This window comes from Prochlorococcus marinus, from assembly GCF_001180245.1.
In the GTDB taxonomy this organism is placed as follows: domain Bacteria; phylum Cyanobacteriota; class Cyanobacteriia; order PCC-6307; family Cyanobiaceae; genus Prochlorococcus_A; species Prochlorococcus_A marinus_F.
In genome coordinates this window covers 53,333-111,003 of sequence record NZ_CVSV01000037.1, presented here as the reverse complement: position 1 = coordinate 111,003, position 57,671 = coordinate 53,333, and the positions used below count along the sequence as shown (strand labels likewise).

The following is a 57,671-nucleotide window of genomic DNA, read 5'->3' as shown; positions in this document are numbered from 1 at the left end:
TTGGATAATCTTTTCTCTTTTCCATTGATTGAGTCAATGTATATCCCTCTGCCAATTATTAAATGTGGAAGATTTTTATAATTATTTTTTTTATATTTATTAAAAATATTCATTACGTTAAAAAAAGTTTTTTCGGAGCAAGCCCAATCATCTGAGCCCCAAAAAAAAATCCAATCAGATTCTCTTGCATAAGTTGTTCCCTGATTCATTGCACCATATATACCCTTATATTTATCTTCTTGTTTAATGTAATTAATTCTTAAATCTTTTCTGCAACAATCAATAATCCACTCTTCATGTATTTTTGAGGAATTTCCATCAACTAATAATAATTCCCAATCCTTATAACTTTGAATTTTTAGAGATTTTATTAATCTTGGAAGAACTTTATAAGAATTTAACGTTGGGACTATAATTAATAAAGTAGGTTTTGTAGCCAATGTAGAATTAATTTCTCATAATATCTTAGCTTGGAGTGATTGAAATATTTCCGAAATTGAAACACATTTAAGTTAAATCATTCTAAAAGATAAAATTATCTTATAAATCTTTTTAAAAATAAAGGTAAATGTCAAATTTAAATAATTCATTAATTTTAGGTACTGCAAGGTTACATCATATTTGGAACAATGAAAGGTTTGAGGCAGTAATAAAAGAAAGCATAGATTTAGGAATAAAAAAATTTGATGTAGCTCCCCTCTATGGAGGAAGAACAACTCAAAGAAGATTGAGTAGGGTAATTGAGCTTGAAAATGTAAAAATCAATACAAAGGCAGGTATAAATACAATAGATTTGTTTTTTTAAGGATTCTTTATTTGAATATTGGCTGAGATATTTATTTTTTAAATTGGCAGGAAAAAAATTTGAAACACAAAGAAATTTAAAGAAATTTTCTAAGTGTTTAGAAAATAGTTATTCGGTATTTAAATCTATAGCTTTAATAGATACCTTTTTTATTCATGAGCCTCCAATATTGGAAAATAAATTTGACGAGCTTTTAATAATTAATATGCTTGATATAATTGATAAATATAAAAAGAAAAATTTTTTTAGGAAAGCAGGTCTTGCTGGCGAGAATGTTTTTCTATATCAAAAATTTATTTGTTCAAAAAAGATAGACTATATTCAAACAAGTGCCATTAATTTAATGAAAAGTAAAGATAAAGATATAATTATTTGTTTAGAGAATTTAAAGGGTTTAAATTTATATGGTATTCAATATGTAAATAATTTTGATTTAAAGAAAAAGCTTTATAGATTATTCAATAAACTTGAATTAATACCAAACTTATCATTGCTTATTTCTTCTACTAGTCCCAAGCCTCTTAGGCAAAGGGTAAAAGAGGCAACTGAGATAATCCAAATATGAAAAATGAAATTTACGATATCTGTATCATTGGGGCAGGTTTGGCAGGCTTATATACTCTAAATAAATTGTCTGGTTCTGGACTTAAAGTAATTTGTATTGAAATAGGTGGTAATGTTCATAAAAATGATTCTCAATTTAAGTTAGAGTTTGAACAAATTGGAATAGATGAATATAAGGGTTCCAAAGAAGGAAGATCTTTTGGAATGGGAGGAACATCTTATCTTTGGGGAGGCTCTTTATTGCCATTTACAAGATACGACTTCGATAAAAAGGATGAATTTAAAAATGGCTATGATCTGATTCGTAATGTTTTCGATGGTTTTGATCATATTTCTCTTTTGAAGAATTTACTTGGTAAAGAACCAAAAAAAGAAATTATTTCAACTTGGTTTAAAAATGTTTTTAATAAAGATGGTTATTATGAAGTATCTAATGTTTTTATTCCATTTGAAAGAAAGGATTTTTCTTCCAAAAAAATACAAAAGGATTTTAAAATTTTAACCTCACATAAGTTAGATCACTTCAAGATTAGCCATATAAATAATATGGAAGAGTTTTCTATCAAAGAGGCTGTTTGTTTAGATTTAGTAAATAATGAATATATATCTATTGAAGCCGCAAAGTTTTTTCTTTGTGCAGGAGCTTTGGAATCAAGCTTCATAATATCTAAATTAATGCATGAAAATAAAAATAATTTAAAAAAAACCTGAAGATAATTTTACTAAGCTCTTATTTAACGATCACTTATCTACCCCAGTTTATAAGATTTTACCTACTGGGAGAATTAAGCTTGGCGATAAAGCTAATAAATCAATTGAAGAGGGACTTATTTATGGAAATAGGTATATCTTTAAGGAATCTCCAACTCGATCTTTCTTCCATTTTACAGCTGATACTCAAACCAGTAAGAGTTTTAAAAGTCTTAGAGAATTAGGTTATTCAATACAGCAAAGAAGACTGCCTAATATGAAAAATATTGATCCTATAAATTCAATATCCGGTTTGCTTGATTATTCTAAACAAAGGTTTATAGATAAAAAACTTTTTATCCCTGAAGATTCTGATTTATTCTTATCATATGATTTTGAAAGTCCTTTTTCAAAAGATAGATTTTTAGAATTTGATCATTTGTTAGGAAAGAGATTTATCAAATGGGGATTAAACAAAGATGAGGTAAAAGAAATTCAATCTTCTGCAGTTTTTTTTGGAGAAAAGCTTCTACTAGCCTTAGGACTTAAACCAATAGTAGACTTTGAGCTTTTATCTAGGGATTATTGGAATCCATTTGATGTATACCATCCTTCTGGAAGCTTATATTGTTTAAAAAATTGTTTAATTGATTATCCAGACTTAAAGTTAGCTTCATCAAATAATTTATATGTATTTTCAACTGCATCTTTGCCCTCAGCTGGAACGGCTAATCCTACGTATTCACTTTTGATGTTGATCGATAATTTTATAGATTCAATGTATAAAAATAGACTTTAAAAATAAATCATTTCGTTTTTTTATAAAATTTTTTATCTTAGAAAAAATAATTACAAATTAAAAAAATTTATAATTGTGAATTGTTTAATATAAACTATACTTTATTGAAATATTATTATTTGAAAGGACATTATTAATAAATATGTTTTCTAGTTATTTTGCTATTTTTTTAAGAAATTTGTTTAGGAAATTTGGATTTTTGTACATAATAAGAAAAACAAATTTATTTAACTTTTATTCAGGAAAATATGAGGAGAAATTTGATCTTGCTATGCAGAAATCTCTCTCAGAGGGATTGACAGTTTTTGATATTGGTGCAAATGTTGGTTTTTATACAGAAAAGTTTGCTGAAAAAGTTGGATCTGAAGGTCACATCTATGCGTTTGAACCTACTTCTAAATCAGCAAATATAATAAAATTATTGAAAAAAAAATTTCCATGGATTACAGTTGTAGAAACAGCAGTTGGTGATTTTTCAGGAAAAGTTCTTTTTGATGAGAGTGCAAGTAATTCAAGTTCGCCAACTAATAAAATAATTATCAAGAATCAAAGTGATTCAAAAAATTGTAAAGAAAAGAAAATTGATACAATTGATTCTCTTGTAGAAAAATATAAAGTTCCAAATTTTATAAAAATTGATGTTGAAGGTTTTGAGCTTAACGTACTTAGAGGAGCTAAGAGAACTTTAAAGAATAATAATTTAAAGCATGTATTTGTTGAAATACATTTTGCACTTTTGAATCAAAGAGGCATGCCATTCGCTGCAAAGGAAATAAAAAAAATTTTAGAAAATAGTGGATTGAAGGTTGAATATAGCGACTTTAGTCATTTACATGCTTATAGGTCGTAGCTATATAAATATTAATTTTTTATATTTTTAAAAGTTTTACTTATATGTGTTAGTAGCTTTATCCGATTTTTGAAGGTTATATTAAGATATGATTTAACTTGATTCATGAACAATATAGAGAAGATTGCAATAGTTATTCTCACAAAAAACGAGGAACTTCATATTGCTAGATGTTTAGATTATTGTCTGAAATTAACTAATAATATTTATGTAGTAGATTCTTTATCTGAAGATAATACTGTTTGTATTGCTGAATCCAAAGGCGCAAATGTTATCAAAAGAGAATGGGATGGTTATGCTAATCAATATAATTTTATAAATAAATATTTGCAAAATAAATTTGAATGGATATTTAGGGTAGATGCTGATGAAATTGTCAGCAATGAACTAGTGCAAGAGATTAAAAGTATGATAAAAAAGTTAGACAATACTTTTTCTGGTATTTCAATTCCTAGAAGAATAACTTTCTTAAGACAAAAAATTAGGTACGGAGGCGTTTTCCCTTGCCATTTGGTTAGAATCGCGCGTCCAAAGTATTCAAAATGTGAGGGACTAATCGATGAACATATAGTCGTTTCTGGTAAAATTCATTATCTTAAAGAAGAATTGTTAGATGATAGCCTAATAAGTCTTTCCTCATGGATTTCAAAGCATAATAAATACTCTTCTTTGGAGGCTTTGCAGTTATTTAATTCTAGAAAAAACAAAAGTTATTTTGATGAAAAATTCAAGATGTCTTTTAAGAGTAGATGTAGAAGAATAGTAAAGGATAAATTTTTTAATAATTCTCCAATTTTTCTTAGAAGTTTAATATATTTTCTTATAAGATATATTTTATTTTTTGGTTTTCTTGATGGGATAAGAGGTCTAGGATTTCATTTTTTACAAGCTTTTTGGTATAGATTTATAGTAGATATGAAAGTATATGAAATACTAAAAAAAAATGATTAAATTAACTATATTTTTAATAACTAATCCTATTAAATAATTAGTATCTAGAAAATATAATTAGACAGAAAAATATATCCAACCGAAAGTAGCATTTCCTTGTAAATCTAACTTAACTTTTAATTTATTAAATTCTTCTTTAGAACAAAAATTAGGATAAGTAAGTATTATTTGGATGTCAAATGAGCTAGCTTCAATTAAATCGGTAGTTAATTTAATATCTTGTTTATCTTTTATTTCAGAAAATATATTCTTGAATTCATTTATAAAATCTGGATAATCATCAGTTATGGGGATAAGAGCGATTGATTTATTGTTTAAATTATTTCCAAATTGTCCTAGAAAAATTAATCTTATCAAATTATTCCACTCTTCTTTTTTTGAATTATCAAAAATACAAATTAATTTCTTGTTTAATGCTATTTTAAAAGTTTCTATGTCATAAATTATTTTATTTTTGTTTTCTAAGATTATCGATAATAGAGTTCCTAACAATAAACCAAAAATTAATCCTAATAGTATTATTTTGCTTTTCTTTGGAGAAACTATTTCATCAATAAGAGTTGGTTTTGTAATTAATTCCCAAGGGTTTTGACTGCGAGCTTTTTCAAGTAAAGCAATTAATCTTTGACTCTCAAGCTGATTAATAGCTTGCTCTTCTCTAAACGCTTTTCTCACTAACTCGTCAAATTTAGATAATACTTCTTGAGGCCTATTTGATTCTTCTAATATATTTTGATTTGCTTCTAATCTATTTTGGAGATGCGTAATTAATCTGTTTTTTAGTGATGATTTAATTAGGTTTTTTTTGGTAATAGCTCTTAAAACAACATCATCATTTTCTCTAAAGTTAATGCGCAAATTAACTAATCTTATATTAATTGCCTTCAATTCATCCAATAACTCTTCAGCTACTTCTTCAAATTCCGCTACATTTGCAACATTTATTTCTTGATTTTTTACTTGTGACAAGGTGAACTCAATGGCCTTTATATTGTTTAAAGCTTCTATTTGTTGCTTTTCTAGATTACTTTTATAGTACTGACCCGAGATCATATTATCCTCTTTTTTTTCAGAAGTTATTTCTTCAAGTCTAATGCCATATTTTTTTGAAAAAAGAGCAAGTTCTTGATTAGCGCTAAATGTTCTATCTTTAGCAAGTTTTATTTGCTGGTTTAGATAAGTTATTGATTTATCAATATTATTTCTTTGTTCTTTCGTTGAATAATTTTGAAAATTTGAAGATAACAAATTTATTACGGGAAGAATAAGATTTTTATCGGTATCTTTGTATGAAATATTAACTACAGATGTTTTCTTTTGGAGATTAATATCAAGACTGTTAATCCATGAAGTATATTTCATACTTCTATTTTTTGGATTAAGTTTAATTTTTTCATCTTTTACAAAATTAAAAACCGGCATAAGCAGTGAGGGGCTCTTAAGGATCTGTAATTGAGTTTTTAAATCAGTTCTGTTATTGAAAGTATTTTTTATTATTTCAGCTTGTCCCTGCAAAAACTTATTTTTTAAATTATTGGTTGAAAGGTTGTTTTTTTTCTGCAATTACTATTTGAAATTGACCTTCCCAAACTGGCTTTTTCCAAATTAGGTAAAAAATGCTAAGTGCAAATGTAGATATGGTTACAAGAAATATTGTTTTTTTGTTTCGAAGCAATAAATTTATGAGTTTTGAAAAATCAATTTCCTCAAAGTCAGATGGATTTAAAGAATTATTATCTGCATCTATCATTTATTTAAAAATTTTGAGATTCATACTTATAATTTACATCAAATGGGTACATTAATCTTCAGATAAAAAATTATTTAGAAAAAATAACTCTTAAATTTAAGTTTAATAAATTTATAGGCTACGTTTTTTTATGAATTTAGCTGGACTTCCTGCATAAACAGACCATTTTTTAATATTTTTTATTACGGTACTTCTTGCATAAACTACAGAACCTTTACCGACATTAACACCGGGCCCAATAAAAACATCTGCACATATCCAAACATTCATTCCAACTTTAATAGGAGCAGAGATCGTTTTCATTAGATGATTATTTTTTAATGAATTATCGTTAATATCATGAGTAGCTGTACATAAATATGAATATTGACTAATTGTTGAAAATTTACCAATTTTGATCTGACTAACGTTATAGCAAATGACTTTATTGCCCAAACATGCATAATCATCCATAGTTAAATTCCAAGGTGCCCAAATTTCTACTGAAGGATAAATAAAACATTTTCGGCCAATTTTAGCTTTAAATAAACGTAACAAAAAAATCCTCCAAGAATGAAAAGGAGTAGGTGATGTCCTAAAAAGTGTAGACCAAATAATATTCCAAAAAAGTCTTCTTAATTTATCTTTTATCGTTATTTTTTCGTATTGAAAATCCATAATTATTGTTGAGAATTTTAAATTAATTTTTTAAATTTTATAGATTCCGTTAATCGCAATATAAAGACTCAAAAGGTTCTTTTTTTAACATTTTATCATGGATAATTTTATGTTCATAAGTAAACCTATCTTTTATTTTTAAAGCAGGGATTCCTCCTATTACCTCATAAGGATTTACGTCTTTAACGACCACAGAACCTGCTGCTATTACTGCGCCTCTGGAAATTCTTATGCCACTCTTAATAGTTACTCTTGTTCCTATCCAGACATCATCCTCTATTATTGTGTCTTTTGGTATTGGTCTGCCTGAAAAGATGATTGGAATACCTGGTTTTTGATAATTATGATCATTTCCTGCCACAATAAAATGTGCCCCTATCATCACATATTTTCCCATTACAACATTTTGAAGAATTTCTGCATTTGGACCAATATAGCCATATGGGCCCATTTCTAAGTTTCTAGAAATTTTTTTAGATAATGAAATTAAACTTGTTGGATGTACCTTATTAAGTCTCATTATTGATAAATTAAACTTACAACGAATTTTACGTCTTAAGGTTTTTAACTTTTTAAATATCATTTTATTTGGTTTATTAAGTTTTTAAGAATATTAGATTGTGCTTCAGGGGAATATTTTTTCTCAAAAATTTTCCGATTATATTTAAATTTTTTTGGCTGTTTTATGGATCGAAGCATTGCTTTAGAACATGATTCAATATCGTTCCTTTTAAATAAATAGCATTTTTTTGTCTTAAGTAAAGCCTCAAATTCAGGCATCTGATAATTGTAGTCCGAATGGGTAATTACAGATTTGTCATAAACTAATGCATGAAGAGCTAATAGACCTATCTTCCCAGGCGAAATAATTGAAATTGAATTGTAAATATAATTAGCTAAAACTTCTTCATTATAAATTGCGTTCTTAAAAACAACATCTATATTTAATTTTTTAACAAGAGAATTTAGATAATCAAATTCATTTCCATTACCAATAATAATTAATTTTGCTTTGATTTTATTATTATTTTTTAATAGAAGATTTAATGCCCTAATGGCTTGATCTATTTTAGTTTCCTTTACTAGTCTTGATATGATTAAGAAATAAGGTGTTTTTACCTTTTTTCTTTTAATTTTTTCAAGTTTTAAATATATAGATTTCTGATTTTGGTAATCCAAAGAATTATAAAACACAATCAATTTCTTGGGATCAAAATTATAACTTTTACCAATTTCTTTTGATCTTTCATCATACAGTAAAAGATAATCTGCCAACCTGTAAAAATTATTTCTTAAAAATAACTTGAATCGGTTTTCTTTTTTAATCCAACCATGAGTCCAAAAAATTATTTTCTTTCTTCTAACTCTTAAAATTATTGAATATAGTATTGTGGACAAAATATAAGGATTACCAAGAAATATATATATATATGAGTCTGAAAAAAGGGAATATTTTAGAAATCCTGGTTGGAAAATAAATCTTTTAAAAACAACCGATTTTATGTCAATTGAATTATTTAAGTAATCTGATGATTTAATAGTAGAGTCTATACCATTCTTATCATAAAAAAAAGTTATATTATCTCCAAATTGCTTGAGTAAAGTTTTAAATACTGGAAATCTATAATGTGGAGAATGAGTATAGATAATAGATAATTTAGTATTTTTTTGTGTGTAATTTTTATTTATAGTATGTTTCATGGTGTATTTCGTTGGATTTTCTGAGAGACTAAAATTCCTTTCTTGCCTATTAGATTCTCAAGGATAAAACTAGTAAATATAATGAATATTAGGTCAGAAATAATTATATTTAATTGTGATTCAAGTCTAAGCATGGAAAGAGAAATATAAAATAAGTTATAAATTGAAATCAGAGGGGATGTATTTAATAAGACTCTTATTATTAAACATATACTTATTAATAATAAAAAAATAACTGGAAAACTTATAATTATTCCAAAGCACCAAATAATATGGCCAAAGTATGTGAGAGCTATGTGAACATCAGTATTAAAGTAAGTTAAATCTACATTGTTCTGCTCTAATGCGTGATTAGGATTAGCTCCCCAAAAAGGTAACCAGCTGAATATAGAACCGTAAATACTCCAAAATGGATCCTTTGGTCTTGAAGATAGAACTTTGTCTTCATTCTTAAGTGTGATTGCAAATGCTCTTAGAATGTTTAACCTCTCTAAGGAATTTTCAAGAATACTTTTTGATTCGAGTGAATCACTATATTCATAGACGAAGTCTAGAGTTTCTGAAGAAAAATCAGTAGGTGAAATTATATCTCTTCTTACTAAGCCTAGAATTGGCGAAACTGATGTAAATAATAATATTGTAATGAATGAACCAATTAATAAGTTTTTAATATTAATAATTTTTATTCCTTTAAGGTAAAGAAAACTTAAAACAAAAGGAGCAAATAATGTAATGACAATAATTTCTTTTGAGTAGAAAAATAAACCTAGAGACAAACTTATTATGATCAATAATAAATTAAGAGATATTGGTAATAAATAATTTTTCTTAGGAATACATATTGCAAATATTACAGTAGTAGCTGCTACTAATGATCTGTATCCAAGGATAAGAAAAGTGCTTTTAGAGAGAACAATGAAAAGAAATAAATAAGTAGAATAAAGTAATAGTGCAAATCCTAGTTTAAGCTCTTTAAAATTAATATCTTTTACTTTAGTTTTTTCAAAAATACAGTAAAACATCACTGCTCCAAAAAGTAATAATAATGATGAGATAACTAAATAACTTGAAAGTTCAAATTCAAATGGGCCTAAATATAGTGAAAGAAGAGGTGTTAATGAGGCATAAATAAAGGTCCATATTGTAAAAATATTAAATATTAAAGACTTACTTTTGTTTTCATTTTTTTGTTGTTGTTTTTTTGAAAATGCATTTATCAGCTTAAAACAAAAATAACCTACTGAAAAATAAATTATGACTAATAATAATTTCATAACTTTTATTTTTTATGTGCTCTTTGGATCGAATCTTAATTTATTCAAAATATCTTTTGTATAAATTTTTTTTATGACTAAATCATTCAAAGTTGAATTTATATCAGTTAAAGATTCTGTCTGCGAAAATGGGATTATACTGGGATTACTATGTTGATTAAGTATTTTTTTGAATGGTTTTTGATATTTAACTGAAAGCCAATGAAACCAAATATCATCATTAGAAGGGGAATCTTTTAGAGCCTTTTCATAATATTTTAAAAGAAGGTTTGAAAATTCTTTTTTTATGACTGAGCCACCAACATTTGTTGGAAAAACTCTATAACCTTCAACTGAAATAGTTAAGATATTCCATGTTGAGTAAGCTTTTAATTTGTTTTTGTGAAGAACTAATTTATAACCTCTAGCACAAATGGAATGATCATAATATTGAGACTCAATAAATAAATTTTTTACTAAATCAGGATCATATATTACATCATCATCGATCATAAAAAAGCTGCTTTCATAGTCCCACTTTTGTTGAAGATAATAAATATATTTCGAATGTGGACCTGATGCATTTCCTCTAATAACTTTACATCCCTTTTTTTTTAATTTTTTTATTATGAGTAATTTAAACCAGTTAATATTTTCTTCATTATCAACAGTTAAATATATATTTTTAATGAAATTTTTACCTTCTCTGGCAAAAGAATCTAAGGCGATACCTAAAAATTTGAATCTATTTCCGTGGGTTGTTATACACAAGTCAAAACCATTTTTACTGCCACCATATTTGCTATTAGATAAAAACGAAAATATAGAGATGAAAAAAAGTTTAATTATTTTTATTTTATTTAAAGATTTTTTATTTATTATTGATCTCATCATTCTCTGTTAGGAATTTATTCAGAAGGCATTATTTTTTTTACCATACTATATTTTTGGGGCCAAATTTTCTCTGGGTTATTGATATTCAGCAAATGGAGCTTATTTTTTCTAAAACTGTAAACTTTTTCTTCAATATCATCTAAGATTCTTTGCCTAATTGATGACTCGCAAGATTCAATAAATAATTGCTTATGGGCGGATATACTAGCTTTTTCAATTAAACTATCTAAAGGCATACACCAGGAAAAGTGGCACCCACCTAATTCATTAATTACTCTTCCTGAATACCTCCAATGTTTAGGATAATTAAAAAATATATATCTGGCTGCTCTTATGATAGAGGGCCCTCTGAAACTAAAATTTGCAGCTAGAAAATTATCTTTATATATGAATTGATGCAGATATGGTGTTTCTGCGTAAAAAGGATTGGGGGAATTTCTTAGTCTTTTCAAAGCTCTTTTGACATAATCTTCATATAAAATTTCATCAGCATCGGTAGAAATCACTATGTCTCTTGGAGATAAATCTATAAAATCTTTAAATGAACCTCTTGTTATCATTTCATTTTTGTGATTATGATGACTGTCCTTCGAATTATGTATTACATTCTTGAGGAATGGTAATGGAATATATTCCAATTTTTGATTTAAATCATCACAAATTTCAAGTAATTTATCTATTCCGACCATATTTCTCGATTTACCTGTGTGTGTAAACTCAGGCTCGATTATTATGAATTTATCAATCAAATCTTTCAACTCAAGATATTGTGATGCTAAAAAAATTATTTCATTTGGATTAGTAAGGATAGATTTTAAGAAAATCTTCATTTTAAAAAAATATTAGTATAGTTAGGCTTTTCTCCATTAATCAAATTAGTCCAAAAAGGTGAATTTTTTTCTAAAGTAGCATATTTTTTGGGATAAACTATATCTTTTGGACCAAACATAGAAGCACATAATGAAAATGTTGATGGACTTGCAATTATCTTATTTGTTCTACTAAGAATTGCAAAATCGCTATATTCGGAATTTGAGAACAGAAAAACTGATTTTCCTATGAATATATTAGAGCTCATTAATTCTTTAATATTATTGTGTGTCGGATCGTCAGTCACAACATAAATTTTTGAATAATTATTAAATTGTTCAAGTGAATCTAAAAAGAAACTTGGCGGAATTATAGAGTGTTTTTTCCACTTTACAAAATCTGTACCCCTAAAATGGATTCCAAGAATATCTTCTTTAGTTGTATGGGTTTTTACGGTATTAAAATATAAATCCAGATCAATTTTTTCCTTACGAAATAAAGTCTCTGACAACAACAAACTTTTTCGATTCTTTTTACCTTTGGAACCTAGGATATTTGGTTTACAGAATCTAGATATTTTAATATTGTTAGTATTAATTTTAATTTTGATATTGTCTTTATAAATAGTTATTAAATCAATTAATCTTAATAAATTATTTCCTAATCCTGCCCTCATATAATTAAATTTTATAAACTGAATTTGCTTTTCTCTTTGCATTAAGAATTAAACTACACCAAAAGATTTGTTCTTAATTTCAAAAATCATATCGCAATTGTTAAGTGTAGAAGTTCTATGAGCGATAATAATAATTGTAGCTTTTTTGAAATTTGAATATATTGATTTCATTAAAATTTCTTCTGTAGATGAATCTAAAGCACTAGTAGGCTCATCAAGAACTATTATTTCTGCCTTTTTAAAAATTGCTCTAGCTAAAGCTATTCTTTGAATCTGACCTCCACTTAATTGCAAACCTCTTTCTCCTACTCTTGTTTCGTATTTGTTAGGAAGACTATTAATATAATTATGAATATAGGCTTTTTTAGCTGCTGAAATTACTAAATTTTCATCTATTTTTTTATCAAAATCATCATCAAAAGTTGAAGTAATATTTGAGAGAATTGAAGAATCACTTAGATAAATATTTTGTGATACGTATGCAACTTTTTTATACCAAGAAAATATATTGGTGGAGTTATTAATATTTACTCCATCAACTAGAATTTCCCCATTGGTAGGAGTTAACAAACCAACTAATAAATCTACAAAAGTAGTTTTACCTGAACCTGTTTCGCCTATTAATCCTATTTTAGAAAACTTCTTAATTTTTAAATTAATGTTTTTAAGAATATAGGAATTTTTATTGTCATATCTATAACTTACATTCTTGAATTCGATTTCATTATTAAAATGCAATGGTATAAGATAATTTTCCTTATCTTTATTTTCTTTTTCAACTTTAAGATAAATTCTATTGATTAAATTTTTAATACTTCTTGATTTTGTTTTGAAGCTAGACCATGCTCCATATGATTGCTGTAAAGCTGGGAGTAATTTTTGCATGGCTAACGCAAAAGTTCCAACTAAAGCATAGACTGAAGTATCTATCCTTTCGGAAATACTAAAAAAGTAGATACTAATAATAACAACGATCAAAATAAAACTTTCTGTAATGTATCTTGGAAAGACTGAAAGGAAATTACCTACGGCAGTTTTTTTTCTAATTAAATAATCTTTTTTTGAATAGGCATCAGAGTATTTTTTTATTAGATCATTAACAATAATATTTTTAATAGAGCCTAGTGATTCTTGCATTAACTTGACTTGTAATTCGCTAGATTTTGTAACTATATTTCCGATTTCTAATAATCTTTGTTTCATAAACATTGAGATAATTAAGAAAAGAATTGATAATGATAAAAAAGAAATCAAAGTAACTTTCGGAGAAATAATTAAAAGACTAATGAATATACAAAAACATAAAGCAAAGTTATAAATGAATTGAAAAAAATAAGTCACACCTTGATAGACTTCAGTTACCTGATGCGTTGAGAGGGATATTGTTGAACTACTATTTTGTTTTATATGGTAACTATATTTCTGAGATAATGTATTTTTAAATCCTACTGAACTCAGGTATGTCGAAATCTTGGCTACTTGATTGTGTAAAACATAAATTGTAAATAATCTAAACAACGCAGAAACTATAATTACTACTAAAAGAATTAAGGAAATTACATTTAATGTATCTTTATACTGAAAAGAACTATCAAAAAGATTTTCATTTATTAATTCAAGGAATGGGATTTTAATTGTATTTACATCATTATTTGTTATTAAAAGTAAGAAAGGGAAAAGTATAGTTAAAGTAAAAAGTTCAAAAACACCAGATATCATAAGCATGACAAAAAATAAATATGTGCTTCTTTTCAGATTTGAAGGGATTACTTTCCAGACGTTATTAATTAGATATGCACTACTATTCATACTAAAAAAAGATTATTTAAAATTGAGTGATTTGAGTAAATCAATTATTAGAAGGAGTCAATAAGTTCTTTTGCGGCGTAAATGCCAATAAATGGCTCAGTTATGGTGGTAATAGCACTAGTAGATCTACCAAAAAGACTTTCTTTTACTGTAATAATATCACCGTCGACTAAAAATGGATTCTTCTTCGAGCCTGGCAAGGCTGATGCTGAATAATTTATATTTCTTCTTATTAAAGTGCCATCTTTTTCGTATCTGATCAAAAAGACTTTACCTGAAAGTGGTTTTCTAGGCCCTGATATATTCATAATATCTGACATTGATCCTTCTATAGGAATCCTTACTGTCCCAGGGGTTTGTATTTTACCTGTAACACTAACACTTATGAATTTGGGAGTTAAACCTGAGAGTATTGATCTTGGGATTATGCTTAAGTCTCTCTCTTTTAATCTAGGTATAAAAATTTTATCACCATCAAAAAGCCTTAAATCCATTTCTGAATCTATACCGTTTAATACAGGATTCAAATTAACAATTGCTTTTTTCTTCCCACCACCTTTACCTAATGGAATATCTCTTAATACTTCAACTCTACCTAAATCGCTGTATGAAGTTAAACCACCAGCTTTATTAATGGCATTTGTAATTGTCGTTACATAGTCCGTATTTCTTCTAACTTCTGAGATGTTAGAACTATCTTGATCTATTCCGTTTGGATTATTTAAACTGAGCTGCTCACCTTGTGAATAAGATTCTGAAGAGCTATTCAAATTGCTGAATGAATTATTTTTTTTGAATTCTACCAAATTTGATGCGCTAAAAGCATTGAATTTTATTAACCCTGGATTCCTAACCTCTCCATTTATAGCGACTCTTATAGGCTTGAATACTTTAATTGTGATATTTATTTCTGGATTAATTAGAAATTCATCATATCTCTTGATTAGTAATTCTCTCAGTTCATTAACGGTTAGACCCCTAACATAAGTTTCTTTTATTCGTTGAAAATATATTTCACCTTGTTCGTCGATTCTGAATGATTTCGAAAGTTCTGGTGAATTAGGAAAATCTATATTTAAAATATCACCAGTATCAAGAATATAATCTTTTAATTCTTGTCTTGATTCTAGATAAGAGGTTTTTAATTGAATTTTGTTGTCTTCAAATATAGGTTTTGCATTGACCTCGACACAATTAAATAAAAAAATAAAAGAAATAATTCGAAAATAAAAAATAAATTTTGATTTAATATCTCCCTTTTTATTCATTAGCTCCATTTAGATTTAGTAATATTTTACCAAACTATTTAAATATTTTTGATCAAAAATCTAAACTATTAAACAAAAAATCCATTTCTAAATTCTATATTTAAAATGGCTACTTTATTAAAAATTAAAATTGCTTATTTTGAGATATGTATCTTTTAACACTCTTTTAGTATTAATTTAAGTTCTATTAATGTCAAAAATTTATAATTCCAAATTTCTAAAAATTATTTACTCTCTTATGAAAATAAATTAAATATTTTTAATTGATTAATTTCCTAAAGTATATTAATTTTTATTCATCAGTAATTTTTTAGATAAAAAAATACAATAAAATTTTTTATTAAGAAATGTTTTAATTTAATTAATTTTTTAATGAAATTGAAAAACTATAGAAGAATTTTAATTTTTATAATAGATATTTTTCTTGTAACTTTTTCTCTTTTCGGAACATATACAATATTAAATGGCGATGATTCTTCGGGATTGATATTTGAAAGATTTCCAATAATATTTATTTTAAACGTAATTATTACATCCGTAGTTTATAACTGTACAGGCCAATATAAAGGATTAACTAGATACGTAGGAAGTAATTCTTTTTATCAAATAATGGTAAGAAATTTATTCATTTCAATACTTTTATTTGTTTTTTCAGGAAATGATATTTTCTCATACAAATTTCTATTTTTATATTGGATATTGAGTTCAGGGTTGGTAGTGATGAGTAAAGTTATAATGAGAGATATTTTAATAAAATTACGAGTAAGAAATTTTACAGGAAAAAAAGTTGTAATTTATGGATCAGGTTCTGCTGGTATTCAGTTATCACTAAGTCTCTCAATAAATAAAATGTATGATGTCATAGCTTTTATAGATGATGATCCATATTTACAAGGAAGAACTTTACATAATATACCAATAAGGACAAGGAAATTTTTAGAAAAAAATTCAAATGATGTTGATCAAATTTTGTTGGCAATTCCCTCTTTGAAAGGTATTAAAAGAAAAAATCTTTTAAAAGAGATAAGAAAATACAATATACCAACACTACAGATCCCCTCAATTGAAGAACTGGCATCTGGAGAAAAAATAGATTATTTAAGTCCAATTGATGTAGAAGATTTAATTTATAGAGAAAAGGTTGAGTCCGATTTTGAACTGTTAAACAAAAGTATAAATTCTTCGGTGGTTTGTGTAACTGGAGGGGCAGGTTCAATAGGTAGTGAGCTATGTAGAAAAATTCTTGGATTAAAACCAAAAGCGCTTGTAATTTTTGATAATAATGAACATAGACTATTTGAATTATCTAATGAAGTTAATAAAATTAACAAGAGTAAAGATATTAAAATTATTAGTCAATTAGGTAGTGCTACAAATGAAGAATTAGTAAAAAAGATATTTATTGAAAATAATGTTGATATAGTATTTCATGCGGCTGCATACAAACATGTGCCTATTGTAGAAATGAACCCTCTAGTAGGGATTTTTAATAATGTTTTTTCAACAAAGGTTATATGCAAAGTATCTAAATATGCAAAGGTAAAGAAAGCAATTTTAATCTCTACTGATAAAGCTGTAAGACCCACAAATGTTATGGGAGCTTCAAAAAGATTATCAGAAATTATATTTCAATGTTTTGCGGAAGGAGAAAAAGTTTTTTCTAAATCTATTAAAACAAAATTTTCTATAGTTAGATTTGGTAATGTCCTTGGCTCGTCGGGTTCCGTAGTACCAATATTTAAGAAGCAAATAAAAGAAGGGGGTCCAATTACTATTACTCATCCCGATATAATTAGATATGTCATGACGATATCTGAAGCAGCTGATTTAGTAATACAATCAGCTGCATTATCTAAAGGCGGTGAGATTTTTCTTTTAGATATGGGCGAGCCAATAAAAATTATAGATCTAGCAAAAAATATGATTCACTTAAGAGGCTTAACAGTCAAGGATAAAGATAATCCAAATGGGGATATAGAAATTTCAATTTCTGGCTTAAGACCAGGTGAGAAATTATATGAAGAGCTTTTGATAGATGCTGAGTCTGAAAGCACCTTGCATCCTCTGATTTATAAAGCAAATGAAAGAAGTTTTCCTCCTGAAATTTTATGGAAAAAACTTATAGATATGGAAAAATCTATTGCACGAATAGATAAAGAAAGATCCTTAAATTTATTGAAAGAGCTAGTGCCAGAGTGGATACCAGATTCGATAAATAAATAAAAACAAGTTTCCCAGAAATAATGTTTATACCAATTAAAACTTATTGAATATTAGTTTTAATTGAAGATTTCTTTTAGAATTAAATTAGTTTACTCTCTATTCTGAATATATTTAATTTTTCAATGAAAAAAATATTAGTTACTGGAGGTTTGGGATTTATAGGAAGCCACATTTGTGTATCATTAATCGAAAAAAATTATAGTATTTGTATTATCGACTCCTTAATAAATAGTTCAGAAGATAATCTATTATCTATAAAAAAAATTTGCAATTTATCTAATAATTTTTTGGAAGATAGAATTACTTTCTTTAAAGGAGATATAAAAAACAAGAGATTCTTAAAGCATATTTTTAAAAAGGCTATAGATGATAAAAAACCTATAGAAGCAGTAATTCATCTTGCTGGGCTCAAATCTGTGAATGAATCTACAGAAGAACCATTAACTTATTGGGAAACAAATGTTGTTGGCACCTTAAATTTATTGGAAGCTATGCAAATTTATAATTGCAAGAATATTGTTTTTAGTAGTAGCGCGACAATTTATAGACCAACTATAAATGAATTACTTACTGAGAATTCAGACTTAGGTCCTATAAGTCCTTATGGAACAACAAAATTAACAATTGAAAAAATGCTTGAAGACTTAGCAAAATCTAAAAAAAATGATTTGAACATTATAAATTTGCGTTATTTTAATCCTGTAGGGGCGCATATTTCAGGTCTTTTAGGGGAAAATCCTAAGGGAAAACCAAATAATTTATTCCCAATTTTACTAAAAGTAGCCTCTGGTGAATATAAAAAGCTTTCTATATTTGGAGCTGATTGGCCAACCCATGATGGGACATGTATAAGAGACTATATCCATGTAATGGATCTGGCGGAAGCCCATATATCAGCTTTAAATTTTATTTTAAATTCGTCTTCAGTTTTTATTAATTTAAATATTGGAACTGGTATTGGTAAAAGTGTTTTGGAAGTAGTAGAAACGTTTATGAAAGTAAATAAATGTGAATTTGAGTACTCATTTGTATCTAGAAGACAAGGAGATTCACCTTACTTAGTTGCAGATAATCGTTTGGCTCTTTCAACATTAAATTGGAAACCACAAAAAAGTCTTAATGATATGTGTATTGATGCATGGAAGTGGAAAATTACAAGCAAAAATAAGTTTAAATAGTTCTCAATTTTTATCAATTAACTAATTATTCAATTTTGACTTATTTCATTATTTTTATGTTTAATTAGCTAAAAGCTAAACCTTATTAAGATATAGAATTTAATGTTAATTAATTTTTTATAAGTTTTTTGTACAAAAGAATTGTTTGTTTAATACCATCATCTAATTCAATTTTTGGACTCCAACCTAATTGACTAATTTTTGAGATATCTAGTTGTTTTTTTGGGGTCCCATCAGGCTTTGTTTTATCCCATATTATTTCACCTTTAAATTCACAGAATTCTGCTATTTTAATTGCTAATTGTCTAATAGATATATCTTTCCCAGTGCCTATATTTAAATGATTTAATGCAACTCCATATTCATCTTTTGGTGAGTTTACACTTGATGGGTGCCAATTTTCTAAACAAAATACCGCAGCGTCTCCTAGATCATCTACATGTAAGAATTCTCTAAGAGGTGTTCCTGATCCCCAGCATTCGACAAAAGAGCTAGATTCTAAACTTGCTTTAGAAAATTTGGAAATTAACGCAGCCATTACATGACTATTTTCAGGATGATAATTATCCCCAGGTCCATAAAGATTTGTAGGCATTAGAGAAATAGCATCAAATCCGTATTGATTTCTTAAAGCATTACATAGTTTGAGTCCGGCTATTTTGGCAATTGCATACCATTCATTAGTTTTTTCTAGTTGACCATCTAAAAGGTACTCCTCTTTTAAAGGTTGTTTCGCAAATTTAGGATAAATACAACTACTTCCTAAGAAGAGAAATCTTTTAACATTAGTTTTCCAGGAATTTTCAATTACATTATTCTGTATTTTTAAATTTTCAAGAATAAAATCAGCTGGCATAGAATTATTTGCTTGAATTCCACCAACTTTAGCGGCCGCTAAAATTACTATGGTAGGTTTATTTTTAATAAACCAATTTTGGACTTCTTTGTAATCTAAAAGATTTAATTCTTTTCGGGATGGTGTTAGAAGAGATCCCTTATTTTCTTTCAATCCATAACCTAATTTTATTAGACTTCTTTTTATTGATTTGCCTACCATGCCATTAGCACCTGCAATAAAAATTCTTTCGCTTTTTTCAATTTTTTTATTCATATTTTCCTTAAAGCAATTTTTTATTATTAATGAGATTTCAAACTAAATGATAATTAATTATATTTAAAATTCTGGAGTTTAAATAAAATAAATCAATTTTTATAATAATCTTTATACCATTTTATAAATTCTTTAATACCTTTATTTAACGAAGTATAATCAATTGGGCCAATCCATTCCCTTAGAGAAGTACAATCTGAGGCTGTATTTTTGACATCCCCAGATTGCATTTCCTCATATTCTTTTAGAGCTTCAATCCCTAATTCATCTTCTAAGCAATAAATAAAATCTAGAAGATTTATAGAGTTTTCATTACCTAAATTAAAAATTCTATGAGGATTCCAACTGCTAGAGGGATTTGGTAAATTTCTGTCAAATTTATCATCTGGAGTTGCTGGTTTTTTTAATAATTTGCAAATAATTTCAATAATGTCATCAATATAGGTAAAACTTCTTGACATATTTCCATTATTAAAAATTCTAATTGACTCCTTTGAGAGAATAGCTTTTGTAAATATCATTGGAGCCATATCAGGTCTGCCCCAAGGACCATATACTGTAAAAAATCTCAATCCAGTACATGCGATACCATATAAATGACTGTAAGTATGAGCCAAAAGTTCATTTGAAATTTTAGTTGCCGCGTAAAGACTTATTGGATGATTAACCGAATCTGCTTCTGAAAAAGGAACTTTAGTATTACCTCCATATACTGAGCTGCTGCTGGCATATAAAAGATTTTCTACTTTTGAAATTTTGCAGACCTCGAGTAAATTCGAAAAACCAATTATGTTTGAATGTATATAAGCACTTGGGTTTTCTAGCGAATATCTAACACCAGCCTGTGCAGCAAGATTTACTACGGTTTTGGGAACATATTTTTCGAATATCTTTAAAAGTGAATCTTTATTGGCTATGTCAGTTTTAATAAATTTCCAGGTATTTTTTTTTAGAGAAATCTTGTTTAAAATTTCTAATCTTTTTTCTTTTAGACTACTATCATAATAGTCATTTATATTATCAAGTCCTACAACGTTAATCCCACTTGAAATTAATCTCCTGCATAAATGAAAACCAATAAAACCTGCAGCTCCAGTAACTACAATAAAATTAGACATATTTCTACATTACTTTTTTCTATAATTTAAATTTATTTAGTTATTAATGAAAGTTAGTTTGATATATCTTAAGATAAATCTAAAAAGAAAATGCTTTCTAAAAATAAAATAAAAATAGTACCAATAATACTTGCTGGCGGCTCTGGCTCAAGACTTTGGCCATTGTCAAGAAAAAGTTTTCCTAAACAATTTTTGAATTTATTAAATGATGACAGTTATACTATGTTACAAAAAACTTATAAAAGAATAGATAATTTAGAAGATATTTGTCGACCAATTGTAATTTGCAACGAAGAACATAGGTTCATTGTTGGGCATCAAATGAAAGAAATAAACATTGAGCCATTAGAGATATTATTAGAACCTGAAGGAAGAAATACCACGCCGGCTATTACTATTGCGGCTTTAAAAGTTCTAGATATTTTTAAAGATACAAATATTGATCCTATACTTTTAATACTATCTTCTGATCATCAAATTAAAGATATAAAAAATTTTCAATTAGCAATTAAAAATAGTATTGAGAAAGCATCCAATGATAATCTCATAATTTTTGGAGTTAAACCAACATATCCTGCTACTGGGTATGGTTATATAAAATCTGAGAATGAACTAAATCCCAATAAATGTTTTGTTAGTAAAGTTGATAAGTTTATAGAAAAACCAAATGAGAAGAATGCTCAACATTTTATTGAGGATAAAAAATATTATTGGAATAGTGGAATGTTTGTTTTTAAAGCGACTTCTATTCTTGAGGAGATCAAAATTTTTGCCCCACAAATTCTAAAGAATTGTCAAATTTGTTTGGAAAAGAGTAAAAGGGATTTTGATTTCTTAAGACTTGAGGAAGAAGCTTTTAAAAATTGTGAAAATATTTCTATTGATGTTTCCGTATTTGAAAAAACGAGCAAAGCTTTCGTAATTCCTCTTGATTGTGGTTGGGATGATGTAGGCAGCTGGGGATCTCTTTGGAAAATGTCTAAGAAAGATCAAAATGGAAATTATTTAAAAGGAAGAGTATTAGCAAAAGAAACTAAAGAATCCTTAATAAGGAGTGAGGAAAAATTGGTAGTGAGTATTGGTTTAGAAAATATAGTAATTGTTGAAACTAAAGATGCAGTTTTAGTTGCAAATAAGGAATCTTCTCAAAGTGTAAAACATATAGTTTCCTTAATGAATGAGAAGGGTTTTAATGAAGCACAAAACCATAAAATTGTTTATAGGCCTTGGGGATCATTTTTATCTATTGAAGAGGGTGAGACTTGGCAAATCAAGAAAATCGAGGTTAATCCTGGAGCCTCTCTATCACTTCAAATGCATTTTCATAGATCTGAACATTGGGTTGTAGTAAACGGTACTGCCAAAATATTGATAGATAATAATGAAAAAATAATTGGTCCAAATCAAAGTGCATATATCCCCCTGGGAGTTAAACATAGACTTTCAAATCCAACTAAATTTAAATTAACTTTAATAGAAATTCAAAGTGGTAGTTATCTGGGCGAAGATGATATAAAAAGATTCGAAGATAAGTATGGTAGATAAGTTAGAGTAATATTAAATTATATCCCCCCATCTCCTATAAGCCATAAATTAATTCCTGATTTTTTAACTAACTCAACATTAACAACAGATCTTGTATCAAATAACCATGCAGGCTTAACCATTTTTTTTGCGACATAATTCCAATCAATATTTTTATATTCTTCCCACTCTGTAAGAACTAAAATCGCATGAGATCCATCAAAAATATTAAGATCTTTGCTAAATCTCCAACTTCCTGAATTACTATTTAAAAAAGTTTTTGAAGCTTCATTATTTAAAGGCTTTGGTTTAATTTTAAGGTCAGCTTCAATTTGTATTGGGTTAACTTTAGGGTCATGGATTATCAGTTCAGCACCTTCCTCAATTAAATCTTTACAAATTTTTATAGCTGAAGATTCTCTTGTATCATTTGTGTTTGCTTTAAAAGCAAATCCTAATATTATTATTTTTTTCTGAGAAATAGTCCCAAAAAGTTTTTTAACAACAATTTTAGCAATCCTTTTTTGGTTCCATATATTGATATGGACGACTTCTTCCCAAAATTTTGCTACTTCCTCTAGACCAAAATATTCTGCAAGATAAACGAGATTTAATATATCTTTTTTAAAACAACTTCCTCCAAAACCTGGTCCAGAATCAAGAAACTTAGATCCTATCCTAGTATCTAGACCAATAGCTCTAGAAACTTCCCTAATATCTGCTCCTGTAACTTCGCAAATTGCGCTAATTGAGTTTATTGAGCTAATTCGTTGAGCTAGAAAAGCATTAGAAGTTAGTTTTGCAAGTTCACTACTCCATATATTTGTAAAAAGAATCTTATTATCTGGAACCCAATTCTTATATATTTTACTCAATAAAAGCATGGCTTCTTTATCTTCTCCACCTATTAAAACTCTATCTGGATTTTCTAAATCTTGTATGGCAGTGCCCTCTGCAAGAAACTCAGGATTGGACAATACGCTAAAAGTTTTTTTATCTTTATTTAAACCAGAAAGAGTTGAATTAAGGATGCTTTCTATTACTTCAGCCGTTCTTACAGGTAATGTACTCTTTTCAACCACTATTGTATGTCCTTCAGCAAATTTGGCTACTTGTCTTGCACTTGCTTCAACCCATTTTAAGTCACTAGATTTACCTGCACCAAGGCCGTTTGTTTTTGTAGGAGTATTTACGGAAATAAATATTAGGTCTGCGGATCTAATGGCATCTTCTATTTCTGTGGAGAAAAAAAGATTTTTATTTCTGGTTTTCTTTATTATTTCTTCTAAACCAGGCTCATAAATAGGTAATTTGGAAAAGTCTTTATTATTCCATTCCGCAATTCTTTGTTTGTTGATATCAACAACATTAAAAATTAAATTTCTACATTTTTCAGCCATTAATGCCATTGTTGGCCCACCAACGAAACCAGCGCCGATGCAACAAATGTTTTTAATAGAAAAAGACATTTTGCAATTTTATAACAGAATTCCTTAATTTTTTTAAATTTTAGAATTTTTGTTATTTATACAACTCTTGAATAATACAAGATTTATTATTTTATTTTAATTATTATCTAAAGTTTATATGGCAGTATAAATTTATTTCTTGATTTTTTTAATATGCCCCTTTCCCATAGGGAAATAGAATTACAATAAAAGTCTTAATAAAAATCTTTATGTCTAAGAAAAAGTTGAAATTTTCTGAATAAAAAATATCTAGTTCCACCCTTCTCTTATAGGTAAGATTATTTCTTCCACTAACTTGCCATAGACCTGAAATTCCTGGCCTAACAGAGAAAGCAATATCGAAATAATTACCGTATTTTCTTATTTCACTTTTTACTATTGGTCTTGGGCCTATAAAACTCATATCTCCCTTTAATACATTAAATATTTGAGGTAATTCATCTAAACTTGAAAATCTGAGAAATCTACCAATCTTTGTAATTCTAGGATCATTAAATATTTTTCTCTTCTCAGCAAATTCATTTTTCAATTCTGGATTTTTAATTAAAATATTTTTTAAAATGTATTTTGATTGAGGAAACATTGTACGGAATTTGTAACAAGAAAAAGTATTATTATTCTTTCCAATTCTTTTTTGTGTATAAAAAATAGAACCCTTTGAGCTAGTTTTTATGAGTATTCCAATTATTAAAAATAATGGGCTTAAAAAAATTATTAATAAAAAGGAAAATAAAAAATCTAAAAATCTTTTTAAAGTTTTATAGTTCAAAAATTTTCAAAAAACTTTATTTATAATAAATGTTGAATTGTTTAAATATTGATTTTATATTATTTAGTTAATAAAAAAAGAGTTTTTTTATCTGAAATCTTCCAGAGATTTATTTATGAAATTAGAGAATTTAGTTTTAAAATTATCAATGCTAAAATTTTGAGACCATAAATTTATATCCTCGCTAGAAAACTCTAACCAAAGTTTTTTTTCTTCAAAGAAGTTAATGCAATCAATTAAGACCTTATCGCTTTGCTCATTAAATAATATCCCAGTTGGATTTTTATTATCCGAATTTATACATCTAACAGTATCCAGTATACCAGCTTTTTTGAATGCAATTATTGGTGATCCCGCAGCCATGGCTTCAACAGGCGCTATTCCAAAATCTTCTGTACCTGTATAGACAAAAGCCCTACAAGTTTCCATAAGGTTTCTTACCGCAATATCGTCTTGGTAATTAAGGAAAATAATATTTTTTTTTGCGATTTTCATGAGTTTCTTTTTCTCAGGACCATTACCAACAATAATTAGTGGAAAATTAAGTTTGTTAAAAGCTTTTACTAATAAATCAATTCTTTTATTAGGGACTAATCTAGATACACTCAAATAAAAATCACCTCTTGATTTTTTTGGAGAGAATTTCTTTGTGTCAACAGGAGGATGAATAACTGTTGAATTCCTTCCCCAATATTTTTTAATTCTTTTTGAGGTAAAATTAGAGTTAGATACTAATTTATCAATCCTTACGCTACTCAAATAATCCCACTTTCTCAAATCTTGAAGGATTATTCTTAATAAAATATTTTTACCTAATTTCCTATATGAAGAATCATTTAGATATACGTTCATTTGGTCCCAAGCATAGCGCATTGGTGAATGAATATAACTTATATGTAGTTGATCAGGAGAGGTTATAACGCCTTTTGCGACAGCGTGACTTGAACTTATAATTAAATCATATTTTCTAAGATCAAGTTGTTCAATTGCTAAAGGGAAAAGAGGTAAATACTTATGAAAATGTTTTCTGCTAAATGGTAATTTTTGTATGAAAGAAGTATTTATAATTTTTCCTTTATTGAATTTATGATTTTTATTTAAGTGATTTACCAAACAGTAAATCTCATAATATGAATTATTTTCAATTATGATTTCTTCTATTTCTTTAAAAACTTTTTCCGCTCCCCCAGTAAATTCTGCAGAAAACCAATCATGTATTATTGCTACATTTTTTTTATAAGTAGAGGACATTAATTTGAAAAGGTTAAATAATTTCTACTAATAATAGTCTAAATTAAAATTCACAATATTTATATTTTTATTAATCTACCAAGTTTAAAATTCAGAATATTTGTTATTAATTTTATCGTATTAATTGTTGGGGTTAAGTTTTCTTCTTTATTTAATTTACTTGCTATTTGAATATTTTTTTCTGCATTTCTAGGATTAAGATTATAGATATCAACAACAGATTTTGCTAAAAATAAATTTGGATTATTTTTTTTCATATTTCATTATTTCTTTTAGCGTATTTGCTGCTTCAATAGATTTTTTTTGTAGAATTTGAGAAATGGCAATTTTATATAAATAAACATAATCATTTTTGTCATATTTATACCTATATTTAAATATGTTTTCTCCATCTTTTAGATATTCTTGATCAGGATCTGATTGATTAACTAAACCTACAAGATTAAATAATTTATCAAAATCTCCTGTCATTAGATAGTTTCCCATTTTTTCTAATTCTTTAATTTTATTTATTTGAAATTCACCATTATCATATTTATTTGGGATCTCTTTATTAAAAACTTTATTTACTTTAACGGGTATTTTTTTTGTTTTATTAGATATTAAAATATGATCAAATTTTAATGAATCACTATATTTAAATTGATCTTTCAAACTCACTTTTTTAATTATCTCTATATTTTTATTTGATACATTTAAAATTTTTGGAAATGAAATATTGATTTCATATTTCTTTTCCCTGTTCCTAGCATTAATAATTAAATTACTATTGCTTAAAATCTCAGAACTTCCCCTTAAGTCAGCAGTAATACCATTAGCACTAAAAATCAAATCTAATTGTAGAGGTACTGAATTCTTATTAATGATGGATATTGATTCATTAATAAATTTTCTTTTATATAGAGTAGCTTGTGTCCCATCTGGTAATTTCCAAGAACTATAATTTTCAAATTTATTTGAGCTGCTTATAAGATTTGATAATGCAATTTTTGAATTATTAGACATTACTCCTTGTTCTCCATCTTTCAAAAGGAACCAATTATATCTATCTAAATCATCTTTATATGATTGATCATTGCTTATAATTTGTCGTACAAAAATATTTTTATTTTGCATATTCGCTTCTGATGCAAGATTAAAGGTATTTAATTCTTTTGTGTCTGGTAATATAGCAATTACAGATTTTGAATAAGGGGAAAACTTACTTACGATTTCGATAATTTCTTTATGTGGCCAATAAGGTTTCGAAGTTTTCGTTGATTTAAAAAATATATTTTTCTGTAAAGATAAATTCAATATTAGTTTTAATAAAATAATTAAAATAATAAAGATCTTATATGATTTAACCCAATTATAATTTTTTAAATTTGTTATGAATAAACCTGAAAATATACATAATGATGGGAAAATGGGTAATATAAATCGTAAATCCTTAGAGCTCATTAAAGTACATATAATTAAAATATTTATTGGAAGGCTTAAAAGAAAGATATTGTTTATTCCTAATTTGTTCGTAATGTTTTTGCTTAAGCTGGAATTTTTTAATTTGCGTAATATTTTCATAGAGGCTATTACAAAAAAACTCCCGCATATGGTAGGCCCTACTAATTTGATTATTATCTTGGGATAAAAAATAAGTCCTTCCAAAGTATTAGCTTCTAGTCCATCCTGATACTTAATCCCCCACTGCCAAGAATTAACTATACTGGTAATTATCGTAAGCCAGTTAAAACTAACCCAAGGCCAAATTATTACTATAAAGATTGTTAAAAATAATGATAAGGAAATAATTTTATTTAAATTAAAATTTTTAAGTAATAAATAAAAAGTATATATGTATGGTATTACCAAGAAAAAAATACCAGTTGGTTTAGTAAGAAATAGAAAGCCTAAGGTAATACCTAATATTAGAGATAATAAATAATTGCCATTTGATTTGAAGAATTTAAATAGGATGTAAAAATTTAGATTTAAAAAACAAATCTGAGAAATATCAATTAGGTATTCAACTCTTTGATCAAAAATATATGGATTAAAAGCGAAAATAAATGCTCCCCACAATCCAGCTTTTTTATTCCCTATTTCTCTGCATATATTAAAAATACATAAAATTGTAATAATAGAAAAAATATTGTTGGACAAAATACTACTTTCATAACTTTTCCCAAAGAATTTTAAAAAGATTGATGAAAATATATAAGTTAAAGGTCCCCTATAAGTTTCTGATATACTCCAAAAACCCTGCCACCATTCGTAATTATTAAAACTAAAATTTTCTAAAAAATTATACGTCTTGAATAAATTAGAAAGATGATAACCTTGATCCCATGCGGGTAAATAAGAAATATTAAGAAGATAAATTTTATCAATAATAAAACTAGAAATAATTATCCAAAAAAGTATTAAATTAGTTTTATTAATTTTCTGGAAAAAATTACTTATATGCATTTTTTATTAAATTTTGATTTTCATCATTAATACATTTTAGTCCTGCTAATAATATCCAGAAAAGTAAACTAATCCTGCCATCAAAATATTGAATATCTATTTGCTGAGAAAGTAAGAAAATTATTATCGCAGTCCATATACTTCTATCAAATATATTTTTTTTATCTGTGATATATATATTTTGGAAGGACTTTATTAAAATCCGACAAATAAAAAATATAAGTATTATCGTACACGGTATTCCATAGCTTATGGATAATTCAGCAAGGATATTATGAGAATGTCCTTTCCAAAACCCTTTTTCGAGCTCATATATGACTGGAAATGAAGCTGCTCCAGTGCCAAATAAAGGATTGTTTATAACTAATCTAAAGGCTTCTTGAATAATTTCTAATCTTGTTACATCTAAATTTTTAAATCCCTCATTCGTAAATTCTTGCCAAACTTTATTGGGTATAATATCCCTCAATAAATTTTGTATTCCACTTTCAAAGAAATTCTGTGTTGTAACTAGAATTAAGGTGATTGTAAAAAAAATAAATGGGAAAAACCATTGTAATGATGATGTTCCCAAAACTAATGGAATTGAAAGTAATGAACAACCCCATGCATTTCGGGAATTTGTAAGAAAAATACAAGATATAATGCCAAAAAGGATAATCCTAAAAAAATTTTTTTTAATTTTTTTTGAAGTCTTATTAAAAGATTGAGCAATGCAAAGAGGTAAAATAAAAGTAAACCAAGCCCCTGCATAATTAGCATGATTAAATTGGGCAGTTAAACCTGAAATCGAATCTATTGGTCTTTGATACCAAATGATAGTTCCATTAAATAATTCTAAGGGACCATGCCAATTAAAGAACGTTTGTCCAATGCCTGAAAATATTACTGGTATTGTACTTAAGCACAAAATTAGACTGGTACATTCTCTATCCTCTTTTGTTTTAAGAAATTCTTGAGAAGAACAAAAAATCCAAAAAAATGGAATCCAGTTAAAAAGACCTATCCAAGATGAGTTTTTATTAAGTTCTTCACTATAAATATTTTTTAAGAAAAATATTTGAAGGATAGAACTTATTAGCATTAAAATAGATGCAATTATAATGAGTAAATTTGTCTTATCTTTAAAGAATGAAGCCTTTGTTTTCAAACTATTTATTAATAGTGAAACTACAATAAGTACAAAGGCTATCGCAGGAGCGGAAGGTAAAATAAATAAACCTGTTCTGAATATATTAATTTCTTTAATTAAGATGCTATGAAAGTTAGAAATTTTATAGTTATGCATTTTCAGAGTATTTATAAGACAAATATATCAAAAATTAAAAATTGCTAAAAGTTAAATTTTTTTAAATAAGTAGCAGGATGATTTACAAAATTTATAAATAATTTTTTCATTAAAATCAGTTTTTAACTCCAAAAATAATTATAAATCTACAACCAAACAGATTTGATTAATAGTTTATATTTAATAAAGTAATTTGAGATATAATTTTATAAGTAAGATGGAAAAGTCTATTTTTGAGTTGTTTAAATAATGAATAAATCTACTGCTTTAATTGTAGGAATAAGTGGTCAAGATGGAGCATATCTGGCTAAATTATTACTTTCAAAAGGATATATTGTTTACGGATCCACTAGAGATTCTTCAATATGTGACACAACAAATTTATCAAGACTAAAGATTGTAAATGATATAAATTTATTATCGCTTGCTCCAAATGATTTTAGAAGTGTATTCAAAGCAGTAAATTCTATAAATCCAGATGAAGTATATTATTTAGCCGGTTTAACAAGTGTTGGCTTGTCTTTTGAGCAACCAGTGGAATGTATGGAATCAATATCTTTAGGAACTTTAAATTTTCTTGAAGCGATAAAATTAAATGATAAAAAAATTAAATTTTTTAATGCAGGAAGCTCAGAATGTTTTGGAAATACAAATAAAATAATTGCAAATGAAAAAACTGTTTTTTCCCCTAGAAGCCCTTATGCTACTGCAAAAGCAACTGCTTTTTGGATAGTTTCAAATTATAGAGAATCTTATAATCTATTTTGCTGTACTGGAATTCTTGGTAATCATGAATCACCATTAAGAAATAAAAGATTCGTGACAAAGAAAATAGTGAACGGTGTTTGGGATATTGTTTGTAAAAAGTCTAAAGAATTAAGATTAGGCAACCTAGATACGTGGAGAGATTGGGGTTGGGCACCTGAATATGTTGAAGCTATGTATTTAATGATGCATTCTCAAGAACCTGAAGATTACATAATTGCAACTGGGGTTACAAATTCTTTAAAAGATTTTGTGTCAATGGCTTTTAAAAAATTTAGTTTAGATGAAAGTAAATTTGTAATTTGTGATAAAAAACTTTTAAGACCTAGTGATATAAAGTATTCATATTTAGATCCCTCCAAAATATATAAGAATCTAAATTGGAAATCAGAAAAAAATCTTGAAAAAATAATAGATGAAATGTTTGAGGATCTTATTAATCAAAGCTAAGAAGGAGGAGACTCAATTGCCCCATGAATTTCGAATCCTTGTTTTTGAAGCATAGCTTCTTTTTTTGCTTCTTTTGTATCAAGCTCGATCATTTCGCTAATTAGATCGTCAAGTGAGATCTCCGGTTTCCAATTAAGGCGTTTTTTTGCTTTTGAAGGGTCTCCGAGTAATTCATTAACCTCTGTAGGTCTAAAATAACGATCATCTATTCTTATAACAATTTCGTTATTATCTGCTCTTCTCCCAATTTCATTAACTCCCGATCCTTCCCAAATAATTGCAGGACCATCTTCTTTCTTATTCCATCCGAGCTTTGCTGCACTTTTTTCAATAAACTCTCTTACTGTTTTCATTTCTCCAGTAGCAATAACAAAGTCTTCCGGAGTATCTTGTTGTAACATTAGCCATTGCATATAAACATAGTCTTTCGCATGTCCCCAATCTCTTTTTGCATCAAGATTACCCATATAAATACATTTCTCAAGCCCAAGATTTATTCTTGAAAGCCCCCTTGTTATTTTCCTTGTAACGAAAGTTTCACCCCTTCTTGTGCTTTCATGATTGAATAGTATTCCATTACATGCAAACATTCCATAGGCCTCTCTATAGTTAACTACTATCCAGTAAGCATAAAGTTTTGCTACTGCGTATGGACTTCTTGGATAAAAAGGGGTTGATTCCTTCTGCGGCACTTCTTGTACTAGTCCATATAGTTCACTTGTGCTTGCTTGATAAATTTTTGTTTTTTCTATCAGTTTAAGATTCCTAACTGCCTCAAGAATTCTTAAAATCCCTAATGCATCACAGTTCGCAGTGTATTCAGGTGTTTCAAAACTAACTGCCACGTGACTTTGAGCACCCAAATTATAAATCTCGTCAGGTTCAACTTTTTTTATTATTTTCATAATGTTCGTGCTATCAATAAGATCACCATAATGAAGAATAAACCTTGCGCCTTTTTCATGTGGGTCTTGATAGAGGTGGTCAATTCTTGAAGTATTAAAAGAACTTGAACGTCTTTTTATGCCATGTACTTCATAACCTTTATCAATCAACAATTCTGCGAGGTAACTTCCATCTTGTCCAGTAATGCCAGTTATTAGAGCTTTCTTCATCTATTTATAAAAATTTAATATCTTTACATTTTAGTAAAATATTGTTTCTTAGTAAAATCACATTTACACATTTTGTCTGAAGGGATTTAATTAAATATTTTGTTTAACTAATTTTGATTTAAAATAAAATTTAAAGTTTATTTTTGAATGTTTAAAGCAATCTTTAATGGTAGTTATATCTCCGAAAAAAACACAGGAATTGGAGAGTTATCAGAAAGACTATTAGAAAATTTTTCCTCTGACAAAATTCTTTTATTAGATCCAAGAAATTCTAATAAAAAAAATAAACTTAAAATCTCATCTAAATTATCTCCAGGGAGTAGTAAGTTTGCCCACATAAAAAGATTATTCTGGATACAAAGAAAAATTCCATATTTAATGAAAAAATATCAGGCCAAATATTTTATCTCACCATTACCTGAAGCCCCCTTATTTGTGGGTCTTTCAACTATTGTTATTATACCGGATTTAATTCCCCTTAGATTTCCAACTTTATCTTTTATTACCCTATATTATTTATTTTATGTACCGTTAGTCTTATATAAATCAAAATTGGTTTTGTGTATTTCAAAGGCTACAGCAATAGAAGTAAATAAGAAATATAAAATACCTTTCACCAAATTAAGAATACTCAAATTAGGTTTTAATAAAAAAGAAGTCTACCCTCTAAATCTTAAAAGAGAAAATATTTTTCTTGTTATTGGAAGACACAATAAATACAAAAATTTAAAAAGATTATTAATTGCCTTTAGATCTTTTAATCATAAAGATTATCAACTTATTTTTGTAGGACCTTTTGATAAAAGATATACACCTGCTTTAAAAAAATTATCTAAAAAATTGAATATTGAAAAACAATGTATTTGGAAAAATTGGGTTTCTAATAATGAGAAACTAAATCTTCTAAATAGATGTAAAGCACTATATTTAATAAGTTTATGGGAGGGATTTGGGTTGCCAGCTTTAGAAGCTTTAGCTTGCGGTACTCCAGTTGTAGCTTCAAATACAGGGGCAGTTAAAGAAATTCTTGAGGGTAATGGAATACTTGTAAATCCAAAAAATATAGAAGAAATAAAACGCTCTATGCAAAAAGTAAATTTAGAAAAAGATATTATGGCTAAATTCTCTCAATTAGGACCAAAAATAGCCTCAAAATATGATTGGAAAGAGTCAGCAAAAGTAATTGAAAAAATAGTAAATATTTGAAAATTTTTATTATTTAAGTATTTTCTTTTCTAAAACGCTCAAATCCTTAAAGCTTTCAGAATTTCTACATAATTCTTCAAAAGAACCTGAATGCGAAATCTCACCTCCGTTAAATTCAAAAATAATATCTGCATTAATTACGGTAGACAACCTATGTGCAATTATTATTAATGTACAATTATTCCCTTTTAAATCTATAGACTCCATTACTTTAGATTCTGTTTTATTGTCCAGAGAACTAGTAGCTTCATCCATTATTAATAATTTTGATTCCCTATAAAAGGCTCTTGCTATTGCTAATCTTTGCCTTTGACCGCCTGAAAGAGCAATACCATTTTCTCCAATAATAGTTTCTAATCCTCTTGGTAATTTAGAAATTAATTCAGTTAGTTTTGCTGAATCGATAGCCTTTTTTACTTTAGGTAAGTCAATATCATCTCTATCTTGCGCGAAGGCAATATTTTCAAGAATTGTGGTGTTATTTAAATAAAAAGATTGAGGCACATAGCTGCAGTGAGCTTGCCAATTAGTAACATCCTTACTTTTAAGAATGTTGTTATCTAAATATAAATGACCCATATTGGGTTTTAATAATTGAAGTAGTAAGTTTACGGTAGTAGTTTTTCCACTCCCTGTTGCTCCAACGAATGCAACTTTTGAACCAACATTAATATCAAATGATAAATTTTTTATTACATCTAATTCTGTCTCAGGGTATTTATAATAAACGTTTTTAAATGAAATTTTCTTTTTGGGATATATAAAATTTTTATCAAAGGAAGGCTTTTTGATTTGATTAAATTGATTATTATTCGATAATTTTATCAACTTTACTGTTTCCTCTAAATCTGGAATGCCACCCCTTATAGAGTTGTAGGCCCTGAAAGTATCTTGCAAAGGAGGAGTAAGTTTAAGAGAGGCTGCAGCGATTGTTGCTAAGAAAGGTATTATTTCAGAGATTTGATTGATATCATTGATTGTAAAATATGGAAATATACCAATAATAAAAATTAAAGAAATACCAAATGGTTCAACCAGAGCTCTTGGTATTTCTGGCAAAGTTTCACTTTTTTCTATAGTTGGTATCAAATCTCTACCTTTCTTTTTATATCTTTTAAAAAAATATTTTTGTGAATTGCTTAATTTTACGTCAATTATTGATCTGATAGCTTCATTTAAAATTCCATTAGATGTAATCTCTAAATCAATCCTTTTTCTATTTGAGATCCTAATCTTAGGTATTATATAAAGTGAAATAGAAAGATAACCAATTAATAATCCCAAAATCAGGAAAAAAGCAGTTGATTTTGCAATTACTAATACAGTTATTGAAATGAATGCGATTATAAAACCCCCACTTACTACTTGAAGTACTGGTAAAACTACAATGTCTGAAACTTTATTGATATTTAATAAAACTGAGGCTGAAAGGTCAGTCTTATTATTTGCAAGAAAGAAATCGTATTCTTGAGAAAGTAAGTTTTTAAGTGCTTGATCCGAAAGATCTCTCCAAATAGTGGCTTTTAATCTGAATTGTTTAGCCTTTAAGATAATCTTGATAATAGATGAAAACCAATTTGATAAGATAAAAGCACTTATAAGAATTAAAATTTTATATTTTGGTTCAAAATCAAATACGTTACTTAATAAATTTATTGAGGGATTAGGCTTGCCTATTATGAAATTAAATAACCTTGCTAATAAAAAAATTACTATTAATTCCGATATTCCTGCGATTATAGAAATTGGTATGAGATAAAAAAGTTGTGTTCTCCTTTCTTTTGGAAGGAAGTAAAGCACTTCCTTCAGATATCTTAATGTCTTACTTTTTTTCATTATTTAATGTTCGCATAATCAATAAATTTTAAATTTAATTCTTAGACAGTTTATTTATTGTTTATCAAATTTGATTTTTAATAGTTTTCTTATTTTTAGGTCGTTTTGGTTTAGCCATTTTGCAGAATTTGATTTAATTTTTGATTATTCATTCTTTAGCTTCTACAACATAAAAATTAAAAATTGCAGTTTATAAAATATTAAAGAAAGAGGTTTAATTAGTTTGAAAATAAATCTAAAAACCAATCAAAAAAAACGTACTTATAAAGTTGAAAAAATATTAAAAAAATTTTTTAATTTTATAAAAGTTTTGATAATTTAAATATTTCTCTTTTTTTCAAAATTAACGCTTCCTGCAGGATTCGAACCTGCGGCCCACTGCTTAGAAGGCAGTTGCTCTATCCAGCTGAGCTAAGGAAGCATCAATCTATTATATCGAACCCCACATACCTAAACAAAATAAGTAAACCTTTTTAAAAAAATTGAAAGTTAATCTCTATTTTATTCTCTTTCAACAAAAAATCACATAAAATATAGTGTGTGGCATTTTTACTCTTGACCAAAAGACTTACTGAGAAACAAAAAGAAGAAATGGTTAGAAGTTTTAAATCTGGTATGGCTTTTGATGTTTTGTCTCAAAATTATTCTTGCACTAAATCTACAATCATAAGAAACCTAAAAAAGAATCTTGGAGAAAAAAAATATAAGGAATTAGTCAATAAAAATAATTCTCTTAAAGGAAAAAATAAAAAGGGCACAAATTTAACTAATAATCTTTTGAATTCAAATCTCGATGATAAAACTTCTAAGAAAGCTACTGAAAATGTACAAACTTTGGGGGAAAATAGAAATGATTCAAAGTTCCTTTCTTTCGAATCTTTTTTCGAGATTCCTCCCTTAGATTATGAAATAGAAAATGCGCCCCGAAAAGAATTATCCTCGGTTCCTATTTCAGAGGTTGATTTCCCAAAAGTTGTTTATATGGTTGTAGATAAAAAAATTGAGTTAGAAATTAAATTGTTAAAAGATTTCCCAGAATGGGATTTCTTACCTCATGATGACCTAAGCAGAAAAACTATTGAAATATTTTTTGATTTAAAGCTTGCTAAAAGATCTTGCAATAAAGAACAAAAGGTACTGAAAGTTCCTAATACAGATGTTTTTAGAATCGCAGCACCTGTTCTGCTTGAGAAGGGCATTTCAAGAATTGTTTGTGCTGAAAATTTAATAGCTCTCTGATCAATTTTTAATCTTTATTTGTATTGAGAAGGAGTAAGCTTCCTAAAATAGAACCTAATAAAAAACTTGAGCCGACGATAAAACTAATAGGAAGCTCAATAGTTTCGTCGAGTAATAAGTCTACTTTACTTTTGCTTGAACTATTTTGTATTCCAATAAATAGTGCTAAAAATAAACAACAGTTGAAAATTCCTGATAAGAATAATTTTTTAAATATGAAGCTCATTTAAATTAATCTTTTAGTCTTAAATAATATTATATATTTCGCTCTTTTTAAATCCATTTTTCTTTGCTAGGTATTTAGAAGCTGCTGATAAGCTTAATCCTGCTTTTATTAAATCATTTAGATCTTTTTTTATAATTAATTTATCATGATTAAAATCTCTTTTCTTGTTTATCCCTTTTAAAACAATTGTTATTTCACCAATAACATCCTTATCTCTAAAGTACTCTATAACTTCATTAATATTATTACCGACATGTTCTTCAAATTTCTTTGTTAATTCTCTTGAAACCGTGATCTCTCTATCCCCTCCACAAAAATCAAATAACTCTTCTAATAATTTTTTTAGCCGCTTAGGTGATTCATAAATTATTGTCGTTTTTTGATTTTTGCTAATTTCTAAAAGAATTTTATCTCTATCGATTTTCTTTTTAGGAAGAAAGCCTTCAAATATAAAACTAGAAGAGGGTAAACCACTTGAAACAAGCGCTGTTATCGCGGCACATGCGCCGGGAACACAAATTACATCGATTCCTTCGGATTTTACGCACCTAGCAATATCTTCCCCTGGATCGCAAATTCCTGGCATGCCAGCATCACTCACAATTGCGATGGATTTTCCTTCTTTTAGTTCATTAACTATTTTTGGAATTTTAATTGAAGAATTATGTTTATTAAAACTTATGAGTTTATTTGAGATATTGAACTTGCTTATTATTTTTTTTGTTTGTCTTGTATCTTCACAAGCAATTAAAGAAACGTTAGCTAAAATATTTAATGCTCTTTGTGATAGATCATTTAAATTTCCAATTGGGGTGCCAACCATATATAAAATACCGTTTTCCGGTTCCTCCTTTCTATGTGATAATGAGTAAATATTATTCATTAAATGATTAAGTTGCCTTCTGGTATAGATATTAATAATCTTATCGATGATGTAAGATTTTTCAGCTGGGAAGCCGCAGATATTTTGCTTTATTACTCTAATTTGTTAGAAAATTCAGATGATAAAACAAATATACTTAAAAATAATAATGAAGATGATCCTGTTACTTTGGCTGATTTGAAAGTCAATGAGTTGATTATTAAAAGAATAAATGAAAAATATAAAAATATTAACTGGGATATTTTGAGCGAAGAAAATGTAAAAAGTTCTTCAGAAATTTTTAATAGTAAGAATGATTGGATGTGGGTTCTTGATCCTCTTGATGGAACGAAAGATTTTATACAAGGGACAGGTGATTATGCAATGCATTTGGCATTAAACTTCAAACAAAAACCTTTTATTGGTTTTGTTTTGATTCCAAATAAAAATCAATTATGGATAGCAGATGGAGAAAAAACTTGGTGTGAAAAAAGAGATGGATCAAAATACGAACCAAATCTCTTTAATAAAAACAATCTCCAAGAAATGACTTTAGTGACAAGTAAAAATCATGGAAATAAAGTTTTGAAAAACTTAATAAAAAAAATAAATTTTAGCAAAGTTAAAATAATGGGAAGCATTGGTTGCAAGATAGCATCAATATTAAGGGGAGAGAGTGATATTTACATCTGTCTAAGTTTACCTGGGAAAAGTTCTCCGAAAGACTGGGATTTCGCTGCGCCAGAATCTATTCTGAAAGCAGCTGGTGGAGCAATTACAAATTTAGATAATCAAGAACTTACTTATGGGAAAGCTAGTTTACAACATGGGGGTGTAATAGTCGCAACAAGTAGTATGAATAATCACGGAAGTATTTGTCGCGAAATAAAGAAAATTATTGAGAAGGAAGATATTTATTCTATTTGATCTTTAGTTGAGTGGAGCAACTGGAGTTGGGGTTGGTTCTGGGTAGGACATTCCATTATTTTGTCCAACACCTCTCAAGGTAAGATTGATTCTCCCTCTGCTGTCAATTTCTCTTACTCTTACAGTCACTTCATCTCCTTGTCTGACTACATCTTCGACTCTCTCAACTCTAGCTTCAGATAATTGAGAAATGTGAACCATCCCTTCTTTGCCTGGCAATATTTCTACAAAAGCACCTATGGGTATTATTCTTGTTACTACTCCAGAAAAGATCTCACCTTCATGAACCTTGCGCGTTAATCCTTCTATTATCTTTTGAGCTTCTTCTGCAGCAGCTCCGTCATGAGAAGCAATAGTGACAATCCCACCATCTTCTATATCTATTTTTGTATTAGTTCTTTCAGTGATTCCTTTAATAGTTCTTCCACCGGGTCCAATAACTGTTCCTATAAGCTCAGGATCAATTCTAAAGCTTAATAGTCTGGGGGCATGAGGAGAAAGTGATTCTTGAGGCTTGTCTATTGCTGCTTGCATCTTTTCTAAAATATGTAATCTTGCAGGACGAGCTTTTTTAATCGCATCTGAAATAATAGAGACTGGTAAACCTGTAATTTTCATATCCATTTGTAAAGCTGTTATACCCTTATCGGTACCTGCAACTTTAAAATCCATATCTCCAAGAAAGTCTTCAATGCCTTGAATATCTGTAAGAATCCTTACTTCTTTACCTTCCTTGATTAAGCCCATGGCAGTACCACTTACAAGAGCTTTGAGAGGAACCCCTGCATCCAATAATGAAAGCGTGCTCCCACATACAGAACCCATTGAAGTTGATCCGTTAGAGCTTAAAACTTCACTAACTACCCTAAGCACATAAGGAAATGTTTCTTTGCCAGGCAATACAGGAATTATTGCTCTCTCGGCTAATGCTCCATGGCCAATTTCTCTTCTTCCAGGAGTTCTCATCGGTCTTGTTTCTCCCACTGAATATGGAGGGAAATTATAGTGATGGAGATAAGTTTTTTCTGTACTTGGATTTAGGTCGTCCATTTCTTGAGCATCACTAGGAGTACCTAACGTAGTTGTAGATAATACTTGAGTTAAACCTCTTTGAAATAAAGCCGATCCATGGACTCTTTTTGGAAGAATTCCGGCAGAAGCAGATATTTTCCTAACTTCGTCGAGATCTCTTCCATCAACTCTTTTCCCATCATTAATGATTTGCGACCTCATCAATTTCTTGGTGAGTTTTTTAAAATCAACACTTAATAACTTATCGTTTTCTGATAAAAGAACTTTTAATTGGTTGTCCTCTTTCAAAGATTCGATTTTGCCTTGAGTATCAACTTTTATTTTTTCAAGTTCAAGATCTCTTTCTTCCTTTGAAAGATCAAATTTCTTTAAAACTAACTCAATCGGTTTTGTGCAATTTTTCTCTAAATAAGAGGGTAATGTTTTATCTTCTTCAGGCTCAGATGGTTTAATCTGTTTTATTCCTAAATCTTTTAATAAATCTTCTTGCGATTTAATAAGTTCAGTAACTGCTTCATAACCAAAATCTATAGCCTCGATCGTATCTTGCTCCGATAACTGGTTAGCACCTGCCTCAATCATGACAATGCCTTCAGATGAACCTGCAACAACAATGTCTAAATCTCCTCTTTCTATTTCTCTATAACTTGGATTTAAGATGAAATCATCTCCTATTAGACCAACTCTAACTGCAGCCATTGGCCCATAAAATGGAATCTCTCCAAGCAAAGTCGCTATTGAAGCCCCAGTAACGGCTAAAACATCTGCGGGAACTCTTTCATCAAGAGAAAGACAAGAGGCAACAATTTGTATTTCATCTCTCATCCATGATGGGAAAAGTGGCCTCATTGGCCTGTCAATCAATCTTGCTATTAAAGTCGCTCTTTCTGGAGGGCGACCTTCTCTCCTCATAAAACCACCAGGAATTCTTCCGGCAGCATATAGTTTCTCCTCGTAGTCACATATTAGAGGTAGAAAGTCTGAAGCATCTTTTTTTGTAGTTTTTGTTGCTGTAACTAATAGAGAGGTGTCACCGCACTCAATCATTACTGATCCATTTGCTTGAGGAGCATATAGTCCTGTAGTTAGTCGTATCTCTCGTCCGTCAAACGTGATCGACTTATTTTGTCCTTCCACTTTTTAAACTATTAATCTATACATGATTTATTCTTACATTTTATAGGGACATATTGAGTAAATTATTTAGATAAACTATAAAAATTCTTAAATTTGTTCCAAAAATGAATTTTAGTTTATTTAATTTTTTATCTTACGGTAGAGAATAATGATAGAAAAACTTACTTGTATTACCAACTTGATTTAACTACTCCAGGGAGCTCACCATTATGAGCTCTTTGTCTTAACTGATTCCTGCAAAGACCAAAGTCTCTGTAGACTCCTCTTGGTTTGCCAGTTGCCCAACATCTATTCCTAACTCTGTTTGGGGCTGAGTTTCTAGGCAGACCCTGTATCTTTCTATGTATTTCTAGTCTTTCCATTGGATCTTTTGCAGCGTTGAATTCATCTAATAATGATTTTCTTTTTGCAGCATATTTCAATACAAGCTTTTTGCGTTTGACTTCTCTCGCAATCATGGACTTTTTAGCCATCTAATAGAATTCTTTAAACTGAATATTATTTTAACAGCTTGGATAACAATTTTAAAAATTTATTTATTGGTTTAATAATCTTTGTACGATTAAAAGTTGACTAGTATCCCTTATGATTAGAAGCACGCTAAGTCCAACTAAAAGAAAGAAACTTGATTGAGTAACAACCATTTGTACCTTGACCGGGACTGGTTTTCCTCTAAAACCTTCAATCAAAGTAAAAACAAGTTGTCCCCCATCCAATAATGGTAAGGGTAAAGAATTGAGAACTGCCAAATTTATAGAAATTAGTGCGGCAAATAATAATATTCCAGTTCCTCCTTGTTGTGATAGTTGAGCACCAATTTCAACAATTTTGACGGGCCCACTTAATTGTTGAGCTGTTGAGGAGAAATTTGTAATTAATCCTTTATAACCTTGTATGGTTTTTACCAAAAGTGATGAAAACTCATTATTGGTGTATTTAAAAAGTTCGAATATATTTTTTGTCTTTTTCGTCTCTTTTTTTATATTTGGTTGTAATTGAGCTCCTATTGTACCCTTCCCATCTATGTTTTTTGGGACCAAAGTTAAATCTTTCAGAACACCATCTCTATCAATCGTTAGCGATATTGGGTTCTCTGATGCATTTTGGATGTCTTTTACTAAAGCAGAAACAGCTTGATCACCAACTCCTAAAGTATTGTTTTCAATTTTTAAGATTTTATCCCCTGCTTGTAATCCAGCAATAGAAGCAGCCTTCTCTGGCTGAGTAGCTAAAACTAAAATACCAGGCTCTGGATCAAATGGGATTCCAATAGTAGTTACATTTACGATCAAGATACTATAAGCAAGAATTAAGTTAGCAAATACGCCAGCGGATATTACAATTACTCTTTGGATAACTGGCCTATTTTTTAAAAGATTTGGATCTTTAGGGTCAATATTATTTATCTCTTCATCAGGGAAGGAGACAAAGCCCCCTAATGGAAAGGCTCTAAGTGAATAAGTTATGTTTTTATATCTTTTCTGAATTATTGATGGTCCAAAACCAATTGAAAATCCATCAACATATATACCTTGCAAAATTGCCGCAAGAAAATGTCCCATCTCATGAAAAAAAATGAGAAATCCCAGAACTGTAATTGAGGTTATAACGTTCATTTAGATATATTAAGCAGTTTTTAAAATATTTGATCCAAAATATGGAACTAGAGCATCTGGAATTTTTACGCTCCCATCTTTTTGTTGGCCATTCTCAAGAATAGCAGCCATAGTTCTTCCAATCGCAAGCCCACTACCATTTAAGGTGTGAAGATATGTATTTTTTTTATCAATTTTTGCTCTTATAGATGATCTGCGGGCTTGAAAGTCTAGACAATTGCTACAACTTGAAATTTCCCTATAACATTTACTACTTGGTAGCCAGACTTCAAGATCAAAAGTTCTGCTTGAAGAAAAACCTAAGTCCCCAGTACAAATATCAACTAATCTGTAAGGTAGATTGAGTTTTTTTAAAATACTTTCTGCATCTAAAGTGATCTTTTTATGAGCTTCAATAGATCTACTTGGATCACAAAACCAATATAGTTCAACTTTATTAAATTGATGAAGTCTTATTAAACCTTTTGTATCCCTTCCATAACTTCCAGCTTCTCTTCTAAAACATGGGCTATATGCAACATACTTAAGGGGTAATTGTTTGGAATCAATGATATCATTTCTGTGAAAAGCGGTTAGTGGAACTTCAGCAGTGGGAGAAAGCCACAGATCGTCATTAGAACACTTAAAACTTTCATTTGAAAATTTAGGTAATTGACCAGATCCGGTAAGACTTTCTGAATTCACTAAAGCTGGAGGCATTAACTCTAAATAACCATTGCTAGTATGCATGTCGAGCATGAAATTTATTAATGCTCTCTCTAATCTGGCCCCATTACCAATAAGTGTAATAAAACGACTTTTTGATATTTTAGTTGATTTGACAGTTTCAAAAAGATTAAGACTTTCGCCTATTTCCCAGTGAGATTTAAGATTTTCTGTTACTAACGGTTCGCCCCAAGTTTTTACTTGGACATTATGACTTTCATCTTTTCCAATAGGAGCATCTTTGCTAGGTAAATTTGGTAAATTACAAATTTTATTATATATATTTTTATCTAAGGTTCTTTTTTTCTCCTCAAATTCTGAAATTTTAGTTCTGTATTCATTTCCTTTTTTCTTTAAAATATTCACTTCTGGGGAATCATTGTTTTTAGATTTGCTGATTTCTTGACCGATCAATTTACTTAACTTTTTACTCTCCGATTGGAGGCTAGATATTTCTATATCAATTTCTTTTTTTTGAAGAGTTAATTCATGAATTTGGGAAATATTAAAGACTTTTCCTCTGAGGGATAAACTTTCTTCGATTGAAGTTGGATTTTCTCTTATAGATTTTTGATCTAACACTATTTTTTTTTATACCTTATTAAAATAGTTAATCTAAATTCATTATTAGGGATTTTTGACTAAAAATTAACTAAATTAATGATTCCTAACTTACGGAATATGTTTAAACAAAATTTTCTTGTTAAGACGCAGATCTAGCCCTCCCTGTAGATGACCATTCTTTTAATAAATTAATTTGCTCTTTAGCTGTTCTTGATAAGGGAACTAGTTCAGAAACTGCCTTTATTAAATCTTTCTCCATAAGTTCTCTATTTTCAGAGAATGAAATATGCATACCCTCTATTACTGCTTGTTCAAGTTCTGCTCCTGAGAATCCATCTGTTCTATCGATGATAGTAGATAGAGGAAAACTATAACTTGGTCTTCTTTTTTTTAAGTGCAAATCCAGAATACTTAATCTTTCTTCAGAATTTGGTAAATCAAGAAAAAATATCTCATCAAACCTACCTTTCCTTAATAATTCAGCAGGAAGCTTATCTATGGCATTAGCGGTAGCTATCACAAATACGGCGGATTCTTTCTCAGCCATCCAAGTTAGCAAACTTGCCAAAACTCTCTGACTTGTCCCTCCATCACTTCTGGCATCGCCACCAAAGCCCTTATCAATTTCATCGATCCAAAGGATACAAGGAGACATGGCCTCAGCTCTTAATATTGCTTCTCTTGTTCTTGCCTCGCTTGAACCAACAAGGCTAGAAAATAGTCTTCCAACATCTAACCTAAGTAGCGGCATCGACCAACTCTTAGAAATTGATTTTGCCGTGAGAGATTTACCTGTTCCTTGAGCTCCAACGAGTAAGACTCCCTTGGGAATAGGTAATCCATAATCTCTAGCTTCTTTAGAAAAGGCCCTATATCTTTGATTAAGCCAAACTTTTAAAACACTTAAACCACCTATATCATCTTGACTTGATTTCGCATCGAAAAATTCTAAAATTTCACTTCTTGCGATCACTTGTTTTTTCTCTTCAAGAATATCTTTAATATCTTCTTTACTTATTTTTCCTCTTTGAGCAAGGGCCTTTGCAGTGACTTGTTTTACTTTTATTTCGGTAAGTCCACTTGAAGCTATAGAAAGTTCGTTTAAGTCTTGTTCCTCTAAATTTGAGTTGGTATTGATAGCAATTTTTTTTAATAGATTTTTCAATTCTTTTTGATCAGGTAAAGGTAAATTTATAATTGCCATTAATTCATCTAACTCTTCTGATGATGGAAATAAATGAGAACTTATAATTAAATTGTGACTAGTTTTCTTAAGCGCTGAAGATAGCTCTTTAATAGTTCTGTTAATAGATGGATCGTCATAAAATTTATGAAAATCTTTAACTAGTAAAACTATTGAAACTTCAGAACTTTGTTCTTTAAGCCAATTAAGTACTCCTAAAGGGTTGTTAGAAAACTTACCTTCTTCATTTATTAACCCTTTTATACCGCTAACACAATCCCAAGAAACGAATCTTTTTATATTTAGTCTTTCACAAGTGAAATTTACTAACTTTTCTAATCTTTCTTCTTCTTTAGTTCTGATCCAAATTAATGAGGTTCTTGATTTTATTAGTAATTCTAAATTTCTACACCAAGAATTCATTATTTAAGAAGTTAGACTATTTTTTACTATTAGGTTCGAAAGGTAATCTTTTATCTGAGATAGTTGAAGCAGAAGTTGTTATTACTTCATTTTTTGACAATAATTGTTGATCCAAAATTTTCTGTAAATTTTCAGGAAGATCTTCTTTATTAAGCAAAAAAGTCTGAAATGCCTGGAATATATTAGCAACAACCATATAAAGTAAAACTCCAGCTGGTAGAGGGAAAAACAGAAACATTCCTGTAATCATGATCGGTGTAATTTTGTTTGCTGTTGATTGCTGTGGATTTGCAGGCATCCCCTGACTAGATAAAACTTGAGAAAGGAGTAGGGTTAATCCAAAGGCACCTACAAGTGCCGCAATATCCCAGTTAATTGACCCATCTACATAAAACCCAACTTGACCAAGAGCTTTAATAAAAAGAAAACCACTTTTAGCCGCTAAGCCAGGGATTTTTGCCTCGACTGTTGCATCACCCGGTTTAATTGCTGTTACTGTACCGTCTTGGGAAATTTTAAGATTTTCGGTTCCCTTAGAGACCTTCCATGTTGGTAGAAATTTTGATCCATTGTCGTATTTAGATAAAACTTCCGTATAACTATTGCCGTTTGTTGTTTGTAAATTTATTTTGACGGATTCTTCTGTTCCTAATTTTGTTCCATTAGGAATTGTTGCTATTACAGGAAAATGCGATTTTTCTGTAATAAAGATAGAGTGCCTTGGAGATTTGTAAGGTTTCGGATCAATAGCTGCTATTTGATCCTGTGGAACGACTTTAAGGTTAATGTTATATGGGACATCAGCAAATGGTGAACCTCTTAAGGTCGCAAACAATGCAAACAGCACAGGCATTTGTACAATCAGTGGAAGGCAACCTGCTAAAGGACTACCGAACTCATTCATTAGTTTCCCAAGTTCTTCTTGTTGTTTCTTTGGATCACCTGAAAACTTAGATTTTATTTCTGCTTGCCTTTTTTGCATTACTGGTTGCGCAATCTTCATCCTTCTAGCGCTTCTGATAGAACCAGCGCTTAAAGGAAAAAGTGCAATTCTAATTACGACTGTCAATGCAACAATCGCTAAACCGTAACTAGGTACTAAACCGTAGAAAAAATCTAGAATCGGGATAAGTAATTTTTCAGAAATGAACCCTATCACGATATTAAAAAGAGTGAAATTTTATTAGACATTTTATTTTACAGGAAAATAAGGTTTTTGTAAGTAATTTATTTAGGATTTAGTAGCAAAACCCTCTACCTCGTTGAGATTTGGGATTTGTGATCTTTTATTTATATTTTCTTCAATAAATTTTTGCTTTTCTCTGAATAAAGGTAATGATTTCATTTCAACCTTAGATCCGTCATTAAGGATAAGAACCATATCACCATATGAGCCGAATCCCCTAGGAATAGATCTGATTTCTTCTATGTTACTTAATGAAACTTGCGTTTTGCTTTTCCCAAACCATCCTCCATCTATAGTAATTCTTTTGTTTGTAATTTTATACCTCAACCACAATGCTCTTACTATTGCGGCAAAGGTAAATGGTAATCCAAGAATAGTTATACCTGCAAGAAGGTTTATTATTAAATCACCTTTTGCGGGACCTCCTTCATAAAAGGTTTCTTCATTTATGTTAATCATTTGATTAGACGAGATTTGAACAATAAGTTTTGAAAATCTTCCAAAAGTCTGCTTTGGTCATAGCAGAAATCTCCAAATTTAAGGTTAACAAGTAACCAATATGGTTTGTGGTTGTTTATTTTTTGAATGTTTTTCAATAACCACTCTTGAAGGATTCTTCTTAATTTATTTCTTTCAACAGCTTTTTTTGAGACTTTTTTACTAATAGCTATTGATACTCTAAGTTTGTTTGAAGTATTTGTGAGTTTATGGGTTAAAAGAATTGCCGGATTTGATCTTGCAACTTTAAATGTCATCAAATTTCCATAATAAATTGTGGAATTTTTATGAATATAATTAAAAGTCCTATGACCTTTTAAACGCATATCCTTAGGTAAGGCCATTTAAATTAGAAGTTATACAGCTATTCTTTCTCTACCTTTTTGTCTTCTGCTTTTTATGACTCTTCTACCAGTATGAGAACGCATTCTTACTCTAAAACCTGATACACGTTTTCTTTTTCTTGAAGTTCCGCCAAAAGTTCTTTTAGTCATTTGTTTAATTATCCTTATTTAATTTATCATTTAATCGATCACTATAGTCCAGCTTCCTAAATAATTTGAAAATGATTTTCCTTTGGGTTGCCCATATGAATGAAATTGATATAGACCTGATTTTTTGGGATTAAAGACTTTTAGGACAATTGCATAACTATCTTTATTTGAAGAAATTGGACTGTAGGGGTAAATATCTATTGAACGTAAACCTGATTCATCAGTATTAATTTCGAGATCAGCTGGAATATCTTCTAAACATTTTGTTCTATTCTCAAAACCCCCAATTCTTACCTTGCAAATATTTATTTTTTCACTTTTTAAAGTGGATTTAAAAGTTTTTGGGATTGCTAGATTAATTTTCAAAAGATCACTTTTTCGATCAGCTGGCCTCAAGAAAAAATAAATTGTATTTCTAAATTTCCTTTTATCTTCTTTTTGAAACCACTTTAATCTTCTATACGCAGAGTCTTGGTTCCACTGAAATTCCAACCCTGCTTTAGCATCTTGAATTTTATAAAAAAGAGTTGAAACTAAAACTGTTGGGATAACTAGAAGTCTTAAAATTTTAAAATTCATTGTAAGTTTCTTTGTGATTTTTAGCTTTAAGAGAATGGAATTTAAAGAATGAGTTCGTGCTATTCAAATTTAAAGCAAAAAAATAATTTCACTAAGACTAACATCTATCTGTCCTTAATTTTGCAGCGCCTTTTAAATAAGGGTGCTTTATTGCATAATTTGGTGGCAATAAAACTTGGGCCATTATTCTTATACAAAAATCAACATCATCAGATACAAACATTTGTTGGCAGTCTAAAAAGGCAACTGAATCAAGTCCATTGAATTTCCTTGCAATTGAAGCGGGGAAACATGCATTTAAATCTTTTGTCGCTGTGAATGTAATGGATAATATGTTCTTCTTGATTAAATTGTTTCGTGAAATTAATTCATCAATTAATTCCACTACGGCAACTTCTATTTCCCTAACTGAATTTCCAGATGCTGTTGTAGCACCACGAATAAATGTAATTTTATAATCATCTTTCATTTTTTTATACATATCGATTTATGGCTTGTATAACCAAAGTACTTTATTAGATGAGTCAAACTCAAAAAAGATATTTTTGATAATTTTCTCAATTACTCTACTTCCAGGAATTAGTCCAAGTATTTTTTTCTTCTTCTTCCCAAATGTTAAGGGCTGAATTTTAGGATCAATGTTAACCATTTCTGCAGCTAGCTCCCTGGCAACAAATTCATCTCCAACCTTATCAACAAGTCCAAGTTCGAGTGCTTGCGTTCCAGTGAAAATTCTTCCATCAGCAAATTTTCTTACTTCTTCAACAGGTAAATTCCTTCCTTCAGCAACAGCTTCAGTAAATTGTGTATAACTTTCATCTATAAGACCTTGGAGAAGACCTCTACCTTCCTCAGTTAGAGGTTTATCTGGAGAAAGTATGTCTTTAAATACACCGCTTTTAACAGTCTCAAATTTAATGCCGATTTTATCTAATAATTCAGAAAAGTTATTTCCTCTTATAATCACACCAATTGAACCTGTAATTGTCCCTGGATTAGCAACTATTTTGTCAGATGCAACACCAATGTAAACACCACCTGATGCTGAGATGTTCCCAAAACTAGCAATGACTTTACATCCTTTGTCTTTTAGTCTTTTAATAGCAGAGTATATTTCTTGGCTATCACCAACAGTACCCCCTGGAGAATCAATTCTCACGATTAAAGCAGGAAATTCTCTATCCTCAATTTGTTTAAGAGCTTTAAGGACTGAAACTCTTGTTGAACTAGTAATAGGCTCATCAATTACTATACGAGCTATTCTTTTTTTTGACTTTCGTCTAAAAGGCCAAATCATTCTTTTAAGGTAAATTCATAAAACTACTTTAAAAAGACTATCAGCAGACCTAATGAATTCAATCCTAAATTGGTTTTTAATGATACTCCCTTTCGCACTTTGGGGTACTTCAATGGCGGCAATGACTCCTTTAGTATCTAGTGCTGGGCCAGAGTTTGTAGCTTCTTTAAGATTACTTCCTGCTGGGATTCTTGTTCTTATAACAACATATTTGTTTAAAAGAGACTTGAAAATTTATAAGTGCGATTTGAAGTGGTTTTTTGTTTTTACGATTGTAGATGCCACTTTTTTTCAGTTGTTTTTAACTTATGGTATTGAAAAAACTGGAGCAGGTTTAGGTTCTGTCTTGATTGATTCTCAACCGCTTTTGGTAGCTATATTAGCGAGAGCGATTTTTGGGAATTTAATTAACCCAATAGGATGGTTAGGATTACTTTTTGGCTTAGGAGGAATAGTATTTTTAGGAGTTCCACAAGAATTTTTAGGGAATTGGTGGTTGATGTCTGATAAGTCTATAAATGATGTTGCTTTTAACTTTGGAGAACTTTGGATGCTTGCAGCTTCTCTCGCTATGGCATTAGGAACAATTTTAATTAGATTCACTTGTACTAAAAGTGATCCAGTGGCAGTTACAGGTTGGCATATGGTTTTAGGGAGTTTGCCCTTAATTATCAAGCACTGCTCACAATCAAATTTCACAATAATTCCAGATTGGTCAATATTTGATTGGGGACTTATGTCATTTGCAAGTATTTTTGGAGGAGCAATAGCGTATGGATTGTTTTTCTACTTTGCTAATAATAAAGAAATAACTGGATTTAGCACTCTTGCATTTTTAACACCTGTATTTGCTCTTCTAAGTGGAGGTGTTTGGTTAGATGAAAGACTCACTTTTGTGCAGTGGATAGGAGTGGTATTTGTTCTTATCTCAGTATTTTTTGTTAGCCAGAGAAAGAGTTTATGGGAAAATAAATTTACTGATACTACTATTTAATTAGTTATTTTTTGTAAAAAGTTTAATAATGCGAATAGTTTTAATTAGTACTCCAATAGGGTTCTTAGGGAGTGGTAAAGGTGGTGGAGTTGAATTAACTTTAAATTCTTTAGTTTCAGGTTTAATTTCTTTAGGTCATTCTGTTGATGTTGTAGCTCCGAAAAATTCTGAGTTACATGAAAGTAATGTAAAAGCAAAATTACATTTTGTGGAAGGTAAAGATCAAATTAGTTGGCAGCATCAAAATTATAATTCTCCCGTTATTATCCCAGATAATTCTCTTTTGGCAGGAATGCTTGAGAAGGGAATAGATATAGCTAAAAATGCAGATGTATTGTTGAACATGTCCTATGATTGGTTACCTATCTGGATGACTCTAAACTTAGAGATACCCATTGCACATATTATTAGTATGGGCTCTGAAAGTTCAGTAATTAGTAATTTAATCTCTAAGGTATATGCGAAATATCCAAATAATTTTGCTTTTCATTCAAAAATGCAGGCTAGTGATTATCCATTCATAAAAAAACCAACAATTATTGGGAATGGGTTTAATTTAGATAATTATATTTTTCAAGATTCAGTAAATGGACCCTTGGCATGGGTTGGAAGAGTGGCTCCTGAGAAAGGTTTGGAGGATGCAGTTTATGTGGCAAATCAACTTGGTGAAAAATTAAAAGTTTGGGGATTTATAGAAGATGAGATATATGCCTCAAAGATAGAAAAATCATTCCCTCATGGAGCTATAGATTGGATGGGGTTTTTATCGACCGATCTATTACAAAAAGAACTTGGTAAATGCAGAGGATTGCTAAATACTCCAAAATGGAATGAGGCCTATGGGAACGTTATTGTTGAAGCTTTAGCATGTGGAGTGCCTGTTGTAGCTTATAAAAGGGGAGGACCTAGTGAAATTATTCAGCATGGCCAAACAGGTTATCTTGCTGATCCTGACGATAAAAAAAATATGCTTTCTTTTGTAGAGATTATTGAAAAAATAAAGCGTCATAAATGTAGAGAATGGGTAGAAAAAAATGCCTCCGCAGATATATTTGCTAACAAGGTTGTGAACTGGCTTAATAAGGTAATGCATGAATATAAATAATATTAAATGATGCTTATTAACTCAAAAAAAAGGCTTATAACCTTATTGATAGTTTTAATTTGTGGGATCATTATATTTATTTTAGGTTTAGGCACTACAGGATTGGTGGACGAAACTCCCCCTTTATTTGCTGCTGCAGCACGGGCAATGAGTGAATCTGGTGATTGGTTAACTCCAAAAGTCAATGGAATATTCCGTTTTGATAAGCCTCCACTGATTTATTGGCTAATGGGGTTTTTTTACTCATTACCGAAAAACGAGATTTGGGATAGTTTCGGGACTCTCTCAGCAAGACTCCCTTCAGCTTTGGCATCATTATTTTTAATGTTGATGATTGGAGATACATTGTTTTGTTGGCCACAGAAGAGTGATAGGCAATTCCTCACTCCAATAGTTGCATCATTAGGCTTTGCTCTTTCTCCATTAATAATTATTTGGAGTAGAACTGCCGTGAGTGATGCCCTTTTAACTGGAACCTTGGGGATTAGCCTGCTTTTGTTTTGGAGAAGAATGGCAAGTGAAAATAATGATCAATGTATTTCAGCTTGGGTATTTTTAGGTTTTGCAATTTTAGTCAAAGGACCTGTTGCATTTGTTTTGGCATTATTGACTATTACGTCTTTCTTATTTTGTCAGAAGAATTGGAAAACGTTGCTCAGTAAGATAAACCTTAAAAAAGGTATTTTAATAACAACATTAATAAGTGTTCCATGGTACTTTTTAGAACTTCTAAAAGAGGGAAAGCCTTTTTGGGACAATTTTTTTGGTTACCATAATTTTCAAAGATATACCTCAGTTGTAAATAATCATGCAGAACCATTATGGTTTTTTCTTTACATAATGATATTGGGATCATTACCATTCACTCCTTTTTTGTATCATGGGATATTTAAAACCTTTAATGATTTCTCTAAAAGTTCAAAAGAAAGTTGCAATGTCACTGAAACCCTTTATACATATTCCCTATGTTGGTTAATATCAGTTTTAATCTTCTTTAGCCTTTCTGCAACGAAACTACCTAGTTATTGGTTACCAGCAATTCCGGCGGCAGCATTATTAACAAGTAATAGCTTTATAAGCTTAAAAAATATAAATAAAAGTTATTTATATTTCTGGATTTTTAATATTTTAATTTTGTTTGGCTTCTCAATAGCATTCTTTTTTTCGAATATTTGGTTAAGTTCAATTAATGATCCCGAAATGCCTAATCTTGCATCCGAACTTATAAGCTCTGGGATTATTTTCAAAGCTAAATTGTTCTTCTCTTCATTTACCCTTCTTGCAATAATCTTATTTTCTTTAAAATCTAGAAATATCCTTCTTTATCTCCAAATTTTACTTTTAATTGGACAATCTTATTTGATGTCGCCAATTAGAAAATTAGCAGATACTTCAAGGCAATTACCTTTAAGGAATATCTCAAAATTAATTTTAGATAATCGCGAGGGAAGGGAAACTTTAGCAATGATCGGGATAAGAAAACCTTCATTACACTATTATTCAAGACAAATAGTTTTTTATGAACCAAACACTGAAGAGGGATTAATTAATTTGTCAGAAAGGCTAAATAGTGATCGGAGAAAAAATTATGAGGATCAACCCGATTATGAATACCAATCACTATTGGTAGTAATAGATGATTACTCTACCCGAGGACAGCAATGGTCAAAAATAAATCATCAAAAATTGGGCAAATTTGGGATTTATAATTTATGGAGAATTCAAAAAAGTGATTTAAATAAGTACTCGAGATTATTAGTTAAAACTGGTTATAAATCTGATTGGGAAAATAGAAAAGTTGAAAAATTTTAACAAAGTCTTTTTTTAAGAAGAGCATTTCTTAAATCATCAATGCTGCATTTGCTTGGGATATCTATTTTATTTAAATCTTCCATTAATTCGAGATCTATTACAGAATCTTCGGCTAAAAAACTAAAAACTTCATTAATGCTTATTCCCATATCTTGAGCCATCTCTGAGATAAGCCTTAAAGTGTCCCTTCTCACAGAAATCCTTAGATCTAAAGGGATATATTCATTTTCAGGGTTTGCTGACTTCATAACATAAATCTTAAGACATTATTTAGTTATCAGGATATAATCTTTACAATATTCATTAATCATGCTCTAAAAAAACTATCATTCAAGTTGTTTGAATAAATAAATTCATAAATATTTTTAATAGAGGAATTGTAATTATTGAAATTAAGGTTGTGGTAAAAAGAATTTTTGAAGCTATTTTTTGGTTTACACTATAGGCCTCTGCCATTAATATTGTGGAAATTGCCGTTGGTGTTGCTCCCTGAAGAATTACTGCAGATGATTGATAGAAGTTAAAATTTAAGAATTTGCACACTAAAAAAATAATAAACGGAAGAATAAATAACTTAAATAAAATTGAAAATTTAATTTCTTCATTTAATTCTAAAATCCTCTCATTTTGATTTGTGATTATTCCAAGTCTTGTTCCCACAACTATTATTGCCAATGCAATAACTATTCTTGCAGGAATCCAAAGATAATTGCCTAAAATTTCATCTACCTGCAAAAGATATGCAAGAAGTACACCAATAATCCCTCTTGATGCGGGACTATTTATTAATGCATTTAATAATCCTTTGATGTTTGGGATGTTATTGCTGTTGGATTTTTCTTGAAGAAATAAAGGTCCAAATATCCAAGCGAAAAGTGTTGTTCCTAAATCAAATCCAATAGTGAAATTTATAGTTGTTGAAGGTAGTAGAGCTAGCGCAATTGGTATTCCAAGAAAAGATGTATTACCTATTAGGCTTGCTAACTGTAATGTGTAATTTGGAAGCCTCTTCTTAAATATTGGGATTGTATTTATTGAAGTTATTAAAAATCCAATTACTGAGAATGCTAAAAATGCACTCTTAATTAGGTTTATATCTATACCTTCCTTTAATAGGAGACCCATTACACTTAATGGAATACCAAATCTTATTAGAGGTCTTGCAATATATTTTGAAATCTTTGGATTTTTTTTTCCCAAAAGAAGACCAAAGATTAAAAAAGGAATAATATTTATAAAAAGTGAGTAAATGGTATTAATTAAATATCTATTAAAGCAATCTTAACTCGGTGTAGTACAGTCAAAAAGCTTTTATTGCTAATTGAGAATTTAAATTATTTTCCAGATTGCTTTGTCAGGTATTAGAGGAGATTTATATAAATTTTCTGGTTCTTTAGTCAAAACTCTCCATGTAGGAACTCGACAAGTTACATAAGCAGGACTTTCTATCAAAACTCCTGGGTTCTCATCAAAAGTACATGTAAAACCTTCTTTCCAATATCCACCATTGTTAATGCTTCCTTTAAACCAAACCCAGCATTTCGAAGTTTTCAAGATCAGTAAATTTTTTGTTTTATATTAATCAATATTTAAGTAATAAATTTAATATTTATCAACTTTAAAAAATTTTTACTAATTTTTATTTTTTGAAAAATATATTTTTGAGATTAATATCAATAAATTTAAGATCAGTGTGATTAAATTTGCAATTAATATTGGTGTAGAAGAAATTTTATAACCGTAAATAATCCAAGACAAAACACCGATAATAAACATTATTAATGTTGTTAAAGAAACATCATCTGCCTTTTTTGTTTTTAAAGTTTTTATTAATTGAGGTAGGAATGCTGCTGTTGTTAAAATTGCTGCAAAATATCCAAATAAATCTACATTCATAAAAATATTTTAAAAACTATTCTTTAATTAAATCATTCAAAAATCCCAAGGGCTCCCTCATGTTTGATGAATATCCAAGCACTTCGTTTGAAAAAAATTTATAAATAATTTGATTTTTATTATCCAATAGGAAAGAAGCCCCTCTTTGAGGAAGGTATTCTTCATTAAGAATATAATCATTCCAATTTTGAATTATTTCATTCATATTATTTAATCTAAATGTTGCTAATTCAAATGGTCTCAAATAACCATCACCGAAAACCTTCTTAAAAGAATTACCTGAAAATTTTAAAAATTTTAAGACATCAATTTTGTCTGATTCAGAATAGATTTGCTTTGCTTTGCTGTCGCCGGTATAACCTCTAATAACTTCTTGGATTGTTCTAAAAGAATTTATCCCTGATAACATCAAAAGCATATTGATCCAACCTCCTAAACCAATATCTAATCCCCTTGAGACTTTTAAATTATTGTGAATTTGATTATCAGAAACAACTATTAAATCTTCTTCGTGAAAGCCAGTAAATTTACAGAATTTTTCTTTCCCATTTTGGTTACCAATAGCAATTGCAAATATATCTAAATTTTTATCTTGATTTTGATCGATAAAACTTTTCAAATTTATTGCATATTCAAAGCTATCAAAATCTCCCAATAAACCAAATAAAATAATTAATTTGAATTTTTTATGCCCATTAAAGTTGAATTCTTCAATAAGATTTTTTAAATCATTCTGAAATTTGTCAGTCACGATGGTTTGAATTTTTTATAAATTATTCTCAAAAAATTTTTCTTACCTTGATTAGTATAAAATTTTACATGAAAAAGTTTTTAAAGAAATTAATTTAACGTTTTTAGATTTTATTATTTTAATGTAAACATTTTGAAGTTATGACTGTAGGAATTTATTACGCAACTACAACTGGAAAAACTGAAGACGTAGCTGATCGTCTTCACAATTTTATCTCTTCAGCAGAAGCACCTAAAGATGTATCTGATGTGGATGATCTTTCAGAATTTGAAGGTCTTGACGGAATTATCTGCGGGATACCTACTTGGAATACTGGTGCCGAGGAAGAAAGATCTGGAACTGCATGGGATTCAATCTTAGAGGATATTGGTGAACTAAGTTTATCAGGAAAAAAAGTTGCAATTTTTGGTTTAGGAGATTCTTCTACATATACAGAAAACTATTGTGATGCAATGGAAGAACTTCATAGCTACTTCACAAAAGCAGGCGCCGAAATGGTCGGTTATGTAGATAAATCTTCTTATACATTTGATGAGTCTAAAAGTGTTATTGGAGAAAGCTTTTGTGGATTACCTCTTGATGAAGATAGTGAATCTGATTTGACCGATTCGCGTCTTGAAACATGGGCTTCTCAGCTTAAAGGTGAAATCCCTTCATTGGCGTAAGCTTTCTAAGATATAACTTCCCTAGCTTGTAACATTTGTTCTTTCACAATATGTTTTTTTTACATAAGTAATTAAATCTGTAAAGAACATGTAAAAACAATAGCGATAAGCAATATGCTCAATTTGCTGTTTACTTAAATCAAGTGTTACAAACTTACGGAAAATCTGATGTCACCTATGACTGGTACGCAGGGAATTCTGGTGTTGTTGGCCGTTCAGGTAAATTCATAGCTGCTCATGCTGCTCATGCAGGTCTAATGATGTTCTGGGCAGGAGCTTTTGGATTATTTGAATTGGCTCGTTACGACGCCAGTATTCCAATGGGTGCACAGAAAGCAATTGTTTTGCCTCATCTAGCGGGTATTGGAATTGGTGGTATTGAAAATGGTGTTATTACAGAACCATATGGAATTGTTGTAATTTGCACATTACATCTAATTTTCTCAGCAGTATTGGGTGCTGGGGGATTATTACATTCCAACAAATTTGCAGGTGATCTTGGAGACTACCCAGAAAATAGTAAGCCACAAAAATTTGATTTCGAATGGGATGACCCAGATAAATTAACTTTTATTCTTGGTCATCATCTAATATTTCTTGGCCTTGGAGCAATTATGTTCGTTGAATGGGCTCGTATTCATGGAATTTACGACCCAGCAATAGGATCTACAAGACAAGTTATTTACAATTTAGATATCGCCGCTATCTGGAACCATCAATTTGATTTTTTAAAAATAGATAGTCTGGAAGACGTTATGGGAGGACATGCTTTCCTAGCTTTCCTAGAAATAATTGGAGGTGTTTTCCATATTTGTACTAAACAATTTGGAGAATATACAGAATTTAAAGGAAAGGGATTACTTGGTGCTGAAGCAATTTTGTCTTACTCAGTTGTTGGTGTTTCTTATATGGCTTTTGTTGCTGCTTTTTGGTGTGCTTCAAATACGACAATATATCCTGTTGATCTATATGGAGAGCCCCTAAAGCTTCAATTTGAATTCGCCCCTTATTTTACTGATACAGTAGATTTAGGTTCAGGAGCGTATAGCTCAAGAGCTTGGCTTGCTAATACTCATTTTTATTTGGGTTTCTTTTTCTTACAAGGTCATCTTTGGCACGCACTAAGGGCAATGGGATTTGACTTTAAGAAAATTGGTCAAGCTTTTGACAATATTGAAAATACGAAAATTACTCAAAACTAATTTAAATTAATAAAAAAACTCTTCTCTAACAGGGGGGTTTTTTTTTGTAA

The 57,671-nt window shown here is 29.1% G+C and carries 59 protein-coding genes and 1 tRNA gene (1 of these 60 cut by a window edge); 18 read left to right on the top strand and 42 right to left on the bottom strand.

Translation table 11 applies throughout. The features are described from left to right. Nucleotides 1-440 carry the 5' portion of a glycosyltransferase gene (locus AMO19_RS01190; RefSeq protein ID WP_075506994.1) on the bottom strand. 367 nt of this gene lie to the left of the window's left edge, so 440 of the gene's 807 nt are visible here — the first part of the coding sequence; it begins with the start codon at nt 438-440; its stop codon lies beyond the left edge, outside the window. A gap of 128 nt (nt 441-568) precedes the next feature. On the opposite strand from AMO19_RS01190, the gene AMO19_RS01185 reads away from it, so the two are divergent. The 6 genes from AMO19_RS01185 (at nt 569) to AMO19_RS01160 (ending at nt 4,659) form a co-directional block, all read left to right on the top strand. Next, nucleotides 569-805 carry an aldo/keto reductase gene (locus AMO19_RS01185; protein ID WP_075506993.1) on the top strand — a complete coding sequence of 79 codons (237 nt, stop codon included), beginning with the start codon at nt 569-571 and terminating at the stop codon, nt 803-805. Nucleotides 806-848: 43 nt separating this feature from the next. Continuing rightward, a complete protein-coding gene (locus tag AMO19_RS01180; protein ID WP_075506992.1) occupies nt 849-1,370 on the top strand; it encodes a hypothetical protein in 522 nt (173 codons plus the stop codon). Beyond that, nucleotides 1,367-2,080, top strand: coding sequence for an FAD-dependent oxidoreductase (locus tag AMO19_RS01175; RefSeq protein ID WP_075506991.1), 714 nt, complete (start codon nt 1,367-1,369; stop codon nt 2,078-2,080). Before AMO19_RS01180 ends, AMO19_RS01175 begins: the two co-directional genes overlap by 4 nt. 256 nt (nt 2,081-2,336) lie before the next feature. Further along, nucleotides 2,337-2,858, top strand: a complete 522-nt coding sequence (locus tag AMO19_RS01170) for a hypothetical protein (RefSeq protein WP_075506990.1) — start codon at nt 2,337-2,339, stop codon at nt 2,856-2,858. Between the two features lie 271 nt (nt 2,859-3,129). Beyond that, complete coding sequence (locus tag AMO19_RS01165) at nt 3,130-3,708, top strand: FkbM family methyltransferase (RefSeq protein WP_179850466.1); 579 nt, start codon at nt 3,130-3,132, stop codon at nt 3,706-3,708. A 105-nt stretch (nt 3,709-3,813) separates the two neighbouring features. Next, nucleotides 3,814-4,659 (top strand): glycosyltransferase family 2 protein, encoded by an 846-nt coding sequence (locus AMO19_RS01160; protein ID WP_075506988.1) that lies wholly within the window; start codon nt 3,814-3,816, stop codon nt 4,657-4,659. A gap of 57 nt (nt 4,660-4,716) precedes the next feature. On the opposite strand, the gene AMO19_RS01155 is transcribed toward AMO19_RS01160, so the two are convergent. The 11 genes from AMO19_RS01155 to AMO19_RS01105 form a co-directional block, all read right to left on the bottom strand. Next, a complete protein-coding gene (locus AMO19_RS01155) occupies nt 4,717-6,222 on the bottom strand; it encodes a hypothetical protein (protein WP_075506987.1) in 1,506 nt (501 codons plus the stop codon). Next, nucleotides 6,191-6,409, bottom strand: a complete 219-nt coding sequence (locus AMO19_RS01150) for a Wzz/FepE/Etk N-terminal domain-containing protein (RefSeq protein ID WP_075506986.1) — start codon at nt 6,407-6,409, stop codon at nt 6,191-6,193. The genes AMO19_RS01155 and AMO19_RS01150 overlap by 32 nt, the downstream gene beginning before the upstream one ends. A 111-nt stretch (nt 6,410-6,520) precedes the next feature. Next, complete coding sequence (locus AMO19_RS01145; protein WP_075506985.1) at nt 6,521-7,066, bottom strand: hypothetical protein; 546 nt, start codon at nt 7,064-7,066, stop codon at nt 6,521-6,523. Between the two features lie 49 nt (nt 7,067-7,115). Next, nucleotides 7,116-7,586, bottom strand: coding sequence for a DapH/DapD/GlmU-related protein (locus AMO19_RS01140; RefSeq protein ID WP_179850465.1), 471 nt, complete (start codon nt 7,584-7,586; stop codon nt 7,116-7,118). A gap of 59 nt (nt 7,587-7,645) precedes the next feature. After that, nucleotides 7,646-8,767, bottom strand: a complete 1,122-nt coding sequence (locus AMO19_RS01135; protein WP_075506983.1) for a glycosyltransferase — start codon at nt 8,765-8,767, stop codon at nt 7,646-7,648. Beyond that, nucleotides 8,764-10,041, bottom strand: a complete 1,278-nt coding sequence (locus AMO19_RS01130; protein WP_075506982.1) for a hypothetical protein — start codon at nt 10,039-10,041, stop codon at nt 8,764-8,766. The genes AMO19_RS01135 and AMO19_RS01130 overlap by 4 nt, the downstream gene beginning before the upstream one ends. A 12-nt stretch (nt 10,042-10,053) precedes the next feature. Continuing rightward, entirely contained in the window at nt 10,054-10,914 is an 861-nt protein-coding gene (locus AMO19_RS01125; RefSeq protein WP_146255914.1) for a hypothetical protein, read from the bottom strand. A 14-nt stretch (nt 10,915-10,928) separates the two neighbouring features. Continuing rightward, the gene (locus AMO19_RS01120) at nt 10,929-11,744 is read right to left on the bottom strand and encodes a hypothetical protein (RefSeq protein ID WP_075506980.1); all 816 of its coding nucleotides are present in this window, start codon (nt 11,742-11,744) and stop codon (nt 10,929-10,931) included. Next, a complete protein-coding gene (locus AMO19_RS01115) occupies nt 11,741-12,400 on the bottom strand; it encodes an alpha-1,2-fucosyltransferase (RefSeq protein ID WP_179850464.1) in 660 nt (219 codons plus the stop codon). The genes AMO19_RS01120 and AMO19_RS01115 overlap by 4 nt, the downstream gene beginning before the upstream one ends. A gap of 48 nt (nt 12,401-12,448) precedes the next feature. Beyond that, nucleotides 12,449-14,209 carry an ABC transporter ATP-binding protein gene (locus tag AMO19_RS01110; protein WP_082302690.1) on the bottom strand — a complete coding sequence of 587 codons (1,761 nt, stop codon included), beginning with the start codon at nt 14,207-14,209 and terminating at the stop codon, nt 12,449-12,451. A gap of 47 nt (nt 14,210-14,256) precedes the next feature. Next, nucleotides 14,257-15,477 (bottom strand): polysaccharide biosynthesis/export family protein, encoded by a 1,221-nt coding sequence (locus tag AMO19_RS01105; RefSeq protein ID WP_075507009.1) that lies wholly within the window; start codon nt 15,475-15,477, stop codon nt 14,257-14,259. Nucleotides 15,478-15,849: 372 nt separating this feature from the next. On the opposite strand from AMO19_RS01105, the gene AMO19_RS01100 reads away from it, so the two are divergent. Continuing rightward, complete coding sequence (locus tag AMO19_RS01100; RefSeq protein WP_075506977.1) at nt 15,850-17,700, top strand: polysaccharide biosynthesis protein; 1,851 nt, start codon at nt 15,850-15,852, stop codon at nt 17,698-17,700. A 122-nt stretch (nt 17,701-17,822) separates the two neighbouring features. Beyond that, entirely contained in the window at nt 17,823-18,878 is a 1,056-nt protein-coding gene (galE, locus tag AMO19_RS01095; RefSeq protein ID WP_075506976.1) for a UDP-glucose 4-epimerase GalE, read from the top strand. Nucleotides 18,879-18,987: 109 nt separating this feature from the next. Here the strand turns inward: galE and AMO19_RS01090 are convergent, their stop codons facing one another. Beyond that, complete coding sequence (locus AMO19_RS01090) at nt 18,988-19,989, bottom strand: GDP-L-fucose synthase family protein (protein WP_075506975.1); 1,002 nt, start codon at nt 19,987-19,989, stop codon at nt 18,988-18,990. Nucleotides 19,990-20,081: 92 nt separating this feature from the next. After that, the gene (locus tag AMO19_RS01085; RefSeq protein WP_075506974.1) at nt 20,082-21,107 is read right to left on the bottom strand and encodes an NAD-dependent epimerase/dehydratase family protein; all 1,026 of its coding nucleotides are present in this window, start codon (nt 21,105-21,107) and stop codon (nt 20,082-20,084) included. A 90-nt stretch (nt 21,108-21,197) separates the two neighbouring features. Here AMO19_RS01085 and AMO19_RS01080 point away from each other — a divergent pair, with 90 nt between their 5' ends. Continuing rightward, nucleotides 21,198-22,652, top strand: coding sequence for a mannose-1-phosphate guanylyltransferase/mannose-6-phosphate isomerase (locus tag AMO19_RS01080; RefSeq protein WP_075506973.1), 1,455 nt, complete (start codon nt 21,198-21,200; stop codon nt 22,650-22,652). A 17-nt stretch (nt 22,653-22,669) separates the two neighbouring features. On the opposite strand, the gene AMO19_RS01075 is transcribed toward AMO19_RS01080, so the two are convergent. From AMO19_RS01075 to AMO19_RS01050, 6 genes are all read right to left on the bottom strand, one after another. Further along, nucleotides 22,670-24,100 carry a nucleotide sugar dehydrogenase gene (locus AMO19_RS01075; RefSeq protein WP_075506972.1) on the bottom strand — a complete coding sequence of 477 codons (1,431 nt, stop codon included), beginning with the start codon at nt 24,098-24,100 and terminating at the stop codon, nt 22,670-22,672. 148 nt (nt 24,101-24,248) lie between these two features. Continuing rightward, entirely contained in the window at nt 24,249-24,869 is a 621-nt protein-coding gene (locus tag AMO19_RS01070) for a sugar transferase (protein WP_075506971.1), read from the bottom strand. 87 nt (nt 24,870-24,956) lie between these two features. Continuing rightward, a complete protein-coding gene (locus tag AMO19_RS01065; protein WP_075506970.1) occupies nt 24,957-26,120 on the bottom strand; it encodes a glycosyltransferase in 1,164 nt (387 codons plus the stop codon). 59 nt (nt 26,121-26,179) lie between these two features. Continuing rightward, nucleotides 26,180-26,377, bottom strand: coding sequence for a hypothetical protein (locus AMO19_RS01060; protein ID WP_075506969.1), 198 nt, complete (start codon nt 26,375-26,377; stop codon nt 26,180-26,182). After that, on the bottom strand, nt 26,364-28,568 hold the full coding sequence (locus AMO19_RS01055) for an ArnT family glycosyltransferase (protein WP_075506968.1): 2,205 nt from the start codon (nt 28,566-28,568) through the stop codon (nt 26,364-26,366). The genes AMO19_RS01060 and AMO19_RS01055 overlap by 14 nt, the downstream gene beginning before the upstream one ends. After that, a complete protein-coding gene (locus AMO19_RS01050; RefSeq protein ID WP_082302689.1) occupies nt 28,555-29,856 on the bottom strand; it encodes an O-antigen ligase family protein in 1,302 nt (433 codons plus the stop codon). Before AMO19_RS01050 ends, AMO19_RS01055 begins: the two co-directional genes overlap by 14 nt. Nucleotides 29,857-30,105: 249 nt before the next feature. On the opposite strand from AMO19_RS01050, the gene AMO19_RS01045 reads away from it, so the two are divergent. Continuing rightward, on the top strand, nt 30,106-31,071 hold the full coding sequence (locus tag AMO19_RS01045; protein ID WP_075506967.1) for a GDP-mannose 4,6-dehydratase: 966 nt from the start codon (nt 30,106-30,108) through the stop codon (nt 31,069-31,071). Here AMO19_RS01045 and gmd read toward each other — a convergent pair. Continuing rightward, the gene (gmd, locus tag AMO19_RS01040; RefSeq protein WP_075506966.1) at nt 31,068-32,186 is read right to left on the bottom strand and encodes a GDP-mannose 4,6-dehydratase; all 1,119 of its coding nucleotides are present in this window, start codon (nt 32,184-32,186) and stop codon (nt 31,068-31,070) included. The two genes, AMO19_RS01045 and gmd, sit on opposite strands and share 4 nt — an antisense overlap. 147 nt (nt 32,187-32,333) lie before the next feature. Between gmd and AMO19_RS01035 the strand changes: the two genes are divergently transcribed. Beyond that, the gene (locus tag AMO19_RS01035; protein ID WP_075506965.1) at nt 32,334-33,392 is read left to right on the top strand and encodes a glycosyltransferase family 4 protein; all 1,059 of its coding nucleotides are present in this window, start codon (nt 32,334-32,336) and stop codon (nt 33,390-33,392) included. 9 nt (nt 33,393-33,401) lie between these two features. On the opposite strand, the gene AMO19_RS01030 is transcribed toward AMO19_RS01035, so the two are convergent. Together AMO19_RS01030 and AMO19_RS01025 are read right to left on the bottom strand one after the other, a co-directional pair. Further along, nucleotides 33,402-35,228: an ABC transporter ATP-binding protein gene (locus AMO19_RS01030; RefSeq protein ID WP_257008922.1), complete on the bottom strand. Its 1,827-nt coding sequence runs from the start codon at nt 35,226-35,228 to the stop codon at nt 33,402-33,404. Nucleotides 35,229-35,575: 347 nt separating this feature from the next. Beyond that, nucleotides 35,576-35,649 (bottom strand) — tRNA-Arg (locus AMO19_RS01025). A 134-nt stretch (nt 35,650-35,783) separates the two neighbouring features. Here AMO19_RS01025 and AMO19_RS01020 point away from each other — a divergent pair. Further along, nucleotides 35,784-36,467, top strand: a complete 684-nt coding sequence (locus AMO19_RS01020; RefSeq protein ID WP_075506963.1) for a hypothetical protein — start codon at nt 35,784-35,786, stop codon at nt 36,465-36,467. Nucleotides 36,468-36,474: 7 nt separating this feature from the next. On the opposite strand, the gene AMO19_RS01015 is transcribed toward AMO19_RS01020, so the two are convergent. Together AMO19_RS01015 and rsmI are read right to left on the bottom strand one after the other, a co-directional pair. Further along, entirely contained in the window at nt 36,475-36,693 is a 219-nt protein-coding gene (locus AMO19_RS01015) for a hypothetical protein (RefSeq protein WP_075506962.1), read from the bottom strand. Nucleotides 36,694-36,712: 19 nt separating this feature from the next. Then, a complete protein-coding gene (gene rsmI, locus AMO19_RS01010) occupies nt 36,713-37,576 on the bottom strand; it encodes a 16S rRNA (cytidine(1402)-2'-O)-methyltransferase (RefSeq protein WP_075506961.1) in 864 nt (287 codons plus the stop codon). Nucleotides 37,577-37,579: 3 nt separating this feature from the next. Here rsmI and AMO19_RS01005 point away from each other — a divergent pair, with 3 nt between their 5' ends. After that, nucleotides 37,580-38,482, top strand: coding sequence for a 3'(2'),5'-bisphosphate nucleotidase CysQ (locus AMO19_RS01005; RefSeq protein WP_075506960.1), 903 nt, complete (start codon nt 37,580-37,582; stop codon nt 38,480-38,482). A 3-nt stretch (nt 38,483-38,485) separates the two neighbouring features. Here the strand turns inward: AMO19_RS01005 and AMO19_RS01000 are convergent, their stop codons facing one another. The 12 genes from AMO19_RS01000 to sppA form a co-directional block, all read right to left on the bottom strand. Beyond that, the gene (locus AMO19_RS01000; RefSeq protein ID WP_075506959.1) at nt 38,486-40,651 is read right to left on the bottom strand and encodes a polyribonucleotide nucleotidyltransferase; all 2,166 of its coding nucleotides are present in this window, start codon (nt 40,649-40,651) and stop codon (nt 38,486-38,488) included. 170 nt (nt 40,652-40,821) lie between these two features. Further along, entirely contained in the window at nt 40,822-41,124 is a 303-nt protein-coding gene (gene rpsN, locus AMO19_RS00995) for a 30S ribosomal protein S14 (RefSeq protein WP_025881917.1), read from the bottom strand. A gap of 63 nt (nt 41,125-41,187) precedes the next feature. Then, nucleotides 41,188-42,267 (bottom strand): RIP metalloprotease RseP, encoded by a 1,080-nt coding sequence (gene rseP / locus AMO19_RS00990; protein ID WP_075506958.1) that lies wholly within the window; start codon nt 42,265-42,267, stop codon nt 41,188-41,190. Between the two features lie 9 nt (nt 42,268-42,276). Next, nucleotides 42,277-43,554: a serine--tRNA ligase gene (serS, locus tag AMO19_RS00985; RefSeq protein WP_075506957.1), complete on the bottom strand. Its 1,278-nt coding sequence runs from the start codon at nt 43,552-43,554 to the stop codon at nt 42,277-42,279. A 121-nt stretch (nt 43,555-43,675) separates the two neighbouring features. Next, entirely contained in the window at nt 43,676-45,142 is a 1,467-nt protein-coding gene (locus tag AMO19_RS00980; RefSeq protein WP_075506956.1) for an AAA family ATPase, read from the bottom strand. 16 nt (nt 45,143-45,158) lie between these two features. Beyond that, on the bottom strand, nt 45,159-46,301 hold the full coding sequence (yidC, locus tag AMO19_RS00975; protein ID WP_075506955.1) for a membrane protein insertase YidC: 1,143 nt from the start codon (nt 46,299-46,301) through the stop codon (nt 45,159-45,161). A 72-nt stretch (nt 46,302-46,373) separates the two neighbouring features. Continuing rightward, entirely contained in the window at nt 46,374-46,787 is a 414-nt protein-coding gene (locus AMO19_RS00970) for a PH domain-containing protein (RefSeq protein WP_075506954.1), read from the bottom strand. Continuing rightward, nucleotides 46,784-47,170, bottom strand: coding sequence for a ribonuclease P protein component (locus AMO19_RS00965; RefSeq protein ID WP_075506953.1), 387 nt, complete (start codon nt 47,168-47,170; stop codon nt 46,784-46,786). The genes AMO19_RS00970 and AMO19_RS00965 overlap by 4 nt, the downstream gene beginning before the upstream one ends. A gap of 12 nt (nt 47,171-47,182) precedes the next feature. Next, a complete protein-coding gene (rpmH, locus tag AMO19_RS00960; RefSeq protein ID WP_002808184.1) occupies nt 47,183-47,320 on the bottom strand; it encodes a 50S ribosomal protein L34 in 138 nt (45 codons plus the stop codon). A gap of 30 nt (nt 47,321-47,350) precedes the next feature. After that, the gene (locus AMO19_RS00955; RefSeq protein WP_075506952.1) at nt 47,351-47,899 is read right to left on the bottom strand and encodes a DUF2808 domain-containing protein; all 549 of its coding nucleotides are present in this window, start codon (nt 47,897-47,899) and stop codon (nt 47,351-47,353) included. A 97-nt stretch (nt 47,900-47,996) separates the two neighbouring features. After that, nucleotides 47,997-48,380, bottom strand: coding sequence for a chorismate mutase (aroH, locus tag AMO19_RS00950; RefSeq protein WP_082302688.1), 384 nt, complete (start codon nt 48,378-48,380; stop codon nt 47,997-47,999). A gap of 6 nt (nt 48,381-48,386) precedes the next feature. Beyond that, nucleotides 48,387-49,196, bottom strand: a complete 810-nt coding sequence (sppA, locus tag AMO19_RS00945) for a signal peptide peptidase SppA (protein WP_075506951.1) — start codon at nt 49,194-49,196, stop codon at nt 48,387-48,389. Between the two features lie 52 nt (nt 49,197-49,248). Between sppA and AMO19_RS00940 the strand changes: the two genes are divergently transcribed. Genes AMO19_RS00940 through AMO19_RS00930 form a run of 3 tightly spaced genes read left to right on the top strand, consistent with a single transcriptional unit; the run spans nt 49,249 to nt 53,107 of the window. After that, nucleotides 49,249-50,190 carry a DMT family transporter gene (locus tag AMO19_RS00940; RefSeq protein ID WP_075506950.1) on the top strand — a complete coding sequence of 314 codons (942 nt, stop codon included), beginning with the start codon at nt 49,249-49,251 and terminating at the stop codon, nt 50,188-50,190. Nucleotides 50,191-50,218: 28 nt separating this feature from the next. Then, nucleotides 50,219-51,295, top strand: coding sequence for a glycosyltransferase family 4 protein (locus AMO19_RS00935; RefSeq protein WP_075506949.1), 1,077 nt, complete (start codon nt 50,219-50,221; stop codon nt 51,293-51,295). Nucleotides 51,296-51,301: 6 nt separating this feature from the next. After that, on the top strand, nt 51,302-53,107 hold the full coding sequence (locus AMO19_RS00930; protein ID WP_075506948.1) for an ArnT family glycosyltransferase: 1,806 nt from the start codon (nt 51,302-51,304) through the stop codon (nt 53,105-53,107). Here the strand turns inward: AMO19_RS00930 and AMO19_RS00925 are convergent. From AMO19_RS00925 to AMO19_RS00905, 5 genes are all read right to left on the bottom strand, one after another. Next, on the bottom strand, nt 53,104-53,355 hold the full coding sequence (locus AMO19_RS00925; protein WP_075506947.1) for a CopG family transcriptional regulator: 252 nt from the start codon (nt 53,353-53,355) through the stop codon (nt 53,104-53,106). The genes AMO19_RS00930 and AMO19_RS00925 overlap by 4 nt on opposite strands. A gap of 82 nt (nt 53,356-53,437) precedes the next feature. Further along, the gene (locus tag AMO19_RS00920) at nt 53,438-54,232 is read right to left on the bottom strand and encodes an AEC family transporter (protein WP_075507006.1); all 795 of its coding nucleotides are present in this window, start codon (nt 54,230-54,232) and stop codon (nt 53,438-53,440) included. A gap of 204 nt (nt 54,233-54,436) precedes the next feature. Beyond that, nucleotides 54,437-54,661: a hypothetical protein gene (locus AMO19_RS00915; RefSeq protein ID WP_075506946.1), complete on the bottom strand. Its 225-nt coding sequence runs from the start codon at nt 54,659-54,661 to the stop codon at nt 54,437-54,439. Between the two features lie 78 nt (nt 54,662-54,739). After that, on the bottom strand, nt 54,740-55,003 hold the full coding sequence (locus AMO19_RS00910) for a SemiSWEET family sugar transporter (protein WP_075506945.1): 264 nt from the start codon (nt 55,001-55,003) through the stop codon (nt 54,740-54,742). A gap of 16 nt (nt 55,004-55,019) precedes the next feature. Next, nucleotides 55,020-55,754: an AhpC/TSA family protein gene (locus AMO19_RS00905; RefSeq protein WP_075506944.1), complete on the bottom strand. Its 735-nt coding sequence runs from the start codon at nt 55,752-55,754 to the stop codon at nt 55,020-55,022. A 140-nt stretch (nt 55,755-55,894) separates the two neighbouring features. Between AMO19_RS00905 and fldA the strand changes: the two genes are divergently transcribed. Beyond that, the gene (fldA, locus tag AMO19_RS00900; protein ID WP_075506943.1) at nt 55,895-56,419 is read left to right on the top strand and encodes a flavodoxin FldA; all 525 of its coding nucleotides are present in this window, start codon (nt 55,895-55,897) and stop codon (nt 56,417-56,419) included. Nucleotides 56,420-56,562: 143 nt separating this feature from the next. Next, nucleotides 56,563-57,621, top strand: a complete 1,059-nt coding sequence (locus tag AMO19_RS00895) for a chlorophyll a/b binding light-harvesting protein (RefSeq protein WP_011818785.1) — start codon at nt 56,563-56,565, stop codon at nt 57,619-57,621. Nucleotides 57,622-57,671 lie beyond the last annotated feature (50 nt).

Bases quoted from the DNA above. Each gene is read 5' to 3' on its own strand.
- rpmH (WP_002808184.1), bottom strand. From the start codon at position 47,320: ATGACTAAAAGAACTTTTGGCGGAACTTCAAGAAAAAGAAAACGTGTA.
- AMO19_RS01110 (WP_082302690.1), bottom strand. From the start codon at position 14,209: ATGAATAGTAGTGCATATCTAATTAATAACGTCTGGAAAGTAATCCCT.
- AMO19_RS01045 (WP_075506967.1), top strand. From the start codon at position 30,106: ATGAATAAATCTACTGCTTTAATTGTAGGAATAAGTGGTCAAGATGGA.
- AMO19_RS01140 (WP_179850465.1), bottom strand. From the start codon at position 7,586: ATGAGACTTAATAAGGTACATCCAACAAGTTTAATTTCATTATCTAAA.
- AMO19_RS00910 (WP_075506945.1), bottom strand. From the start codon at position 55,003: ATGAATGTAGATTTATTTGGATATTTTGCAGCAATTTTAACAACAGCA.
- AMO19_RS01075 (WP_075506972.1), bottom strand. From the start codon at position 24,100: ATGTCTTTTTCTATTAAAAACATTTGTTGCATCGGCGCTGGTTTCGTT.
- gmd (WP_075506966.1), bottom strand. From the start codon at position 32,186: ATGAAGAAAGCTCTAATAACTGGCATTACTGGACAAGATGGAAGTTAC.
- AMO19_RS01080 (WP_075506973.1), top strand. From the start codon at position 21,198: ATGCTTTCTAAAAATAAAATAAAAATAGTACCAATAATACTTGCTGGC.
- AMO19_RS00930 (WP_075506948.1), top strand. From the start codon at position 51,302: ATGATGCTTATTAACTCAAAAAAAAGGCTTATAACCTTATTGATAGTT.
- AMO19_RS01145 (WP_075506985.1), bottom strand. From the start codon at position 7,066: ATGGATTTTCAATACGAAAAAATAACGATAAAAGATAAATTAAGAAGA.
- AMO19_RS01055 (WP_075506968.1), bottom strand. From the start codon at position 28,568: ATGCATATAAGTAATTTTTTCCAGAAAATTAATAAAACTAATTTAATA.
- AMO19_RS01150 (WP_075506986.1), bottom strand. From the start codon at position 6,409: ATGATAGATGCAGATAATAATTCTTTAAATCCATCTGACTTTGAGGAA.
- AMO19_RS01175 (WP_075506991.1), top strand. From the start codon at position 1,367: ATGAAAAATGAAATTTACGATATCTGTATCATTGGGGCAGGTTTGGCA.
- rpsN (WP_025881917.1), bottom strand. From the start codon at position 41,124: ATGGCTAAAAAGTCCATGATTGCGAGAGAAGTCAAACGCAAAAAGCTT.
- AMO19_RS01090 (WP_075506975.1), bottom strand. From the start codon at position 19,989: ATGAATAAAAAAATTGAAAAAAGCGAAAGAATTTTTATTGCAGGTGCT.
- AMO19_RS00935 (WP_075506949.1), top strand. From the start codon at position 50,219: ATGCGAATAGTTTTAATTAGTACTCCAATAGGGTTCTTAGGGAGTGGT.
- AMO19_RS01005 (WP_075506960.1), top strand. From the start codon at position 37,580: ATGATTAAGTTGCCTTCTGGTATAGATATTAATAATCTTATCGATGAT.
- AMO19_RS00925 (WP_075506947.1), bottom strand. From the start codon at position 53,355: ATGAAGTCAGCAAACCCTGAAAATGAATATATCCCTTTAGATCTAAGG.
- AMO19_RS00920 (WP_075507006.1), bottom strand. From the start codon at position 54,232: ATGGGTCTCCTATTAAAGGAAGGTATAGATATAAACCTAATTAAGAGT.
- AMO19_RS01085 (WP_075506974.1), bottom strand. From the start codon at position 21,107: ATGTCTAATTTTATTGTAGTTACTGGAGCTGCAGGTTTTATTGGTTTT.
- AMO19_RS01105 (WP_075507009.1), bottom strand. From the start codon at position 15,477: ATGAATAAAAAGGGAGATATTAAATCAAAATTTATTTTTTATTTTCGA.
- AMO19_RS00940 (WP_075506950.1), top strand. From the start codon at position 49,249: ATGAATTCAATCCTAAATTGGTTTTTAATGATACTCCCTTTCGCACTT.
- AMO19_RS00965 (WP_075506953.1), bottom strand. From the start codon at position 47,170: ATGGCCTTACCTAAGGATATGCGTTTAAAAGGTCATAGGACTTTTAAT.
- AMO19_RS01135 (WP_075506983.1), bottom strand. From the start codon at position 8,767: ATGAAACATACTATAAATAAAAATTACACACAAAAAAATACTAAATTA.
- AMO19_RS01035 (WP_075506965.1), top strand. From the start codon at position 32,334: ATGTTTAAAGCAATCTTTAATGGTAGTTATATCTCCGAAAAAAACACA.
- AMO19_RS01185 (WP_075506993.1), top strand. From the start codon at position 569: ATGTCAAATTTAAATAATTCATTAATTTTAGGTACTGCAAGGTTACAT.
- rseP (WP_075506958.1), bottom strand. From the start codon at position 42,267: ATGAACGTTATAACCTCAATTACAGTTCTGGGATTTCTCATTTTTTTT.
- galE (WP_075506976.1), top strand. From the start codon at position 17,823: ATGAAAAAAATATTAGTTACTGGAGGTTTGGGATTTATAGGAAGCCAC.
- rsmI (WP_075506961.1), bottom strand. From the start codon at position 37,576: ATGAATAATATTTACTCATTATCACATAGAAAGGAGGAACCGGAAAAC.
- fldA (WP_075506943.1), top strand. From the start codon at position 55,895: ATGACTGTAGGAATTTATTACGCAACTACAACTGGAAAAACTGAAGAC.
- AMO19_RS00970 (WP_075506954.1), bottom strand. From the start codon at position 46,787: ATGATTAACATAAATGAAGAAACCTTTTATGAAGGAGGTCCCGCAAAA.
- AMO19_RS01160 (WP_075506988.1), top strand. From the start codon at position 3,814: ATGAACAATATAGAGAAGATTGCAATAGTTATTCTCACAAAAAACGAG.
- AMO19_RS01060 (WP_075506969.1), bottom strand. From the start codon at position 26,377: ATGAAAAAAAATAATCCAAATTTATTTTTAGCAAAATCTGTTGTTGAT.
- AMO19_RS01015 (WP_075506962.1), bottom strand. From the start codon at position 36,693: ATGAGCTTCATATTTAAAAAATTATTCTTATCAGGAATTTTCAACTGT.
- AMO19_RS01120 (WP_075506980.1), bottom strand. From the start codon at position 11,744: ATGAAGATTTTCTTAAAATCTATCCTTACTAATCCAAATGAAATAATT.
- AMO19_RS01065 (WP_075506970.1), bottom strand. From the start codon at position 26,120: ATGTCCTCTACTTATAAAAAAAATGTAGCAATAATACATGATTGGTTT.
- AMO19_RS01170 (WP_075506990.1), top strand. From the start codon at position 2,337: ATGAAAAATATTGATCCTATAAATTCAATATCCGGTTTGCTTGATTAT.
- AMO19_RS01115 (WP_179850464.1), bottom strand. From the start codon at position 12,400: ATGAGGGCAGGATTAGGAAATAATTTATTAAGATTAATTGATTTAATA.
- AMO19_RS00955 (WP_075506952.1), bottom strand. From the start codon at position 47,899: ATGAATTTTAAAATTTTAAGACTTCTAGTTATCCCAACAGTTTTAGTT.
- aroH (WP_082302688.1), bottom strand. From the start codon at position 48,380: ATGTATAAAAAAATGAAAGATGATTATAAAATTACATTTATTCGTGGT.
- AMO19_RS00980 (WP_075506956.1), bottom strand. From the start codon at position 45,142: ATGAATTCTTGGTGTAGAAATTTAGAATTACTAATAAAATCAAGAACC.
- AMO19_RS01125 (WP_146255914.1), bottom strand. From the start codon at position 10,914: ATGATGAGATCAATAATAAATAAAAAATCTTTAAATAAAATAAAAATA.
- AMO19_RS01100 (WP_075506977.1), top strand. From the start codon at position 15,850: ATGAAATTGAAAAACTATAGAAGAATTTTAATTTTTATAATAGATATT.
- AMO19_RS01165 (WP_179850466.1), top strand. From the start codon at position 3,130: ATGCAGAAATCTCTCTCAGAGGGATTGACAGTTTTTGATATTGGTGCA.
- AMO19_RS01050 (WP_082302689.1), bottom strand. From the start codon at position 29,856: ATGCATAACTATAAAATTTCTAACTTTCATAGCATCTTAATTAAAGAA.
- sppA (WP_075506951.1), bottom strand. From the start codon at position 49,196: ATGATTTGGCCTTTTAGACGAAAGTCAAAAAAAAGAATAGCTCGTATA.
- AMO19_RS01030 (WP_257008922.1), bottom strand. From the start codon at position 35,228: ATGAAAAAAAGTAAGACATTAAGATATCTGAAGGAAGTGCTTTACTTC.
- AMO19_RS01130 (WP_075506982.1), bottom strand. From the start codon at position 10,041: ATGAAATTATTATTAGTCATAATTTATTTTTCAGTAGGTTATTTTTGT.